The 57,671-nt window shown below is 69.5% G+C and carries 46 protein-coding genes (2 of these 46 cut by a window edge); 30 read left to right on the top strand and 16 right to left on the bottom strand.

What is annotated here, in order from left to right:
* Positions 1 to 533, top strand: partial view of a helix-turn-helix domain-containing protein gene (locus tag JG540_RS08155; protein ID WP_200275240.1) — the 3' portion only. 505 nt of this gene lie to the left of the window's left edge; 533 of the gene's 1,038 nt are visible here — the last part of the coding sequence; its start codon lies off the left edge, out of view; the stop codon is at positions 531 to 533.
* Positions 526 to 915, top strand: coding sequence for a hypothetical protein (locus JG540_RS08150; protein WP_200275239.1), 390 nt, complete (start codon positions 526 to 528; stop codon positions 913 to 915). Before JG540_RS08155 ends, JG540_RS08150 begins: the two co-directional genes overlap by 8 nt.
* A gap of 290 nt (positions 916 to 1,205) precedes the next feature.
* Here the strand turns inward: JG540_RS08150 and rfbB are convergent, their stop codons facing one another.
* Positions 1,206 to 2,201 carry a dTDP-glucose 4,6-dehydratase gene (gene rfbB / locus JG540_RS08145; protein WP_200275238.1) on the bottom strand — a complete coding sequence of 332 codons (996 nt, stop codon included), beginning with the start codon at positions 2,199 to 2,201 and terminating at the stop codon, positions 1,206 to 1,208.
* A 1,181-nt stretch (positions 2,202 to 3,382) separates the two neighbouring features.
* On the opposite strand from rfbB, the gene JG540_RS08140 reads away from it, so the two are divergent.
* From JG540_RS08140 to JG540_RS08095, 10 genes are all read left to right on the top strand, one after another.
* A complete protein-coding gene (locus JG540_RS08140; RefSeq protein ID WP_200275237.1) occupies positions 3,383 to 7,027 on the top strand; it encodes an N-acetylmuramoyl-L-alanine amidase in 3,645 nt (1,214 codons plus the stop codon).
* A gap of 194 nt (positions 7,028 to 7,221) precedes the next feature.
* On the top strand, positions 7,222 to 8,277 hold the full coding sequence (locus JG540_RS08135) for a glycosyltransferase family 2 protein (protein ID WP_200275236.1): 1,056 nt from the start codon (positions 7,222 to 7,224) through the stop codon (positions 8,275 to 8,277).
* A 3-nt stretch (positions 8,278 to 8,280) separates the two neighbouring features.
* Positions 8,281 to 8,703, top strand: a complete 423-nt coding sequence (locus tag JG540_RS08130) for a GtrA family protein (RefSeq protein WP_200275234.1) — start codon at positions 8,281 to 8,283, stop codon at positions 8,701 to 8,703.
* 10 nt (positions 8,704 to 8,713) lie between these two features.
* Entirely contained in the window at positions 8,714 to 10,759 is a 2,046-nt protein-coding gene (locus JG540_RS08125) for a hypothetical protein (RefSeq protein WP_234042755.1), read from the top strand.
* Between the two features lie 69 nt (positions 10,760 to 10,828).
* Positions 10,829 to 11,671, top strand: coding sequence for an NAD-dependent epimerase/dehydratase family protein (locus tag JG540_RS08120; protein ID WP_111836245.1), 843 nt, complete (start codon positions 10,829 to 10,831; stop codon positions 11,669 to 11,671).
* Positions 11,672 to 11,722: 51 nt separating this feature from the next.
* A complete protein-coding gene (locus JG540_RS08115) occupies positions 11,723 to 13,621 on the top strand; it encodes a rhamnan synthesis F family protein (protein WP_200275233.1) in 1,899 nt (632 codons plus the stop codon).
* Positions 13,618 to 14,706 carry an acyltransferase family protein gene (locus tag JG540_RS08110; RefSeq protein ID WP_200275231.1) on the top strand — a complete coding sequence of 363 codons (1,089 nt, stop codon included), beginning with the start codon at positions 13,618 to 13,620 and terminating at the stop codon, positions 14,704 to 14,706. The genes JG540_RS08115 and JG540_RS08110 overlap by 4 nt, the downstream gene beginning before the upstream one ends.
* Before the next feature lie 66 nt (positions 14,707 to 14,772).
* Positions 14,773 to 15,843, top strand: coding sequence for an NAD-dependent epimerase/dehydratase family protein (locus tag JG540_RS08105; protein WP_111836248.1), 1,071 nt, complete (start codon positions 14,773 to 14,775; stop codon positions 15,841 to 15,843).
* Positions 15,833 to 16,696: an ABC transporter permease gene (locus JG540_RS08100; RefSeq protein ID WP_200275229.1), complete on the top strand. Its 864-nt coding sequence runs from the start codon at positions 15,833 to 15,835 to the stop codon at positions 16,694 to 16,696. Before JG540_RS08105 ends, JG540_RS08100 begins: the two co-directional genes overlap by 11 nt.
* A gap of 5 nt (positions 16,697 to 16,701) precedes the next feature.
* Positions 16,702 to 17,964 (top strand): ABC transporter ATP-binding protein, encoded by a 1,263-nt coding sequence (locus JG540_RS08095; protein ID WP_229116806.1) that lies wholly within the window; start codon positions 16,702 to 16,704, stop codon positions 17,962 to 17,964.
* Between the two features lie 30 nt (positions 17,965 to 17,994).
* Here the strand turns inward: JG540_RS08095 and JG540_RS08090 are convergent, their stop codons facing one another.
* From JG540_RS08090 to JG540_RS08080, 3 genes are read right to left on the bottom strand one after another with little or no spacing between them, the layout of a single operon-like run.
* Positions 17,995 to 19,164 (bottom strand): glycosyltransferase family 2 protein, encoded by a 1,170-nt coding sequence (locus JG540_RS08090; protein WP_200275228.1) that lies wholly within the window; start codon positions 19,162 to 19,164, stop codon positions 17,995 to 17,997.
* A 41-nt stretch (positions 19,165 to 19,205) separates the two neighbouring features.
* Positions 19,206 to 20,234, bottom strand: a complete 1,029-nt coding sequence (locus JG540_RS08085) for a glycosyltransferase family 2 protein (protein ID WP_234042754.1) — start codon at positions 20,232 to 20,234, stop codon at positions 19,206 to 19,208.
* On the bottom strand, positions 20,231 to 21,376 hold the full coding sequence (locus JG540_RS08080; RefSeq protein ID WP_200275224.1) for a glycosyltransferase family 4 protein: 1,146 nt from the start codon (positions 21,374 to 21,376) through the stop codon (positions 20,231 to 20,233). The genes JG540_RS08085 and JG540_RS08080 overlap by 4 nt, the downstream gene beginning before the upstream one ends.
* 70 nt (positions 21,377 to 21,446) lie before the next feature.
* Between JG540_RS08080 and JG540_RS08075 the strand changes: the two genes are divergently transcribed.
* Entirely contained in the window at positions 21,447 to 22,577 is a 1,131-nt protein-coding gene (locus tag JG540_RS08075; protein ID WP_200275223.1) for a glycosyltransferase family 4 protein, read from the top strand.
* 77 nt (positions 22,578 to 22,654) lie between these two features.
* Here JG540_RS08075 and JG540_RS08070 read toward each other — a convergent pair whose 3' ends face one another.
* Positions 22,655 to 24,085, bottom strand: coding sequence for a sugar nucleotide-binding protein (locus JG540_RS08070; protein ID WP_200275221.1), 1,431 nt, complete (start codon positions 24,083 to 24,085; stop codon positions 22,655 to 22,657).
* Positions 24,086 to 24,221: 136 nt separating this feature from the next.
* Between JG540_RS08070 and JG540_RS08065 the strand changes: the two genes are divergently transcribed.
* From JG540_RS08065 to JG540_RS08040, 6 genes are read left to right on the top strand one after another with little or no spacing between them, the layout of a single operon-like run.
* Positions 24,222 to 26,081 carry a phosphotransferase gene (locus tag JG540_RS08065; protein WP_407648314.1) on the top strand — a complete coding sequence of 620 codons (1,860 nt, stop codon included), beginning with the start codon at positions 24,222 to 24,224 and terminating at the stop codon, positions 26,079 to 26,081.
* The gene (locus JG540_RS08060) at positions 26,078 to 27,010 is read left to right on the top strand and encodes a DMT family transporter (RefSeq protein ID WP_200275219.1); all 933 of its coding nucleotides are present in this window, start codon (positions 26,078 to 26,080) and stop codon (positions 27,008 to 27,010) included. Before JG540_RS08065 ends, JG540_RS08060 begins: the two co-directional genes overlap by 4 nt.
* Before the next feature lie 54 nt (positions 27,011 to 27,064).
* Positions 27,065 to 27,937, top strand: coding sequence for a LicD family protein (locus JG540_RS08055; protein WP_200275217.1), 873 nt, complete (start codon positions 27,065 to 27,067; stop codon positions 27,935 to 27,937).
* Entirely contained in the window at positions 27,937 to 28,818 is an 882-nt protein-coding gene (locus JG540_RS08050) for a LicD family protein (protein WP_200275215.1), read from the top strand. Before JG540_RS08055 ends, JG540_RS08050 begins: the two co-directional genes overlap by 1 nt.
* Before the next feature lie 3 nt (positions 28,819 to 28,821).
* Positions 28,822 to 30,042, top strand: coding sequence for a lipopolysaccharide biosynthesis protein (locus tag JG540_RS08045; RefSeq protein ID WP_200275213.1), 1,221 nt, complete (start codon positions 28,822 to 28,824; stop codon positions 30,040 to 30,042).
* A gap of 26 nt (positions 30,043 to 30,068) precedes the next feature.
* Entirely contained in the window at positions 30,069 to 31,214 is a 1,146-nt protein-coding gene (locus JG540_RS08040) for a glycosyltransferase family 4 protein (RefSeq protein ID WP_200275211.1), read from the top strand.
* Here the strand turns inward: JG540_RS08040 and rfbA are convergent.
* Positions 31,159 to 32,031, bottom strand: a complete 873-nt coding sequence (gene rfbA / locus JG540_RS08035) for a glucose-1-phosphate thymidylyltransferase RfbA (protein WP_200275209.1) — start codon at positions 32,029 to 32,031, stop codon at positions 31,159 to 31,161. The two genes, JG540_RS08040 and rfbA, sit on opposite strands and share 56 nt — an antisense overlap.
* 117 nt (positions 32,032 to 32,148) lie before the next feature.
* Here rfbA and manA point away from each other — a divergent pair, with 117 nt between their 5' ends.
* Positions 32,149 to 33,339: a mannose-6-phosphate isomerase, class I gene (manA, locus tag JG540_RS08030; protein ID WP_200275207.1), complete on the top strand. Its 1,191-nt coding sequence runs from the start codon at positions 32,149 to 32,151 to the stop codon at positions 33,337 to 33,339.
* 28 nt (positions 33,340 to 33,367) lie between these two features.
* Here manA and JG540_RS08025 read toward each other — a convergent pair whose 3' ends face one another.
* On the bottom strand, positions 33,368 to 34,126 hold the full coding sequence (locus tag JG540_RS08025; RefSeq protein WP_267977936.1) for a TIGR03089 family protein: 759 nt from the start codon (positions 34,124 to 34,126) through the stop codon (positions 33,368 to 33,370).
* A 248-nt stretch (positions 34,127 to 34,374) separates the two neighbouring features.
* Between JG540_RS08025 and JG540_RS08020 the strand changes: the two genes are divergently transcribed.
* The 3 genes from JG540_RS08020 to JG540_RS08010 are packed head-to-tail and all read left to right on the top strand — an operon-like array spanning position 34,375 to position 40,069.
* A complete protein-coding gene (locus JG540_RS08020; RefSeq protein WP_200275203.1) occupies positions 34,375 to 34,689 on the top strand; it encodes a WhiB family transcriptional regulator in 315 nt (104 codons plus the stop codon).
* Positions 34,686 to 38,450, top strand: coding sequence for a glycosyltransferase (locus JG540_RS08015; RefSeq protein WP_200275201.1), 3,765 nt, complete (start codon positions 34,686 to 34,688; stop codon positions 38,448 to 38,450). The genes JG540_RS08020 and JG540_RS08015 overlap by 4 nt, the downstream gene beginning before the upstream one ends.
* Positions 38,447 to 40,069 (top strand): DUF5719 family protein, encoded by a 1,623-nt coding sequence (locus JG540_RS08010; protein ID WP_200275199.1) that lies wholly within the window; start codon positions 38,447 to 38,449, stop codon positions 40,067 to 40,069. The genes JG540_RS08015 and JG540_RS08010 overlap by 4 nt, the downstream gene beginning before the upstream one ends.
* 4 nt (positions 40,070 to 40,073) lie before the next feature.
* On the opposite strand, the gene JG540_RS08005 is transcribed toward JG540_RS08010, so the two are convergent.
* Positions 40,074 to 40,511, bottom strand: a complete 438-nt coding sequence (locus JG540_RS08005; protein WP_234042753.1) for a metallopeptidase family protein — start codon at positions 40,509 to 40,511, stop codon at positions 40,074 to 40,076.
* Positions 40,512 to 40,567: 56 nt separating this feature from the next.
* On the opposite strand from JG540_RS08005, the gene JG540_RS08000 reads away from it, so the two are divergent.
* Together JG540_RS08000 and JG540_RS07995 are read left to right on the top strand one after the other, a co-directional pair.
* Positions 40,568 to 40,990: a DUF3499 domain-containing protein gene (locus tag JG540_RS08000; protein ID WP_200275197.1), complete on the top strand. Its 423-nt coding sequence runs from the start codon at positions 40,568 to 40,570 to the stop codon at positions 40,988 to 40,990.
* A 1-nt stretch (position 40,991) separates the two neighbouring features.
* Positions 40,992 to 41,231 carry a Trm112 family protein gene (locus JG540_RS07995; RefSeq protein ID WP_200275195.1) on the top strand — a complete coding sequence of 80 codons (240 nt, stop codon included), beginning with the start codon at positions 40,992 to 40,994 and terminating at the stop codon, positions 41,229 to 41,231.
* Between the two features lie 33 nt (positions 41,232 to 41,264).
* Here JG540_RS07995 and JG540_RS07990 read toward each other — a convergent pair whose 3' ends face one another.
* Positions 41,265 to 42,101: an RDD family protein gene (locus tag JG540_RS07990; protein ID WP_407648313.1), complete on the bottom strand. Its 837-nt coding sequence runs from the start codon at positions 42,099 to 42,101 to the stop codon at positions 41,265 to 41,267.
* A gap of 26 nt (positions 42,102 to 42,127) precedes the next feature.
* Between JG540_RS07990 and JG540_RS07985 the strand changes: the two genes are divergently transcribed.
* Positions 42,128 to 43,135 (top strand): stage II sporulation protein M, encoded by a 1,008-nt coding sequence (locus tag JG540_RS07985; protein WP_200275191.1) that lies wholly within the window; start codon positions 42,128 to 42,130, stop codon positions 43,133 to 43,135.
* A gap of 86 nt (positions 43,136 to 43,221) precedes the next feature.
* On the opposite strand, the gene JG540_RS07980 is transcribed toward JG540_RS07985, so the two are convergent.
* The 5 genes from JG540_RS07980 to JG540_RS07960 are packed head-to-tail and all read right to left on the bottom strand — an operon-like array spanning position 43,222 to position 48,684.
* Positions 43,222 to 44,514: a DUF58 domain-containing protein gene (locus tag JG540_RS07980; protein WP_200275189.1), complete on the bottom strand. Its 1,293-nt coding sequence runs from the start codon at positions 44,512 to 44,514 to the stop codon at positions 43,222 to 43,224.
* 19 nt (positions 44,515 to 44,533) lie between these two features.
* A complete protein-coding gene (locus JG540_RS07975) occupies positions 44,534 to 45,502 on the bottom strand; it encodes an AAA family ATPase (RefSeq protein WP_200275187.1) in 969 nt (322 codons plus the stop codon).
* A complete protein-coding gene (locus tag JG540_RS07970; protein WP_200275185.1) occupies positions 45,499 to 46,758 on the bottom strand; it encodes a DUF4350 domain-containing protein in 1,260 nt (419 codons plus the stop codon). The genes JG540_RS07975 and JG540_RS07970 overlap by 4 nt, the downstream gene beginning before the upstream one ends.
* Positions 46,755 to 47,468 carry a DUF4129 domain-containing protein gene (locus JG540_RS07965; protein WP_200275183.1) on the bottom strand — a complete coding sequence of 238 codons (714 nt, stop codon included), beginning with the start codon at positions 47,466 to 47,468 and terminating at the stop codon, positions 46,755 to 46,757. Before JG540_RS07965 ends, JG540_RS07970 begins: the two co-directional genes overlap by 4 nt.
* A gap of 4 nt (positions 47,469 to 47,472) precedes the next feature.
* Positions 47,473 to 48,684, bottom strand: coding sequence for a hypothetical protein (locus JG540_RS07960; protein ID WP_200275180.1), 1,212 nt, complete (start codon positions 48,682 to 48,684; stop codon positions 47,473 to 47,475).
* A 104-nt stretch (positions 48,685 to 48,788) separates the two neighbouring features.
* Between JG540_RS07960 and mtrA the strand changes: the two genes are divergently transcribed.
* Genes mtrA through JG540_RS07945 form a run of 3 tightly spaced genes read left to right on the top strand, consistent with a single transcriptional unit; the run spans position 48,789 to position 53,209 of the window.
* The gene (mtrA, locus tag JG540_RS07955; RefSeq protein WP_200275178.1) at positions 48,789 to 49,475 is read left to right on the top strand and encodes an MtrAB system response regulator MtrA; all 687 of its coding nucleotides are present in this window, start codon (positions 48,789 to 48,791) and stop codon (positions 49,473 to 49,475) included.
* A 19-nt stretch (positions 49,476 to 49,494) separates the two neighbouring features.
* The gene (mtrB, locus tag JG540_RS07950; RefSeq protein ID WP_200275176.1) at positions 49,495 to 51,471 is read left to right on the top strand and encodes an MtrAB system histidine kinase MtrB; all 1,977 of its coding nucleotides are present in this window, start codon (positions 49,495 to 49,497) and stop codon (positions 51,469 to 51,471) included.
* Complete coding sequence (locus tag JG540_RS07945) at positions 51,458 to 53,209, top strand: GerMN domain-containing protein (RefSeq protein WP_200275174.1); 1,752 nt, start codon at positions 51,458 to 51,460, stop codon at positions 53,207 to 53,209. The genes mtrB and JG540_RS07945 overlap by 14 nt, the downstream gene beginning before the upstream one ends.
* 958 nt (positions 53,210 to 54,167) lie before the next feature.
* Here the strand turns inward: JG540_RS07945 and hpf are convergent.
* Both hpf and JG540_RS07935 read right to left on the bottom strand, forming a co-directional pair.
* Positions 54,168 to 54,794, bottom strand: a complete 627-nt coding sequence (hpf, locus tag JG540_RS07940; RefSeq protein WP_200275172.1) for a ribosome hibernation-promoting factor, HPF/YfiA family — start codon at positions 54,792 to 54,794, stop codon at positions 54,168 to 54,170.
* A gap of 181 nt (positions 54,795 to 54,975) precedes the next feature.
* Complete coding sequence (locus JG540_RS07935) at positions 54,976 to 56,016, bottom strand: ComF family protein (RefSeq protein WP_234042751.1); 1,041 nt, start codon at positions 56,014 to 56,016, stop codon at positions 54,976 to 54,978.
* 193 nt (positions 56,017 to 56,209) lie between these two features.
* Between JG540_RS07935 and secA the strand changes: the two genes are divergently transcribed.
* On the top strand, positions 56,210 to 57,671 hold the 5' portion of the coding sequence (secA, locus tag JG540_RS07930) for a preprotein translocase subunit SecA (RefSeq protein ID WP_200275170.1). 1,328 nt of this gene lie beyond the right edge of the window; 1,462 of the gene's 2,790 nt are visible here — the first part of the coding sequence; its start codon is at positions 56,210 to 56,212; the stop codon falls past the right edge of the window.

Here is a 57,671-nt window from a genome sequence, read left to right as displayed (position 1 = left end):
CCACGAAGGCTGACATCGACGGCGTCTCCATGACCCCGGAGCCGGGGCTCGGGGTTGCCCTGGTGTACGAGGGGCTTGACCCGGGGCGGCGGCGAGCCACCGTGGCGCACGAGATCGGTCACCACGTCTTTGGGGACACCTATGAGGCGGCCGGGCACTACAACCGCCCGGCGGAGGGGGAGCGGCTTGTTGACGACTTCGCTGCCGAGCTGCTTCTACCTCAGGCCGCAGTAAGGAAACTGCAGGAAGTGTCCCGGGACGCCCTGGTGGATCTGGCCGCCAGCTACCGTGTCTCCTGGTCACTGGTCATTAAGACGGCAAGGATTCTAGGCCTGGACCTGTCGCAAGTAGAGGCGGGTATGAACCCGGCTGACGCGGACTTCCTGCGGGTAACGGGAGCCTTGCCGGGGGAGGACGTGTGCCCGCCAGGGCTGGCTCGGCCCTGGATCAAGGCCTGTGCCACGGCCTTGGAGCAGAACCTGATCACCCCGGCCCGGGCCTCTGAGATGACGGCTGGGGTGCTCCGTGGCTGAGAGGCCGTTTGTCTGGGACGCCACGGGCCTGCTGTACGCGATCGCCTGCGGTCGCCTGGACTGGCTGCTGGATGCGGCTGGGCGGGGCCGTCACCATGTGGTTCCGCTGAAGGTGGCTGAGGAGCTCGCGCGCAAGGGCATGTCGTTCCCGGACGGCCAGATGGAGGTGCGGGACCTGGAGGACCTGGATGACATCCTGCTGCTGGCACACTGGCAGAAGCTTATGGGGGTCAGGGGCGAGCACAATGCAGGAGAGGCCTGGGTGGCTGCCCTGGCCCAGTCCCTGGGCGGAGTAGCGGTCGTTGACGACCAGAAGGTCCGTAAGGTCATAAGGCGCAACAAGGCTGACCTGGCGGTACACGGGGTCCTGTGGGCGATCTAGCGGGGCGTGGTAGAAGGCCGTGCCCCTGGTCCTCAGGCCTACAGCGGGCTGTGTGACCAGATGCTTATTGCGTCCAAGAATGGTGTTGGTGGCTTGCGGTGGCCGTTCGTGCCTGGGGGATACCCGGGCTGGTACGACGAGCACCGTGATGAGCTGATGCGGCCCTAGCCTTAGAAAGAGCCAGTGGCCAGGATGGGGACGTCAAGGGGGCAGCCGGTTCTAACCGGCTGCCCCCTGAGGTCTAGGTGCCTGGGCGTGCTGGAAAGGCCCAGGCACCTAGCAGGCCAGGGTCACTGGCCCTGGGCGGCGTACTTGGCCTCGACCTCGGCCTTCAGCGGGCGCCACCAGGCCTCGTTGGCCCGGTACCAGTCGATGGTGGCCTGCAGGCCGGAGCGGAAGTCGGTGAACTTCGGCTCCCAGCCGAGCTCGCTGACCAGCTTGGAGTTGTCGATGGCGTAGCGCATGTCGTGGCCGGGGCGGTCGTTGACGTGCTCGTAGTCGTCCTTGTCGAAGCCCATCAGCTCCAGGATGAGCTCGACGACCTCCTTGTTGTTCTTCTCCCCGTCCGCCCCGATCAGGTAGGTCTCGCCGATCCGGCCCTTCTCGATGATGTCCCAGACGGCGTCGTTGTGGTCCAGCACGTGGATCCAGTCGCGCACGTTCTCCCCGGCGCCGTAGAGCTTGGGCCTCACGCCGTCGATCAGGTTGGTGACCTGGCGGGGGATGAACTTCTCGATGTGCTGGTAGGGCCCGTAGTTGTTGGAGCAGTTGGAGATCGTGGCCTCCACCCCGAAGGAGCGCACCCAGGCCCGCACCAGCAGGTCGGAGCCGGCCTTGGAGGCGGAGTAGGGGGAGGAGGGGTTGTAGGGGGTGGTGGGGGTGAACTTGGCGGGGTCGTCCAGCTCCAGGTCCCCGTAGACCTCGTCGGTGGATACGTGGTGGAAGCGGACCTGGTGACGGCGCACCGCCTCCAGCAGGGTGAAGGTGCCCACCAGGTTGGTGCGGATGAAGGGGGAGGGGTCCCGCAGGGAGTTGTCGTTGTGGGACTCCGCCGCGAAGTGGACCACGACGTCGGCGGCGGCCACCAGCGGGTCCACCGTGTCCGTGTCCGCGATGTCGCCTACTACCAGGTTCACGCGGTCGGCGACGTCGGCCAGGGAGCCCTGGTTGCCCGCGTAGGTGAGCTTGTCCAGGACCGTCACCTGGGCGTCGGGGAAGCGGTTGAGGGTCTGGTGGACGAAGTTGGCGCCGATGAACCCGGCGCCGCCCGTGATGAGGACGTGCATGGAGCGCTCCGAATCTGCTGTCTGGATCGGTAAACCGCCTCATCATGCCACAGTACGGGTCTGCGGGGGGTCTGCTCAGCCAGGCGCAGCCTCCTGGTGTGACGCGATGGGTGGGCAGGCATTCTTCGGCAGGCAGCTGAACGACGGTAGGTTGCCTAGATGCTTGATTCCAAGGGGTGCGGGTCGGCGTGGGGGAGTGGGCGAGGGGCTCGCGCTAGCGGTGCTGCTAAGTACCAGTTTCAGGCCCCGTTGGAAGGTGGACTCATTGTGGACACCGATCTGGAGCCCCTCGCTACCGCACTGTAGGTCACCGCTGATGACCCGTTGAAGACCCGTCCCCAGATCGTTCCCGCTCGCCCACGCCCAGCGACCGCTCCCGACCATCGCTGACGCCGAGGTCCTGTCCCGGGCTGTCGTCGCACCGCTGCTGGGTGTCAATACCGAAAGACGCTTCCTCTGGGGCCTGCACCAGGCCACCGCCCCCGCCAGCCTGGGCCCTGACCGGCCCGAGCCGCGAGGAGCGCGAGGTTCTGCGCGAGATGCCTCCCCGCCCACCACCGCCCACACGATCGTCACCGACAAGGGTTACCGCTCCCACGACCCGGAGGCCGACTTCAAGGTCTGTGGCATCACGCTGCTGCGCCTAGCCGCACGAAACGAGGTCCCTCGCCCCGCCAGCCACCTCCTGCGACCCCTGCGCCACAGGACCAGGTCCGCCTGCAACGCCCTCAAGGACCAGCCCGGCCTCGAAGGCCGCAACGCAGGCACCCCCCGGCGTCATCACATGCTTTACCTATCGTATCCCGACCCTAGTAGCCACCAGCTGGCACAACGACCTAATGGGCAACCCAACCCTAAGTTCCCTGACCCCTACGACCACTAAGCGCGCCTCACCCCCGGGGTCAGTTCACCTAGGGGTGTGTAGGCGTCACCAATGATTGCTATTAGGTGTCCCTTATGTGAACATGGCGGAGCCTTGGGGGTGGCCGGATTAGTGTGCGCATTGAACCCACTAGTCACACAGGTAACAACTGCTTGGCTGGGCCCTGTGTCATCAGAATCGCTATGTGAAAGGAATGTTCATGCGAGGTGTCCACGCTGCAGCACTCCTCCTGGTTACGGCCAGCCTGACGCTGGCACCTGTCTCTGGTGCAGTTCCTCTGTCCAGGCAGACAGCCTCCATGGTCCAGCCCAGCACCCAGGCCCCGGTACAGCTCCTAGGTCTTACCGCCACGGACGGAACCGCCACGCGGATCGCCACCGACGGGCTGAGCAGCATCCAGGCGGAGGCGGTCCGTGACGAGCAGGCTACGACGCCCTCCTGCGTGCCCGACGGCACCAGCATCTGCCCTGCCTCCCTGAGCGGACTGAGCCGTATGGCAGCCGCAGATCCCGGGGAGGTGGACGAGCCGGTGGATCCGGAGAAGGATGCCACCCTGCTTACTCAGCCCCTGGAGGTTGACGACTTCATGGTGGCGGGATTCGCCTGGGAGGCTGGCGGATCCCTGCCGGAGGACGCACAGATCTACCTGCGGGTACGCGAGAAAGGCACCTGGAGCCCCTGGTTCCTCAACGAGATAGAGGACGCCACCGGCCCGGAGGGCAAGCCTGCTCTCGGCACCGGAGAGCTGGTCACTGCCGGGGCCGACGCCGTCCAGGCCTCCGTGGTCCTGAAGTCGGTCGCGCACCTGCCCACCCTCCCTAAGGGGCTCCACCTGGTGCTGGTGCCCGGTGCCCCCAAGGGGGAGCAGGAGCGCACCGCCGAGGAGCTGAAGGCCGTCGCCGCCAACCCCACGCCGGTGGCGCCTTCCGAAGAGCTGGAGGAGGAGCCGCAGGCCGTGTCCGGCACCGTCCCCCAAGGCTCTGCGCAGGAGGGTGCGGAGGCCGGAGCGGCGGACCCCGATGTCGCGCAGACCACGCGCCCGGGGACACCCGCCACCACGGGAGTTGCCGGTGGGACCAGTGCCGGCCCAGCCTCGGCGCTCGGACGGGCCGTGACCAGCGCGAGCGGGGTCCCGGTGCCCGTGTTCTCGCGCGCAGACTGGCACGCGGACGAGGAGAACATGACCTGGGTCCCGGAGTACGCCAAGGCTCAGCACGTGGTCGTCCACCACACTGCCGGCTCCAACAGCTACACGGCCGACCAGTCGGCCTCGATCGTGCGCGGCATCTACTACTACCACGCGGTCACCCTGAACTGGGGCGACATCGGCTACAACCTGCTGGTGGACAAGTACGGCCAGGTCTTCGAGGGTCGCTACGGCACCTTGTCCTCGGCGGCGGGCAGGATGGCGGTCGGCGGTCATGCCCGCGGGGTCAACACCGGCACCATGGGCATCTCCATGATCGGTGACTACTCCAGCGCCGAGCCTACAGCCGTTCAGCTGGACCGTGTGGGGGAGCTGGCGGGCTGGTTCCTGCAGCGGGCCGGAGTGCCTGACGCCCTCGGCTCCTCCGGCCTGACCTTCAGGACCACCGAGCGCTACCCGGCCGGACAGACTGTCGACATGCCTACGATCCTGGCACACCGGGACGTCGGCTACACCGCCTGCCCGGGTGGGCGCGCCTACGCCAGGATGGGGCAGATCCGCCAGATCGCCCAGAGGCAGATGAGCGGCTCGACCGGCTCCACGAACACCCGCTCCAACCACGTGCCCCCATCGGTGAAAGAGTCGGTGCGCAGTGCCTTGGCGCGCTTCGCGGCCGCGCACTCGGCGATGGTCGGGGGGGCTGCCTCCGGGCCGGTCCCGTCAGGCAAGGGTGCCTACCAGCGTTTTGCCCATGGTGTGGCGTACTGGTCTGAGTCCACGGGCGTGCAGTTCGTGGGTGAGCCGGTCCTGAGCGCCTGGGGCGGGCACGGGTGGCAGGACGGTGAGATGGGCTACCCCGTCTCGGGCGGCGCCTACGGTCCTAACGGGACGCGTCACCAGGTCTTTGAGCACGGTATCGCCTACTGGCGTACGGGAGAGCCGGTGGTCTTCCTCTCCGGTGAGATCCTCAACGCCTGGGCGGAGCTGGGTTGGGAGTCGGCCTTCTGGGGCATGCCGGTGGACCGGAAGCGTGACTCTTCTGGTGGGGGCTTCTACCAGCGTTTTGCCCATGGTGTGGCGTACTGGTCTGAGTCCACGGGCGTGCAGTTCGTGGGTGAGCCGGTCCTGAGCGCCTGGGGCGGGCACGGGTGGCAGGACGGTGAGATGGGCTACCCCGTCTCGGGCGGCGCCTACGGTCCTAACGGGACGCGTCACCAGGTCTTTGAGCACGGTATCGCCTACTGGCGTACGGGAGAGCCGGTGGTCTTCCTCTCCGGTGAGATCCTCATCGCCTGGGCGGAGCTGGGTTGGGAGTCGGCCTTCTGGGGCATGCCGGTGGACCGGAAGCGTGACTCTTCTGGTGGGGGCTTCTACCAGCGTTTTGCCCATGGTGTGGCGTACTGGTCTGAGTCCACGGGCGTGCAGTTCGTGGGTGAGCCGGTCCTGAGCGCCTGGGGCGGGCACGGGTGGCAGGACGGTGAGATGGGCTACCCCGTCTCGGGCGGCGCCTACGGTCCTAACGGGACGCGTCACCAGGTCTTTGAGCACGGTATCGCCTACTGGCGTACGGGAGAGCCGGTGGTCTTCCTCTCCGGTGAGATCCTCATCGCCTGGGCGGAGCTGGGTTGGGAGTCGGCCTTCTGGGGCATGCCGGTGGACCGGAAGCGTGACTCTTCTGGTGGGGGCTTCTACCAGCGTTTTGCCCATGGTGTGGCGTACTGGTCTGAGTCCACGGGCGTGCAGTTCGTGGGTGAGCCGGTCCTGAGCGCCTGGGGCGGGCACGGGTGGCAGGACGGTGAGATGGGCTACCCCGTCTCGGGCGGCGCCTACGGTCCTAACGGGACGCGTCACCAGGTCTTTGAGCACGGTATCGCCTACTGGCGTACGGGAGAGCCGGTGGTCTTCCTCTCCGGTGAGATCCTCAACGCCTGGGCGCGCAGCGGCTGGGAGCGTTCCCCCTGGGGCATGCCACAGGACAGGCAGAGGCCTTACCTGGACGGTGCCCAGCAGCGCTTCGCCAACGGCGTCGCCTACTGGACCCCCGCGTCAGGGGTGCGCTTCGGCCAGCCGCTGCCCGCGGGCCCTGATGCCTGGACCAGGTCCTTCCAGGCAGGCCACATCATCTCTGACGCAGAGTTCTTCCAGCCGGGCACACTGTCCGTGCAGACCCTGCGCAGCTTCCTGCACGCGAAGAACCCTCACTGCACCCCGGGGCCGGGTGGGGTCGCTTGCCTGAAGGACTACCGGGCCAGCACCGCACGGATGGACACCGCCTACTGTAAGCCCTACGAGGCTGGCACCAACGAGGACGTGGCCACCATCATCACCAAAGCCTCTGACGCCTGTGGGATCAACCCGAAGGTGCTGGTCGTCATGCTGCAGAAGGAGCAGGGCCTGGTTACGGCTTCCGGGGCGGCACTGACCACCACGCGGTACACCAAGGCCATGGGCTACGGCTGCCCGGACTTCGCGGAGTGCAACCCCAGCTACTCCGGCCTGGCCACGCAGCTGTACTACGGTGCCTCCGGGCTGGTCGAGTACGGGCAGCGTCCCGGGGCCTACAACTACCGGTCCGGGGGGACCTACCAGATCGCCTACCACCCGCGCCGTAGCTGTGGCTCCGCGCCCGTGACCATCCAGAACCGGGCCACCGCGGCGCTGTACAACTACACTCCCTACCAGCCCAACGCGGCGGCGCTGCGCAACATGGACGGTGAGGGCGACTCGTGCTCGGCCTACGGGAACCGGAACTTCTGGCGCACCTACAACTCCTGGTTCCGGCTGAGCCGGCGCTGAGAGACAAGCCACAGGCGGTACCTCGCTGAGACGTCCCGGTTGCTCGGGGCAGGGTGCAAGTGCTCACGTACGAGCCCGGCGCCGGTCCAGGGGAGGTGCCGCCTGTGGCATAGTGAAGGACCACAGGCCGGGTGCCTGGAGGTAAACCCTACTGACGTGCTGTAGGTGTCGGAAGCAGTGAAGGAGCAGTCCTAGTGACGTCGAAGACGATCAGTGTCGTCATCCCGAGCTTTAACGAGGAGAAGAGCGTTCAGGCCATGTACGACCGCCTGAACCAGGTCTTCCGTGAGCAGCTGCCTGCCTACGACTACGAGATCATCTTCGTGGACGACTTCTCCACTGACGGCACCCGGGAGCAGGTGCGTGCCCTGGCCGCGAAGGACAGCCGGGTCAAGGGCGTCTTCAACGCGCGCAACTTCGGTTTCCACCGCAATGTCTTCTCGGCCCTGACCTACGGCAGCGGCGACGCCACCTTCATGCTGTTCGGGGACCTGCAGGACCCGCCGGAGAACCTGCCAGAGTTCATCTCCCGCTGGGAGGCCGGGGCTCACGTGGTCGTGGGGCAGCGCCGCTCCTCCGACGAGGGCTGGATCATGACCGCCTGCAGGCACCTCTACTACAAGCTCATCGACTGGTTCTCCGACACCCCGCAGATCGCCCGCTTCACCGGCTACGGCCTCTACAGCCGGGAGTTCGTGGAGGTCCTCAAGGACATTGGGGACATACAGCCCTTCCTGAAGGCGGTCGTGGCCGAGTACGGCATCGGCCTGGAGATCGTGCAGTACGACCAGGCGCAGAGCTCGCGCGGTAAGTCCAACTTCAACTTCCTGCGGAACTATGACTTCGCTATGCAGGGGATCACCTCCTCCACCAAGCTGCTCATGCGCATGGCCACCTTCATTGCCGCGGCGGTGGGCCTGGTGTGCCTGGGCCTGGCCTTCTTCGTGCTGGTCAAGAAGCTGGTGGACTGGAACGCCTACCCGGTCGGCGAGGCCTCACGGACCGTCGGGCTGTTCTTCCTGGGGGCCGTACAGCTCTTCTTCATCGGCATCCTGGGTGAGTACATCCTGAACATCAACGGTCGTATCGTCCGTAAGCCGCGGGTTGTCGTCGGGGAGCGGGTCGGCTTCGGTCTCGCCCCCGCCCCCGCACCCGCGTTGGAGACGGCTGCAGAGGCTGGCGGCCCGGCCGTGGAGTCTCATCCCCGGGCGACGACGGCGCCGGCTGACGGCTCCGTGGACAGAGACTGAGCCGTGGACCGGCACCGCAAGCTCATAAACCAGTTCGTGCGCTTCCTGGTGGTGGGGGGACTGTCCTTCAGCGTCGACTACAGCCTGTTCGTGCTGCTGTACTGGCTCGGCGTGCCCTACCTGGTAGCCAGCGCCGTGTCCTTCACCATCTCGCTGGTGCTCAACTACGCCCTCTCACGCCGGTACGTCTTTGACACCAACGAGGGGGTGAACCTGGCCCGCGAGTTCACCGCCTACGTGAGCCTCAACATCGTCGCTCTGGGGCTCAACACCCTGGTGCTGTACCTCTGCACCAACTTGGGCGGGGCGAGCCCCTTCGTGGGCAAGGTCGTGGCTACCGCGATCGTGCTCGTCTACAACTTCATCTCCCGCAAGCTGCTCCTCGAGCGCCTGGGCCCCGGTCCGCGCTCACCGCAACCCTCCTGAAGAAGTACCCATGCCTCCTATGAAGTCCCCGAAGTCTGCTCGACCCCAGGCAACCGGCCGTGAGCCTGAAGCCGCAGCCCCCGCCAGCCCGGTGCAGGAGGGCCCGGAGACCGCTCAGGCGGGCCCGGCCGCAGGCTCCTCCCGCCTCGACCTGCTCTGTGACCGGCTGAGTGGCCACTGTGACCGGCTGGCCAGCACGGTCGCCGCCTCCTCGCTGGGTCGGTGGTGGACCGCCACCGCGGCTCCGGGCCGGGTCGACTGGGCACTGCTGACCGTCCTGCTGGCAGTGGCCTACGTCATCTTCCTGTACGGCGACGTGCGCGCGACCTTCGAGCACTCCTTCAACTTCCTGGACGCGGTGCTATCGGGCAGGCCGCGTGACTTCTACACAATCTCCATCCAGAACACCTCCACCGGGCACCCCGCCGTCTACGACATACCTCTGTACGCGGTATTCGCCCTGTGGAACCTGCCCACCTACGTGCTGTACAAGCTCACCGGCTATGAGTACCTGGTCTCCACCCCGGCCCAGCTGTGGCTCAAGACCATGATGGTGGTGGCCGCAGTCGCCTGCGCCAAGGTCCTGGCAGACCTGGCCCGTGACCTGGGGGTCGGTCGGGAGCGGGCCAAGTGGGTGGCCTTCTATTTCCTGTCCTCCATGGCCGTGTTTATGCCGGTCTTCGTGGTGGTCCAGTACGACATCGTGCTGGTCCTGACTGTCCTGCTGGGTATGCGTGCCTACGTGCGCGGGGACCTGCGCCGCTTCCTGCTGTGGTTCATGCTGGCCAACACCCTCAAGCTCTTCGCGGTCTTCATCTTCATCCCCCTCCTGCTCCTGCGGGAGAAGCGCCTGCGGGTGGTGGTGGGGCAGCTCGTAGCCGGCATGGTGCCGCTGGCGCTGTGCCGCCTGCTGTACCGCGGGGACGCCGGTTACGCGGCTGCCACCAGCGGCTTCACCGACGGCATGATGGACCGCCTGGTCGCCACCCACATCGGCTGGATCGGTGGTGGGGCCCCGATCATGTCTATCCCCCTGTTCGTCGTGTTCATGGTCTGCCTGACCGTGTTCGCCTACGCCAAGCGGCCTGTTGACGACCTCGAGCGCAACGCCGTGGCCATCTACCTGTGCCTGGCCGTCTACGCGGTCTTCATGGCGGTCGTACCACTCAACCCCTACTGGGTGGTGCTGATGTCCCCCTTCGCCGTGCTCATGGTCTTCCTGAACCCGCGGCACCTGGTGCTCAACACCCTCCTGGAGATGGTGGTGAGCGGCGGCGTGGTAATGCTGTACACGCGAATCGGTTACTCCATGTACAACCGAGCGATCTTCGAGCAGCTGCTGCTGCCGCACCTGACAGCGGGGGCGGAGTACCCCCGCTACCCAACGCCCAACGACGTCCTGATCGACAAGGGTCTAGGCGGTGGGACCCCCTTCATCATCGGGGTACTCGTAGCCGCAGTGGCGTCATTCTTGGTGCTGAACTACCCGGGTAGGGGCTTCTTGGAGCAGATGGGTAACCTTGAGCGTCTGCCCCGCTCGGTGGCCTGGACCAGGCTGCTGGCCCCCCTCGGCTTCGCGGGGCTGCTGCTGGTCACCTACTTCGTGCCTGCCGTGCCGGTCGTCTACACCAGCGCCCACGCCGCCCCGACGGCGGGGGAGGGCAACCTGCTGGCCCCGGGGGCAGAGCTCAGCGAGACCTTCCAGCTGGAGCAGAGCACCGAGACCGAGTCGATCGGCGTGGGCTTCATGGCTTCCACGGTGCTGTGGATCGACTCCTCCACCATCACTGTCTCCCTGTCAGACAGCAGCGGGAGGCAGGTCTTCACGACGACCATGCCTGCCAACAGCCTGGGCGACAAGGTCACGCAGCTGCCCACCTCAGGGCTGCTCCTGGAGGCGGGCACCCCTTACACGCTGCGGATAACCAGTCAGAACACCGAGGGCGGGCTGGCCCGCGTCCAGATCAACCCTGACCTGGACCGTAACCGCACCACCTACAACGGGGCCGAGGTCCCCGGCGACCTGGTGCTTGTCGTCTCAGGCACAGTCAGGTGAACGCGTCTGGGGCAGCAGGAGCCCGCTGCCGCCCAAGGTCTGTGCCCAGCGCTGTTATGATCTGAGGTCATGGCAAAGTCTGTTCTCGTCACCGGGGCTGGTGGCTACATCGGTCGTCACGTCGTCACTGCGCTCCTGGGGCGCGGCCTGTCGGTAAAGGCCCTGGACCTGCGCCTGGACGGCGTAGACGAGCGGGCTGAGCGGCTCTCGGTGGACCTGTTCTCCGGGGACGCGGACATCTACGAGCAGATGGGGCGTCCCGACGTCGTCCTGCACATGGCATGGCGTGACGGCTTCAAGCACAACTCGCCCGCCCACATCGACGACCTGGCCAAGCACTACCACCTGATTGAGAACCTCTTGGCCGGAGGCCTCAAGCACCTGGCTGTCATGGGCACCATGCACGAGGTCGGCTACTGGGAGGGGGCTATCGACGAGCACTCTCCCTGTGCCCCCGCCTCCCTGTACGGCATCTCCAAGAACGCCCTGCGGGAGCTGACGCGCCTGGCCACCCAGGCCAACGGGGCGGCCTTCCAGTGGATCCGCGCCTACTACATCGTCGGGGACGACAAGTTCGGCAGCTCGATCTTCTCCAAGCTGCTCGCTGCCGCTGAGGAGGGGCGCAAGACCTTCCCCTTCACCACCGGCAGGAACCAGTACGACTTCATCTCGGTGGACGGCCTGGCTGCCCAGATCGCGGCGATCGTGGACCAGGACGATGTCTGCGGGGTCATCAACGCCTGTACCGGGGAACCTATTACCCTGGCCCAGCGCGTGGAGGACTACATCCAGGAGCACGGCCTGGACATCACCCTGGAGTACGGCGCCTTCCCGGACCGCCCCTACGACTCGCCCGGAGTGTGGGGGGACTCCACCAAGATCCGCGCCATCATGGCTGCGGACCAGCGCTGAGCGCTCCTGCTCCTCAGCTTCCCCAACCAGTACAGCCCTGAAGGGACCCCCATGATCCTCGGCGACTCCCCCAAACGTCTCGGCATCTTCTTCTTCTACGACGGAGACGGGGTGGTCGACTCCTACGTGGAGACCATGCTCGCCGACATGGTCAAGAACCTCACCGAGCTGACGGTCGTGGTCAACGGGCTGCTCACCGCCAACAGCTACCGCAAGCTGGCGGCCTTCACGGACAAGATCATCGTCCGGGAGAACGTGGGCCTGGACGTTTGGGCCTACAAGACCGCCATGGAGTCCTACGGCTGGGAGAGGCTCTCCGAGTTCGACGAGGTGGTGCTGTTCAACTTCACCATCATGGGGCCGGTGTACCCCTTCGCGGAGATGTACACGGAGATGGGGCGGAGGGATGTCGACTTCTGGGGCGTCACCTGGTTCCACCAGGCTGACCTAGATCCCTTCGGCACCCTCCCCGAGGGCTACATCCCGCGCCACCTGCAGTCGCACTTCCACGCCTACCGCCGCTCCCTGGTCACCTCCCATGCCTTCCAGGAGTACTGGGACAACATGCCGATGATCAACGGCTACGAGTACTCGGTCGGTATGCACGAGGCCCCCTTCACCCAGCGCTTCGAGCGGCTGGGATTCGTCTCGGACGTCTACGTAAACACCGAGGACCTGGAGGGCTTCACCTACCAGCCCATACTCTTCGCCCCCCGAAAGCTCATTGAGGAGAAGCGCTGCCCGGTGTTCAAGCGTCGCTCCTTCTTCCACAGCTACGGTGACCTGGTGGCGCAGAGTGCGGGCAACGCCACCGTGGACCTGTACGAGTACCTGCGCGACCACACCAGCTTTGACACCAACCTGATCTGGGACAACGTGACCCGGTCTGTGAACATGGCAGACGCCGTCAAGAACCTGCAGCTCACCTACGTGCTGCCCACGGAGACCGTCTCCCGGCCCCCGCAGTCCCAGAAGGTCGCGCTGGTGGCGCATCTGTACTACATGGACCTGCTGGAATCCACCCTAGGGTACATCCGCTCCATGCCCGAGGGCTGTGACGTGTTCCTGACCGTCGGCTCCGCCGAGAAGGCCCGGCTGGTCAAGCAGGCCTGCGACGAGCTGCCCTACCACGTAGAAGTCCGGCTGATCGAGAACCGGGGCCGGGACGTCTCGGCGCTGCTGGTCGGCGTCAAGGACGTCATCATGGACTACGACCTGGTGTGCTTCGTCCACGACAAGAAAGTCACCCAGCTGGACATGCAGAGCAAAGGCGAGGGCTTCGCCCTCAAGTGCTTTGAGAACCTGCTGCCGACCCCGGCCTTTGTGGAGAACGTCATCGCCAAGTTCGACCAGGAGCCACGCCTGGGCATGCTCATGCCCACGCCCCCTAACCACGGCGACTACTTCCCTGTGTACACCGCCGCCTGGGGGCCGAACTTCAGCCTCACCGCCTCGCTGCTCAAGGAGCTGGGGGTGCAGGTTCCGCTGGACAGCAGCAAGGAGCCTATCGCCCCCCTAGGTACCATGTTCTGGTTCCGCCCCAAGGCCCTGGAGAAGCTCTTCGACTACGACTGGCAGTGGGACCACTTCCCGCCTGAGCCCAACAACAACGACGGCACCCTGCTGCACGCGATCGAGCGGGCCTACGGCTACGTGGCCCAAGGGGCAGGCTACTTCTGCGCCTGGCTCTTCTCGGACCGCTTCGCCCGCATCGAGCTTACCTCCCTGGCCTTCTACATGCGCGAGTACACCGGTGAGGTGCACCGCCGTCTGGAGTGGGCCGGCCCACAGCGTGACATGATCACCCGCATGGGTGAGCGCCTGGGCGAGGTCAGTGCCAAGCGGGAGCTGGTCAGGGGCCTTAAGCGGGTGGTCAAGCGCCGGGTGCCCGCCAGGCTGCACCCGCCCTTGCAGTCCCTGTACGGGACCGTCCGTAAGGCAGTCAGGTGAGCGACGGGTCCGCCGTGGCGAAGGCCCCGCCACGCGCCAGGATCTTCTACCTGGACCTGGTGCGGGCCCTGGCCACGCTCATAATCGTCCTGACCCACTTCAACAACCCCTACCTCACCCAGCAGGGCTACCTGCTGACCAACACCCCCTTCGGCATCTACGTGGGCGGGCTGGGGGTGTCCCTGTTCCTGATCATCTCCGGGGCGGCCCTGACCTACACCTACGGCGGCCGGGGGCGGCTGGACCTGCGCCGTTTCTACTGGAAGCGCTTCAAAGGTATCTACCCGATGTACTGGATCGCCTGGGTCGGTGCGGTCCTGTACTACTTCGTTGACACCAAGGGCTTCCCTCCGATCACGGCTCCGCTGCGTAACGTCGTCTTCACTGTGATCGGTATGGATGGCCTGCTGGCCAACTTCCAGGTACCTACCACCTACCTGCTGGGGGAGTGGTTCCTGGGCTTCATCGTCCTGTTCTACCTGGTCTTCCCGCTGCTCCTGTGGGGCGTGGAGCGCTTCCCGGTGGCCACCGCCGCCGTGGTCATGGGGGGGTACGCCTTGAGCCTGTGGTACTTCTACACGCACCCGGGCCTACCTTCAGCGGTGATCCTGCCCACCCGCTTGCCCGAGCTGGTCTTCGGCATGCTGTTCGTCAAGTACGTGCGGCGGGTCCACTGGGCGGTGGTGCTGCCAGCTATGGCCGTCATGGCGGTCTCTGCCCAGCTGCCCACCCAGGTCCCGGAGGACCTGGCCACGACCTTTGTGGGGATCAGCGCCTTCCTGTGCCTGGTAGTGGCAGGACGCTTCGTGGCGATCGCTCCGGTGCGTGAGGGCGTAGCCCTGGTGGCCAAGTACTCCTACCCCATCTTCCTGGTCCACCACGTGGTGATCATGGAGCTCTACGCCAAGATCGACACCACCGGCTTCCTCCTGACCCAGCGGGTGGTGATGCTCGCGGCCGTGTGCGCGCTGACCTTCCTGCTGGCCTTGGCCCTGGACCGGGTCAGTAACGCCGTGGTGGCCTTCTGCTCCCGGTGCTTCCAGGGCCGGTGGTGGGTGGCGCAGGTCGCTCCCACGGAGCGCTGAGGCAGACGACGGCGTTGTAGGCTGGCGGCTGCCCTGGCACAGGAAGACGAACGGGAAGAGAATCTGATGACACGCACCTGCCTGGTGACCGGCGGAGCCGGCTTCATTGGCTGCGCGATCTCCAAGGGCTTGGCAGAGACCTTCGACCAGGTTGTGGCCGTGGACAACCTGCACCCGCAGGTGCACGCCACCCAGGAGCGTCCCGCAGCACTGGATGCGCGCGTGCAGATGCAGGTGACCGACGTGACCCGCGCGGCCGACTGGGACCGGCTGCTTGCCGCCGTGCGCCCCGACGTCGTCATCCACCTGGCCGCCGAGACCGGCACCGGCCAGTCCCTGACGGAGGCCACCCGCCACGCGCAGGTCAACGTCGTCGGCACCACCCAGATGCTGGACGCCCTGGTACGTCACGAGGCCCTGCCGGAGCGGATCGTCCTGACCTCCTCCCGCGCCACCTACGGCGAGGGTATGTGGGTGGACGCCCAAGGGCGGACCAGCTACCCGGGCCAGCGCACGCACGCCATGCTGGAGGCGGGCCAGTGGGACTTCCCCGGCCTTACCCCCACCGCCCAGCAGTCCAGCCAGGTCCAGGCCAACCCTGCCAACGTCTACGCCGCCACCAAGTTCTGCCAGGAGAACCTAGTGGCCTCCTGGTGCGGCTCCTTCGGGGTCACCCCGGTGCTCTTCCGCCTGCAGAACGTCTACGGTCCTGGACAGTCGCTGATCAACCCCTACACCGGCATCGTCTCCCTGTTCGTGCGCCTGGCCAAGCAAGGCAAGTCCATTCCCGTGTACGAGGACGGCCAGATCATCCGGGACTTCGTGTTCATCGACGACGTCGCTGCCGCCGTCGTGGCAGGTGCGTTGCATCCTGGGCCGCAGACCGCCCCCTACGACATCGGCCTGGGGGAGCGCACCACCATCATGGACATCGCCCAGGTGATCGCCCAGCGCTACGGCGCCCCAGAGCCTCACGTGACTGGCCAGTTCCGTGACGGGGACGTGCGTGCGGCCTGGGCTGACACCACCGCCGCCCGCACCGGCCTAGGGTGGGAGCCGCAGGTCAGTGTCACTGAGGGCCTCAGCCGCCTGTGTGACTGGATCGACAAGGAGCTGGAGGACGGCTATGGCCAGTGACAAGGCTGCGGCTGAGGACCGCAAACGGGTCCTGGACCTGACCCTGAGGCTGACCCAGCGCTCTGTCTCCTCAGAGTTCAAGGGGACCACGCTGGGACGGGTCTGGTCCTTCATCAACCCCCTGGCCACGGTCGCCGTGTTCGCCCTGATCTTCGGGGTGGTGTTCCGGGGAGGTGTGCAGCCGGGACGGAACTCGGGAATTAACTCCTTCGCCCTGTGGATCGGCATCGGGGTGCTGTGCTGGAGCTTCTTGTCCGGCGCTATCATGAGCGGCATGAACGCCCTGGTCGGCAACGCCGGGCTGCTCACGAAGGTGTACTTTCCCCGGCAGGTGCTGGTCTACTCCGCGGTGCTGGCGCTGTTGGTGGACTTCGCCTTCGAGCTGCTCGTCCTGGTGGTCATCTGCGGCCTGGTGGGTGGGCCGCAGGTGCTGCTGATGGTACCGGTGCTGCTGGTCGTCACCGCCCTGGCGGCGCTGTTCTCCACCGGGATGGCGCTCATCCTGTCCATCGCTACGGTCTACTTCCGGGACATAAGCCACCTGTGGCAGATCTTCAACCAGGTCTGGATGTACGCCTCCGGGGTCGTCTTCTCCCTAGCCATGCTGGACAGCGTCCAGAACGACCTGGCGGAGAAGGGGTGGACCATTAACGGCCAGCCTATTCCGATCACCACGATATTCCGGCTCAACCCTGCTGAGACCTTCCTGGAAGCCTTCCGCTCCTGCCTGTACGACTTCGCTGTGCCCTCAGCAGGGGTCTGGGCGGCCTGCATCTGCTGGAGCCTAGGGGTGTTTGCGGCTGGGACGGTCTTCTTCCACCGCCACAGCGCCCGGATCGTTGAGGAGCTCTGAGGAACGTGCCAGCAACCGCCATCCAGGTGGATGAGGTCTCTAAGCGTTTCCGCATCTACAAGAACCGTAACCAGTCCCTCAAGGGCGCCTTCTTGCAGCGTGGGCGTGGCACCCATGAGGACTTCTGGGCCCTGCGGGACGTGTCGCTGGAGATCCCGGAGGGCAAGACCTTCGGGCTGCTCGGGCACAACGGCTCCGGCAAGTCCACGCTGCTGAAGTGCATCGCCAAGATCCTCACCCCAGATCGGGGCAGCATTACGGCCCACGGCCGCATGGCAGCCATGCTAGAGGTAGGCTCCGGCTTCCACCCGGAGCTGTCTGGCCGGGAGAACATCTATCTCAACGGCGCGATTCTTGGGATGTCCCGCAAGGAGATCGACTCCAAGTTCGATGACATCGTGGACTTCTCCGGTGTGGCCGAGTTCATCGACCAGCCCGTCAAGAACTACTCCTCAGGCATGTACGTGCGTCTGGGCTTCTCCGTGTCTATCCACGTGGAGCCGGAGATCCTGCTAGTCGACGAGGTCCTGGCGGTCGGGGACATGGAGTTCCAGGAGCGCTGCATGGGCAAGTTCGCGGACTTCCGGGAGCAGGGCCGCACCGTGGTGGTCGTGTCCCACGGGCTGGAGCAGATGCGCACCTTCTGTGACGAGGCCGCCTGGCTGGACCACGGGGTGCTGCAGGACGTAGGACCGGCGGCACCGCTTGTCGACAAGTACTCCGACGTGGCCCACGGGGCCCAGGAGCTCCGGGAGGGTGGTACCCGCTTCGGCTCTGGGGAGGCGCGTATCGAGCGCATTGAGATCCTCGGTCCTGACGGGCTGCCAGCCAAGCGCCTGTCCACCGGCGACCAGGCCACTATCCGCCTGCACTACCAGGCGGACCAGGTGGTCAAGCGCCCGGTGTTCGGCGCCTCTATCGACACCCGGGACGGGATGTTCGTCTGGGGCCTGCACGGGCTGGACGCTGGCTTCCAGCCGGAGGAGATCGGCCCGGGGAAGGGCTCGGTGGACGTGCGTATTCCCAGCCTCATGCTGCGGCCCAACACCTACGTCATATCCGGCTCTATCCAGCCGCCCCACTTGACCAGCGTTATCGACGCCTTGCAGCGTGCCACTGCTTTTGACATCGCTCCCGGGCCCCGCATGGAGTCCGGGGGGGTGCTGGCCCTGGACGCCCAGTTCGGCAACCTGGAACCGCCTCAGCAGATGGTGGCGGTGCCGGTGCGGGCCGCCAAGCCGGTCACCGTGGAAGACCTCTCCCTGTGAGCCATGCGCTGGCCCGGGCCAGCCAGCCGCTCAGCGCAGGCGGCGGTGCAGGCGGGCACGCAGCCCGGTAACGGTGTCCACCTTCCTGGCTACCTTGCGCACCTGGCCGCCAATCAGTGCCCCCGGCGTAGAGCGCAGCTGGTCGTGGATCTCCTGAGTGCGCTGCAGGTTCTGACCCAGGCCCTGGTGCACGGCCAGCAGGGACTCCAGCAGCTTCCCCAGGTAGTCGTGAAGGCTCCGGACTGATTCGCTCAGGCCCAAGGTGCCGTGCTCAATGGTCGCGATGCTCCGGGTGTGGGCCTCCAGGACCGGGTTCTGGGCGTGGACGGCGGCGTCAACGCTGTTGACCCGCTGCTCCAGGCGTCCCAGGTCCCCCGCCAGGTGCTGCAGCTCGTCGTGCAGGCGCTGGAAGTAGGCGGCTGAGACTAGCAGGTGGCCCACACCGCCCTCAGCTGCCTCCTGCCGGGCGTAGCGGTCCCGGATGGTCGTGTTGTCAACCAGGTGCTGCCGGGCGTCATCCACGACGGAGTTGCCCAAGGTCCCGCCCTGCGGGGGCCGCTGGTGCCAGAAGGCGAGCGGCTCCTCCGCCAGGAAGCCAGCTGCCGTGCGAGTGAGCAGCCGGATGTTGAAGTCCCAGTCGGCCTGCGTCTGCAGGGTCCCGTCCCAGTGTCCGATCTCATCAGCCAGGTCCCGGCGCACCAGCTGGGAGATCGGGGGGACGTAGTTGGCCACCAGCGTGTCCAGCAAGGACCAGCTGTGCGTGGTGGCCGCCAGCACCTCCCGGGAGTCTTCCACCAGGACGCCGTCCTCCAGGTGCTCGTGGACCACCACGCAGCGGGTGGCCACCGCCCCGTACTCCGGGTGGGCGTCCAGCGTGGCGACGCAACGCTCCAGGAAGGCCGGGGCCCAGGTGTCGTCGTCGTCGTGGATGGCGAAGAACTCGCCGTGGGAGACCGCCAGACCAGACTCCAGGGCGGCCTCCCTGCCTGCTGAGCGCTGGTTGTGGACCACCTTGATCCGGGCCCGGAAGACCTCCGGCTGCTCCGCCACCAGCCGCTCTACCACCTGCGGGTCCCCGGCGTCGTTCACGACGACCAGCTCATAGTCCGTCAGGCTCTGCTCCCGCACCGAAGCCAAGGAGCGGGCTAGTAGGACCTCACGGTCGCGGGTGCGGGTGACTATGGTTACGCGTGCGGTCATGCTGGGGCTCCTTCGCTCGGCGATGCGGCCGTCTACCGCACCTATTCTTGCAGTGATCGGCGCCCGTCCCGGGAAGCTGCCGCAGACTGGCGCAGCAGCTCCCGCACCGCCTGCCCCAGGCCCTGGGCCACCGGGCCGCGGCAGCCGTGGCGGGCCGCCCGCAGCACGGTGCGCGCCAGACCGCGCCAGAAGTGGCTGCGCGGGCCGTGGACCGCCGCGACCAGGAGCCGGTTGCGGGTGTTGACCCGCAGGAACATGGGGGACTGGGGGCCTGAGGAGGCTGCGTGCTCATGGTGCACCACAGCGGACTCCACGAACTCCACCCGCCAGCCTGCCTCCCGGATGCGCCAGGACAGCTCGGTGTCCTCGTAGTACATGAACAGGTCCTCCCGGAAGCCACCCAGCTTCTTCCAGGCGGCGGCACGGATCGCACAGGCCCCACCGCACAGCCCGAACACCTCCCGGGGGGCGCTGAGCTGGTCGGCGCGGCTCAGCCAGTCCCGGTCATAACCGTTACCGGTGCCGTCCACCAGGTTCCCGGTGGAGTTGATCAGCACCAGCCCCTCCCCGCGGGACTCAGCAGCCTGCCCGACCCGGTGCCAACGGCGTCCGTCCAGGCCCGTCAAGGCGGACTCGTCGCCGTGGGCGGGACGCCACCGGCCAGCCAGCAGGATCAGGGCGGTTGTGGCCGCCAGGTCCGGGGCCCCCGCCGCCACCAGGGGAGAGGTCAGGGCGTCCAGGAAGCCAGGCGCGGCTACGGCGTCGTTGTTGAGCAGGACCAGCACCTCCTCCTCCAGCCCTGCCGCCCCGAGGTTCACCCCCGCTCCGAAACCCAGGTTCCGCCCGGACTGGACCACCTCCAGCCCAGCCTGCCGCAGGCGTTGTGCAGAGCCGTCCCCAGAGGCGTTGTCCACCACCACCAGCCGATCGGTGGGGCGCAGCTGCGTCCGCAGGGACTCGCAGGCCCGGATGGTCAGCCCAGCCTGCCGCCAGTTCACGACCACCACCCGCACGGAGGGCCGATCAGGGGCCGTCCCGCCCGCTGCGGCCTCCACCTGTAAGGCGCTCACCGGCGCTCTCCCGCCGCCAAGGAGCGATACACCTCCAGGTGGGCGGCTGCCGAGGCCTGCCATGTGAAGCCCTGCGCGCGCACCAGCCCGGCCTGGGCCAGCGCGTCATGCTCCGCCCCGGCGGCCCGATCCAGCTGGGTGGCCAGGGCGGCAGGGTCCTGCGGCGCAGCCAGCAGGCCTGCCTCCCCGCAGACCTCTTCCAGGCAGGTGCCTGCGCTCGTGACCACCGGGGTGCCGTAGGCCATGGCCTCCAGCACCGGCAGTCCGAAGCCCTCCCAGAGCGAGGGGAAGGCGAAGACGCGAGCTCCCCGGTACGCCGCGGCCAGCTCCTCCTGGGGGAGACGGCCCAGCACGTGCACCCGCCCGGGCAGCTCCCTGAGCAGCTCCTGCTCCTGCGCGTCGTTGCCCCAGCCCTGCGGTCCCACCAGCACCAGGTCCAGGTCAGGGTGCTGGGGGGACAGCAGAGAAAATGCCCGCAGCAGCGTCGGCAGGTTCTTGCGTGGCTCGCGGGTGCCGGTCCACAGGACGTACTCGCGCTGCAGGCCGTGGGCGGCGCGGAAGCGGGCTACTGCCGCCTCCTCGACGGGTAGGGTACGCACACCGTGGGGGATCACCTCGATGCGGCTGGCGGGGACGCCCTCCCGCACGCAGTCGTCAGCAGTGGCACGGGAGGGGGTGATAACCACCCGGGCCTCTTGGCGGGTCCGCTCCAGGGAACGCTTGAAGTAGGTGTTGCCGCGACGGGTGAAGTGCTCCGGGGAGCGCAGGAAGGCCAGGTCGTGCACGGTCACGGCCAGGGGCAGTCGGGTCCCCGGCACGGCCCAGGTGGTGGCGTGCACTACCTGGGCACCAGGTACCACCGACTCCGCCCTAGGCAGCCCGAGCCAGTTCCAGGACTCGTACAGGGCCGTGCGGGGCAGGAGCGAGTACCTGACCGGCAGCCGGGGCAGGCCCAGGTCGACGGTGGTGGGGGAGGGCTGGTGCCTGGCGGCCAGTCCCGCCAGCCGGGCACCTTGGGCGTGCAGCGCCTGCGCCAGCTCCACGATGTAGGTGCCGGAGCCACCCGGGACCGGCTGCCAGAGCTGCTCGATCACCAGGGCGACCTTTGGGGAGCGGTCAGGGAGTGGTGCGGTCTTGCTCATGGACCCAGGTTACGGTCTCAGCAGTCCGCTTATCGGCCCGGAGCGGGGGTCGGGAGGCTAGTCTGCGGGCATGAAGGTACTCCTTGACGCCACCGCCATCCCTGCGAACCTGGGCGGTGTGGGCCGCTACGTGGACGACCTGGTCCCTGAGCTCATTAAGGAGGGCGTGAACCTGGCGCTCGCGGTGCAGGAGCGGGACGTGGCCCACTTCTCGGCCAAGGTGCCGCGCGCGCATCTGTTCCCGGTCCCACCGGTCCTGGAGAACCGGGCTGCCCGCCTGGCCTGGGAGCAGGTCGGGCTACCGGCGTTGGTGCGGCGTCTGCAGCCGGACGTGCTGCACTGCCCGCACTACACCTTTCCTTCCCTGCACAAGGTGCCGGTGGTGGTGACCCTGCACGACGCTACCTTCTTCTCTCACCCGCAGGCTCATGGGTGTCTGAAGCAGCGTTTCTTCACCACGGCGATCCGCCGGGCGGTGGCCGGGGCGGACGCCCTGGTGGTGCCTTCTGCCGCCACCCGGGACGAGACCATGAAGTACGTGGGGGGTGAGGCATCCAGGTTCCACGTCGCCTACCACGGGGTGGACCAGCAGGTCTTCCACCCGGTGGACGACGCCGAGCGCGAGCGGGTGCGCAGGGCGCTGGGACTGGCAGAACGTAGCTACATCGGTTTCCTGGGCACCCTGGAGCCACGCAAGAACGTGCCCAACCTGGTGCGGGCCTGGGTGCAGGCCTTCCATGACGACCCCCAGGCCCCGGCCCTGGTGCTGGCAGGCGGCAAGGGGTGGGACCAGGAGGTGGAGCCAGCACTCGCGGCCGTGCCCAAGCACATGACCGTTCTGCGTCCGGGCTACCTGCCGCTGGAGGACCTTCCGGGCTTCCTGTCCGGCTCCGAGGTGCTGGCCTACCCCTCTATCGCCGAGGGCTTCGGGCTGCCGGTGCTGGAGGCCATGGCCTGCGGCGCGGCAGTGCTGACCACGCGCGAGACCAGCCTGCCGGAGGTGGGAGGCCAGGCTGTGGCCTACTGCGGGCTGGACGCGGCCTCTATCAGCCGGGCACTGGTGGAGCTGCACGTGGACGCTGGCCGGAGGGCCGAGCTGAGGCGTGCCGCCCAGGAACGGGCCAGCTCCGAGCAGTTCAGCTGGCGTGCTTCAGCCCGGGCACACGTTGCCGCCTACCAGGAGGCACTGGCCCGGGGCTGAGGTGCCGCCCGGTGCAGTGGCTGGGCTGGCGGGCCGGGGATGCCAAGAATCTTCTCCTCGGGCCCGCCAGCAGGTCTTCAGACCTGCTGCTCGCCCAGGTACCGCTCCAGGCCCTCGGTCCAGCTCTCGGGGGTGAAGCCCGTGGCCGTCAGCTTGCTCAGGTCCAGGGTGCTGTGGGCTGGGCGGGGGGAGATACCCTCATGGCCTGCGTAGTACTCCGCGGTGGTCACAGGGGAGACGTCCTGCGGGTTGTGCCCGGTGAGCTGGTAGACCAGCCTGGCAACCTCGTACCAGGAGGCGGCCGGGCCCGTGCCAGAGAGGTTGTAGGTGCCGTAGGGGGCCTGCGTGGACAGCAGGTGGATGATGCCTGCAGCCAGGTCCTTGGTGAAGGTCAGGCGCCCAACCTGGTCGCAGACTACCTGCGGCTTGGTGCCCCGCCGGGCCAGCTCGGCCATGGTCCGCACGAAGTTGCGGCCCTCGCCCACGACCCAGCTGGTACGCACCAGGTAGTGCGTGGGGCAGGCGGCGGCAGCGGCGTCGCCCCCGGCCTTCGACTGCCCGTAGACGCCCAGCGGGCTGGGGGCCTCGTCCTCCAGATGGGTCTCGGCGCTGCCGTCAAAGACGTACTCGCTGGAGACGTGCACCAGGGTCAGGCCGTGCCTGCTGGCGGCGCGGGCCAGGTGGGCCGGGCCGGTGGCGTTGGCCTGCCATGCCTGGCTACGTCCGGCTGCGCTCTGCGCCCCGTCGACGTCGGTCCAGCCAGCCGCGTTGACCACGACGTCGTAGGCAGACCAGTCAACCGCCTGCACGGTGGCGGGGTCGGAGATGTCGAAGTCGGGCAGGTCCACGCCGGTGGCCGTGAACCCGGCGGCGGGCAGCTGGCGCATCAGCTCGCGGCCCAGCTGGCCCTTGGCCCCCGTGACCAGCACGCGGCGTCCCCGGGCGGGCAGGGCGGGGAAGGGCGTGACCTGCTCCAGGCGCGGGTGGGCCTTGTCCTTGTCAGAGAGGATCGCCTGCTCCAGGGGGATGGGCCAGGGCACGGCCACCGTCTCGTCAGCCAGGTTCAGGAAGGTGTACCGGGCCTCGGGGGACCAGTGGTCGTTCACCAGGTAGGTGTAGGCAGTGTTGGGCTCCAGGGTCTGGTAGGCGTTGCCCACGCCCTTGGGCACGTACACGGCCACTGAGGGGTCGATCTCACAGGTGTAGACCGTACCGAAGGTAGGGCCCTCACGCAGGTCCACCCAGGCGCCGAACACACGGCCGGTGGCCACGGAGACGAACTTGTCCCAGGGCTCGGCGTGGATGCCGCGGGTCACGCCCACCTCGTCGTTGAAGGAGATGTTGTTCTGGACCGGCCCGAAGTCCGGCAGGCCGAGCGCCAGCATCTTCTCGCGCTGCCAGTTCTCCTTGAACCAGCCCCGGTTGTCCCCGTGGACAGTCAGGTCGATACGCAGGAAGCCAGGGATGGGCGTGGTCTCGATCCTCAGGGGCTTGGGGGTCATGGTCATTGGCTGGTCCTCAGGTGGTTGCTGCTAGCGCCCGTGCGCGGGCGCAGGGGAACGCCGTGATTCTAGCCGGGAGCGCTCCGCAGGGGTATGACCCACCTGGTGTTCATGGATGCTGGTTCATGGTCTATATTCGAACATGCTGATGACTCTGCCGCACCTGAACGTGAGGTTCTCCTTGACCAATGACCTGAGCCAAGGCCAGTTCGACGTCCTGCACGCGCTCCACCGCACCCAGGCCGCCCTCACCCAGCGCCAGCTGGCCCAGTCCACCGGCATGAGCCTGGGAGCCGTCAACACCACGGTGCGGGCGCTGGAGGCCACCGGGCTCGTCAGGGACCGGCAGCTGACCCCGGCAGGCCGGGCCGCCCTGGAGCCCTACCGCGTGGAGAACGCCGTCATCATGGCCGCGGGTATGTCCAGCCGCTTCGCCCCCATCTCCTACGAGCGCCCCAAAGGCACCCTCAAGGTGCGCGGCGAGGTCCTGATGGAGCGCCAGCTGCGCCAGCTCCAGGAGGCGGGCATAACCGACATCACCATCGTCGTCGGCTACAAGAAGGAGTACTTCTTCCAGCTCGCGGAGCGCTACGGGGCCAGGCTGGTGGTCAACCGGGAGTACGCCTCACGCAACAACAACAGCTCCCTGTGGCTGGTGCGTGAGCTGCTGGGCAACACCTACGTGTGCTCCTCAGACGACTACTTCACCGTCAACCCCTTCGAGTCGCACGTTTACAAGGCCTACTACTCGGCCCAGTACGCCTCCGGCCCCACCGAGGAGTGGTGCCTGGCCACCGGCGCCGGGGGGCGCATCACCGGCGCCACCGTGGGCGGGGCCGACGCCTGGACCATGCTCGGCCACGTCTACTTCGACCGCGCCTTCTCCACCCGGTTCCGCCAGGTCCTGGAGCGTGTCTACCACCTGCCCCAGACCGCCCCCAAGCTGTGGGAGGCCATCTACCTGGACCACGTCAAGGAGCTGGACATGGTCATCCGCAAGTACCCCGACGGCGTCATCAACGAGTTCGACTCCCTGGACGAGCTGCGGGCCTTCGACCCCCACTTCCTGGAGAACCTGGACTCCGAGGTCTTCGACAACATCTCCACGGCACTGGGCTGCTCCCCGGAGGAGATCACCGACCTTTACCCCCTCAAGCAGGGCATCACCAACCTCTCCTGCCACTTCGCGGTGGGGGACCAGGAGTACGTCTACCGACACCCGGGGGCCGGCACCGAGAAGATGGTGGACCGCCAGGCGGAGTTCGAGGCCCTGCACCTCGCCTCCGGCCTGGGCGTGGACTCCACCTTCGTCACCGGTGACCCCGCCAAGGGCTGGAAGATCTCCCGCTTCGTCCCCGAGGCGCGCAACCTGGACGCCACCAACCCCCAGGAGCTGGAGGGCGCCATGCGCATGTGCCGCCAGGTCCACCAGTCCGGCAGGCGCCTGTCCCGCCACTTCGACTTCGTGGCCGAGGGGCTGCGCTACGAGTCCCTGCTCCAGGGGCACGGCCCTATCGACGTGCCCGGCTACGGCGAGCTGCGCGCCAAGGTGCTGCGCCTCAAGGAGCTGGTCGACGCCGACGGCCTGCCCCTGGTGCCCAGCCACAACGACTTCTTCCCGCTGAACTTCCTGGTGGACCCCGCCGGCAGGCTGGACCTGATCGACTGGGAGTACGCCGGCATGTCCGACGAGGCCAGCGACTACGGCACCATGGTGGTCTGCGCCGAGCTCAGCGAGGAGCTGGCCGCGCGGGCCCTGCAGGCCTACCTGGGCCGCCCCGCCACGCCGGCGGAGGAGCGCCACTACCGGGCCTACGTCGTCTTCGCCGGCTGGTGCTGGTACGTGTGGTCCCTGCTCAAGGAGCGTGAGGGCGACGACGTCGGCGAGTGGCTGCTGGTCTACTACCGGCACGCCACCGGCGGCCTGGACGAGCTGCTGGCCCGCTACGAGCAGGAGCAGGACCCGGCCGGTGACGCGCCCAGGGAGGAGTCCCTGGCATGAGGTACGGGATCCTCTCCGGCGCCACCTGGGGCCTGGACACCGTCATCCTGGCCATGGCGGTGGCCCGGGCCCCCTTCCTGGGGGCGGCTGAGGCGCCGCTGGCCAGCGCCCTGGCGCACGACCTGGCCAGCGCCCTGATCCTGCTGGTCTACATGGGGGTGCGGGGGCGCCTGTCCCACAGCCTGGCCGCCCTGCGCACCCGCAGCGGCAAGGTGGTGGCCCTGGGGGCGCTGCTCGGCGGGCCCGTGGGCATGAGTGGCTACCTGGTGGCCATCAACAACATCGGCCCCGCCTACACCGCCATTACCTCCACCTTCTACCCGGCGGTGGGCACCTTCCTGGCCTTCGTGGTCCTCAAGGAGCGCCTGCGTCCCCACCAGGTCGTGGCGCTGCTGGTAGCCCTGGGCGCCATCATCACCATCGGCTGGTCCACCTCCACCGAGGCCACCCACGGCAACGCCTGGCTCGGCATCGCCGGGGCGCTGGCCTGCGTGGTCGGCTGGGGCTCCGAGGCCGTGGTGCTGACCTGGGGGATGCGGGACGAGGCCGTGGACAACGAGACCGCGCTGCACATCCGCCAGACCACCTCCGCGCTCGCCTACCTGGCGGTGGTGGCCCCGTTGACCGGGACCCTGGACTTCAGCAGGCAGGCGGCCCTGAGCCCGGCCACCGGCGTGATCGTGCTGGCCGCCCTGGCCGGTTCCACCTCCTACCTGTTCTACTACAAGGCCCTGGGCACGATCGGGGCCTCCCGGGGCATGGCCCTGAACATCTCCTACTCCGCCTGGGCGGTGGTCTTCGCCTTCCTGCTACAGGGCAGCGCCCCCTCCCCCCTGCAGGTCGGAGGTTGCGTGGTGCTACTGGTGGGCACGGTGCTGGCCGCCACCCCGGACCCGCGTGGGCTCGTGCCCCGCCGCTGGGCCGCATGAGATCATGGCTGCCCCTGACCACAGTCAGGCGGCTCCAGCCGACAGGAGGAGCAGATGAACGGCGCCGAGCCTACGCAGGACCAGCTGCTGGCGGGGGTGCACACCCTGCTGACCCGGATCCTGGGGGAGTTCGACCGCGTTTGCCGGGAGCTGGGCACCCCCTACGCCGTCTATGGCGGCACCGCCATCGGGGCCGTGCGCCACGGCGGCTTCATCCCCTGGGACGACGACGCCGACGTGCTGATGACCCGCCCCGACTACGAGCGCTTCCTGGAGCAGGCCCCCGCGCTGCTCGGGGAGGAGTACGCGCTGCACAACACCCGCACCGTGCCCGACTTCCCCTTCATGTTCACCAAGATGGTCCTCAAGGGGACCCTGCTGGTGCCGGAGTTCGCCAAGGGCTCCAGCTACCATATGCCGATGTTCATCGACATCCTGCCGGTGGACAACATCCCTGAGGACCCGGCAGCCTTCAAGGCCATGAGCCGACGCAGCTGGCTGTGGGGACGCCTGCTCTTCCTGCTGGGCACCCCCCGCCCCTACCTGGTGGGGGTCGGCCCGGTGCGGCGCCAGCTGGTCTACGCCGCCACCACCCTGGCCCACTGGGGGCTGCGAGCCGCCCGGGTCACGCCGGGCAGCCTGCAACGGCGCTGGGAGCGGGCCGTGCGGCGCTACGAGCACCAGCCCACCGGCGTCATGGCGGACTTCACCATGCGCGACCCGCGCAACTGGGTGGTGCGCCAGGAGGAGCTGTTCCCCACCAGAGACGTCCCCTTCGAGGACATCACGGTTATGCTCCCGCAGGAGTACGACACCCTGCTCAAGCGGGGCTACGGCGACTACATGCAGCTGCCCCCTGTGGAGAAGCGGCGTAACCACAATCCGCACCAGGTCGACTTCGGCCCTTACGCCAAGGAGCTGGACTGATGGGCACCGAGCACCTCTCCGCAGCAGGTCCCGACCCGGAGGTGCTGCAGGGCATCCACAGGGCCACCCTCAAGGCCCTGGCCGAGCTGCACCGGGTCTGTGAGGAGCTGGGCATCCGCTACGCCGTCTACGGTGGTACCGCCATAGGCGCTGTGCGTCACGGCGGTTTTATCCCTTGGGACGACGACGCCGACGTGTGCGTCCCCCGCGCCGACTACGAGAAGCTGCTGACCCAAGGGCCGGACCTCCTGGCCCCAGGCTTCCGCCTGCTGGAGGCCCGGCACACCCCCGGCTACCCGCAGACCTTCGCGGTGCTGGGCCTGGAAGGCACGGAGTTTATATCCCAGGCTGCACGTAAAAGGGCTTTCCGCATGCCTATCGGCGTGGACGTCTTTCCCCTGGACGTCCTCCCGGACCGGCCGGGCGCGTACCGCCGCCAGGTGCTGGCGACCTGGATGTGGGGCCGTCTGCTGTTCCTGCGCGGCACCCCCAGCCCCGGCGTCAACCTGCCCACGCCTCTGCGTCAGGGGGTGTCAGCAGCCACCCACACGGTCCACTGGCTGCTCCGGGCCGCCCGGATGAGCCCGCGGGTGCTGCAAGGACGCTGGGAGCGGGCTGCCCGCCGTCACGAGCACGCCCCCACCGGGGTGCTGGGAGACTACTCAACCCGTGACCCCCGGCGCTGGTCGGTGCGGGAGGATGAGCTCTTCCCGGCAGAGCTGGTGCCCTTTGAGGACATCTTCGTGCGCCTGCCGCGGCAGGCCGACCAAGTGCTGCGGCGCGGCTACGGGGACTACCTCCAGCTTCCACCGGAGTCAGAACGAGTCGGCCACCAGCCGTACCACATTGACTTCGGGTCCCATGGCCCGCAGGAGGTCTAGACCTTGGCCAGCAAGGAGGGGGCCCAGCTGGGCCGTGACTACCTGTGGAACACCGCTGCCTCCCTGGCCAGCGCCCTGTCCCTGGTGGTCATGCTGATGGTCGTCAGCCGTCGGGCCGGTATCGGCAGCGCCGGGGTCTACTCCTTAGCCATCTCTGTGGGCCAGCAGATGCAGACCCTGGGTATGTACGAGGTCCGCACCTACCACGTGACTGACGTGCGCCACCGTTTCAGCTTCGGGGTCTACCACGCCACCCGGATCCTCACGGTCGGCCTCATGCTGGTGGGCATACTCGGCTACGCCGTCTGGCGGCAGGAGGGGCTAGAGGTCGGGGTCCTGATCGTGCTGGTGGCCTCCTTGCGCTGCTTCGACGCCTACGAGGACGTCTACTACAGCGAGCTGCAACGTGCCGGACGCCTGGACCTGGGCGGGCGGGCCAGCTTCCTACGGATCACCACCACCACCGGGGTCTTCTGCCTCATGCTGGTGGTCACCGGTAGCCTGCTCGGCAGCGTGCTGGTCACCCTGGCGGCCTCCACGGCAGTACTGTGGGCTGGTTTCGTGCCCCCTGCCAGGACCCTGTTCCCGCTGCGCCCCTGCTGGTCGTGGCCGCAGACCAAGGCCGTGCTGGTGTCCTGCCTGCCCCTTTTCCTGGCCTCCTTCCTGGCGATGCTGCTGGCCAATGCGCCCCGGTTCGCGATCGACCGTTACCTGGACGACTCCGCCCAAGGGTTCTTCGCGGTGCTGCTCATGCCGGCCGTGGCGATCAACCTGCTGTCCCTGCTGGTGTTCCGGCCGCTGCTGACACGCATGGCCCAGCGGTGGGCCGGGGCGGAGTCTGCTGCCTTCCGGGCCCTGGTGCGCCGCGGCCTGCTCACTGCAGCCGGCGCTTCCGGCGTGGTGGCGGTGGTCTCCTGGTTCCTGGGCATCCCGCTGCTGAACCTGGTCTTCAAGGTGGAAGCCAGCCCTTACCACACCGAGCTGATAGTGCTCGTGGTCGGCGGTGCCCTGAACTCCCTGAGCGTCGTGCTCTACTACGCCCTGACCACCATGCGCCGCCAGAACCTGGTGCTGGTCGGGTACCTGGTCGCGGCGGTCGTGACCGTGCTGGCCTGCGTCCTGCTGGTCCCCGCCTGGGGGCTACTAGGAGCCTGCCTGGCTTACGGGCTGGCCTCCGGCACCCTGGTACTAGCCTTCGCAGTGCAGGTCCTGGCCAGGACCTGACCCCACCCAGGAGGAGCGCGCAGGCCATGCGGATCGCCTTTATCGTCAACCACTACCCTCCACATGTCGGCGGAGTGGAGACGCATGTGGCCCACCTCGCCGCGCAGCTGACGGCGCTCGGCCACCAGGTCTGGGTCCTTAACCTGGCTGAGGTGCCCGAGCGCAGGCAGGACGGGCAGGTGACGGTCCTCACCGGCCGGGCCAGTGCCCAGGTCGCCGAGATCATCACCTTCCCCCGGTTAGGGGCCACAACGGTCGTCGCGCGCTTCCTGCGCGCTCACCGGATCGAGGTGGTCTCTACCCACACCCGGTTCTTCCCTATGAGCCTGTTGGGGGTGCGGGCTGCCCGCCGGGCCGGGGTACCGGTGATCCACACGGAGCACGGCAGCGGCTTCGTGTCCTCCACCTCCTCTCTGGTGGCCCTGGGCTCCAGGACCGTGGACCTGACCGTGGGCCGCTACGTACTCCGGCACGCGGACAGGGTGCTCGCGGTCTCGGAGGAGTCGGCGGCCTTCGCCAGCAGGCTCTGCGGGGTGCGGGCAGAGGTGTTCCACAACGCCATCACCCCGCCGGTTCCTGACTCCGATAGGCCTGACAGGACCAACCACTTGGTCTTTGTAGGTCGTGTAGTGCCGGGGAAGGGTTGGGAGACCTTCCTGCACGTAGTGGCCACGCTGCGCGCTGATGGGCACGACGTCGACGGGGAGCTGCTGGGCGGTGGGCCGCAGCTGGAGCAGGCTCATAGGCTGTGCGCCGACCTGGGACTGGCGAACGTCGTGGATGTACGTGGCCGGGTCGGTGAGGCAGAGGTCCGCGCCAGCTTGGCCGGGGCGACCCTGGTCAACCCGACGGTGCTGTCTGAGGGCTTCCAGACTACGCTCCTGGAGGCGCTTGCTGAAGGTGGTCGGGTAGTCACCTACCCTGTTCCAGGGGCGGAGGTGCTGCGTGAGCAGGGCGCTCCGGTAGAGGTCTGCCCGCAGCGCGACCAGAACAGTCTGGTAGATGCACTGCGGGCAGCGTTGACAACCCCAGGCCGAGCGTGGGGGCCTGCGGCGATCGCCCCGTGGACCTGGCCCGAGCGGGCTCGCCAGTACGAGGCGATCGCGCAGCAGGTGCTCAGCGGCGCTCGCGGGACAGCAGGTCCAGCAGGTACTGGCCGTAGCCGGACTTGACCAGTGGCTCAGCACGCTCGCGCAGGCCCTCGTCGTCGATAAAGCCCATGCGCCAGGCGATCTCCTCCGGGCAGCCGATGTTGAGCCCCTGCCGGTGCTGGATCGTGCGCACGAAGCCGGTGGCGTCGGCCAGGGAGTCGAAGGTGCCGGTGTCCAGCCAGGCGGTGCCGCGCGGCAGCACCTCCACGGTCAGGCGGCCCGCCTCCAGGTAGGTGCGGTTGACGTCGGTGATCTCGTACTCGCCGCGGGCGGAGGGCTTGAGGTTCCTGGCGATCTCAACGACGTCGTTGTCGTAGAAGTACAGGCCGGGGACCGCGTAGTCGGACCTGGGGCGGGCGGGCTTCTCCTCGATGGAGATGGCCTTGAAGCTGCTGTCGAACTCCACCACCCCGTAGGCCGTGGGGTCAGCCACCTGGTAGGCGAAGACCACCCCGCCGTCGGGGCTGGTGTGACGACGCAGCCGGGTGCCCATGCCCGGGCCGTAGAAGATGTTGTCGCCCAGCACCAGGGCGGCAGGCTCGCCCCCGATGAACTCCGCCCCCAGCACGAAGGCCTGGGCCAGCCCGTTGGGCTGCTCCTGCACGGTGTAGGAGAGGTTGACCCCCAGGCGGGAGCCGTCGCCCAGGAGCCGCCGGAAGCTCTCGGCGTCGTGCGGGGTGGTGATGACCAGCACGTCCTGGATCCCCGCGAGCATGAGCGTGCTCAGCGGGTAGTAGACCATGGGCTTGTCGTATACGGGTACCAGCTGCTTGGAGGTGCCCAGGGTGATCGGGTTGAGTCGGGTGCCGGAGCCGCCGGCCAGGATGATGCCTCGCATGGGCACAGTCTGACCCATTTTGGGCGCCGGTGGGGAGTTCTTCGTGGTGTCGTGCCTGTACCGTGTGCCTGTTGCCCGCTAGGCTCCCTAGTCTCGGGTGTTAGGAGGGCAGGACCTGTGGAGCGCTTGATTCCAGCCAGGCGGCGCTATGACTGGGGGTCGCTGTCCTCCCTGCCGCGTCTGCTGGGCGTGGAGCCTGACGGCCAGCCCTGGGCCGAGCTCTGGTTCGGTACCCATCCGGCCGGGCAGTCCCGGCTGGCTGACGGGCGCACCCTGGGGGAGCTGGTCTCCTCCGCCCCGGAGCGTTACCTGGGGGCCGACGTCGTCCGCCGCTTCGAGGGGCAGCTGCCTTTCCTGCTCAAGCTGATCGCCCCCGCCCGCTCCCTGTCGCTGCAGGTCCACCCCAGTCTTGAACGGGCGGCGGAGGGCTTTGCCGCCGAGGAGGCGGCCGGGGTCCCGCTGGACTCGCCAGTGCGCAGCTTCAAGGACGCCAACCACAAGCCGGAGATGGTGCTGGCCCTGGAGCAGTTCGAGGCGGTGGCCGGGTTCCGGGCGCCCCGGCGCGCCGCAGAGGTCCTGGCCGGGCTGGAGTCCCCGGTGGCACGCCGGATGCGTCGCACCCTGCGCCTGAACCCCACCCGTTACGGGATCAGGACCGCCTTCACCGAGCTGGTCTCGGCCCAGACCCGGCCCACCCCGGAGGATCTGGCCGCCCTGGTGGAGGAGATCCGGCTGCGCCTGGAGCGCGGGGAGGCCCCCTCCGTACGTGCCTACTCCAACGTGGTCGCCATGGCGCGTGACTTTCCCGCAGACCCCGGCGTCGCCGCCTCGCTGCTGCTCAACCCGGTGACCCTACGGCCGGGGGAGGCCCTGTTCATCCCGGCCGGCTCGGTGCACGCCTACGTCTCCGGGCTGGGGGTGGAGGTGATGGCTTCCTCGGACAACGTGCTGCGGGCGGGGCTGACCGCCAAGCACGTGGACGTGCCGACCATGCTGACCTGCGTGGACTACGTGGCCGCCCCGCCGGTGCGCCCCGCGCCCGAGTACCTGTCCCGGACGACCCGGGCCTACTACGCCCCGGTGGAGGACTTTGAGCTGCTGCTCACGGAGGTGGAGCCTGCGGACGGGCTGGTGCCGGTGCCCGGGCGCGGGGCCCGCCTGCTGCTGGTGGCCTCAGGCAGGCTGCGCGTGTCCACCTCGGTCGGTGCCTTGACCCTCTCCCAGGGGCAGGGGGCCTTCGTGGGGGACGACGAGAAGGGCCTGCGGGTACAGGGTGCGGGCCAGCTCGTGCAGGTGGACGTCCCCTAGCCCGCTAGCCGGCTGGTGCGCGTGGTCCTTAGGCGGCGGCGCACCCTTCCTGCCGGGCGACGGCGGTGAGCAGCGCGGCGTCCGCCTCCGGCGCGACCAGCACGGCCCGCCCGCCGTTGGCCCAGGCCCGTAGGCAGCCGAGCAGTGCGGGCGCGGGCTCCTGCTCGTGCACCAGAACCGGATTGCCAGGAATGGTCTCTGAGGGTGGGGCGGCCTGTGCCGCCAGCTGGCCGCGGGTCCATGACTGCGCCTGCCCCTGCCCGCCGACCGCCGTCAGTGCCAGCTGCTCGGGGGCGGCCGGCGTGGCGGGGAAGACGTCGGGGCAGCCCATGAGGTCGGCGGCGCCGTCCAGGACCAGCGGGGGCAGCGGGCCTGGCCAGCGCAGGGCCAGGGAGGGCAGGGGGAGCAGGGCCTGGACCGGTGCCTGCGGCAGCAGGTCCTCTGGCTGGGAGGCCACGGACAGGACCGCCTGGGAGGCGCTAGGATGCTCCTCCTGCCAGCGGCTGACCTCCGGGCCAGCGCCCAGGACCGCGGCTCCACCAGCACGCCAGACCCCACAGGCCCAGACGACCGTTCGCCAGTGGACGGGCAGGGCCAGGTGGACGGCTAGGTGTTCGTAACCGTTACCAATCTCCGACTCATTAGTGATCATTGCTGTCACCTTAGAAAGCCACTTGCTCAATACCTGGCCGCTGAGTTCTATGCGTTCTGCGGGGTTGTACCAAGTCAAGGCGGCGGCTGCGCTAGCACCTTTTGATTCTAGAATTACGTTAAGATCACAGTTCACTAGCAATTCTCATCTTCATGTTGAGGGTCTTTGGTCCGGGGTGCGCTACCGGGTGGCAGCGGGCAAGCGGCGAGATTGCAACGATAGCACCTCTGGCAGGTGTGATGGGAGTCATTAGTGTGTCTCTAGCAATAGGGACTAAGGTCTACCCCTGTCGCGTCCTGGCTAGCACTTAAGGGCTTGACTGGTTGGGACGACACACGTGTAATTTGAAGAGCCAGTCACGAGTCGTTCGCCAGGGAGGCGTCATGTGGAACATCTTCGGCGAGGGGCCGTTTTCCGCCCCGACGTCAGCCGATGACGACGCCGAGCTGCTGCTCATCTTCGGGGCGCAGGACGACGGGCCGCTCGCGTGGCAGGAACGGGCCCTGTGTGCCCAGACCGACCCCGAGTCCTTCTTTCCGGAGAAGGGGGGCTCCACCCGTGAGGCCAAGCAGGTCTGCCACAGCTGCCCGGTGAGCCAGGAGTGCCTGGAGTACGCCCTGGCCAACGACGAGCGCTTCGGGATCTGGGGCGGGCTGTCTGAGCGGGAGCGCCGCAAGCTCAAGCGCCGGGCGGTATGAGCAGATCGGGCACCCGCGTGACGCCGTCACGGGCCGGGACCGTCGCCGTCCTGGTAAGCGCTGGCTCGACCCCGTACCTGCCGGAGGCCCTGAGCTCCCTGGCAGCCCAGACCCTGCTCCCTGACGTCATCCTGGTGGTCGACACCGCCTCCCGTGACAACGGCCTGGGTGACGGCACGCCGGTAGAGGAGCTGGTGGAGGCCGCTGGCCTGACCAGCAAGGCCCCCGTAAGGATCGTGCGCTGCCCCCGGGCGCGTGGGTTCCGGGACGCTGTCAGTCAAGGCCTGCGGGCCTACACCAAGCTGGTCGAGACGGGTAACCGCTGGCGCTCCCGGGCCCAGTCCTCCGAGGCGGACGGCCCCGGCACCCTCAGCGGCCCCACCGGGGCGATGTCTCCCATCACGGAGGAGGAGCGGGTGCAGGTCGCCGCCGCCACCTCCCCCCAGGCCGGAGTGGAGGCTGCCCGGCTCTGGCTGCTGCACGACGACTGCGCCCCCGCACCCACCTGCCTGGCTGAGCTCGTCTCCGCCATCAGGACCTCCAGGTCCGTGGGGCTGGCAGGACCCAAGCAGATCGACTGGGAGCGGCCCGAGCGGCTGCTGGAGGTCGGGCTCGTTACTACCGCCTCCGCCCGTCGCGCCAACGACATCGCGGAAGGTGAGATCGACCAGGGGCAGCACGACGACCGCTCTGACGTCCTGGCCGTGGGGTCCGCCGGGGCCCTGATCGAGCGGGATCTGTGGGAGACCGTAGGCGGGTCCAGCCCCCTGTTCCCCATCTTCGGGGACGGCCTGGAGCTCTCGCGCGCAGTCCGCCTCAGCGGCCACCGGGTGGTGGTGGTCCCCTCCGCCCGCCTGCGCCACCGCCGGGCCAGCTACCTGGGGCTGCGTCCCGCTGCCCTGCCCGAGCCGGACGCGCCTGCGCCCGCTGCCACCGCCAGCGACCCAGACCCGGACCGCTCCTTCCGGGCGCGGCGCACCGCCCAGCTCAGCGCCTGGGCGGCCTTCTCCGCCCGCCCCCTGGGCCTGCTGCTCGCATACTTCCAGGTGCTGGCCGTGCTCCGCGGTGCCTGGCGGCTCCTGGCCAAGGAGCCCGGTCTGGCCGTTGACGAGGTCAAGGCCGCCGCCGAGGTGCTCCGCCGGCGCCCGGAGATCGACTCCGAGCGGCAGCGCCTGGCGGGCTTCGGCGATGCTGACCGCTCGCTCATCCGGGAGCTGTACATCAGCTCGCGCCGGATCAACGCCCTGCGTCGCGACCACAGCCGCCAGCTGCGGGAACGGGCGGCCCGCGCCGCTGCCCCCAGCGAGCTGGAGGTCCGCGAGCTCAGTGCCATCAAGACCACCAGGCGCGCAGTGCTCAGCCTGGTCCTGCTGCTGGCCGCCGTGGCCGGGGCAGTGGGTCTCTCCCGGGTCCTGGTGACCCGCTTCCTGACGGGCGGGGCGCTGGTCAACCTGGGCATGGGCTGGCACGAGGCCTGGACAGCAGCCTGGAGCAGCTGGGCGTCCAGCGGTGACGGCCTGCCCACCGCCCCCAACCCCCTGCTGGCGGTGCTCTCCGTGCCCCTGCTGCTGCTCGCCCCCCTGGGGGTCAAGGCGGAGACCCTGGTCAGCCTGCTGCTGGTGCTGGCAGTTCCCCTGTCGGCCCTGGGGGCCTGGTACGCCGCCGGTGCGGTCTCCCGCAGGCCAGCGGTGCGCGCCTGGGCCGCCCTGACCTGGGCGGCCGCCCCCACGCTCTTCCTGGCCGTGGGGCAGGGGCGCCTGCCAGCGGTGCTGGTGCACCTCGTGCTCCCCTGGGCGCTGATGGCGCTGTCCCGGGCACTGGGGGACGACCGGCGGGACGTGATCCTCTCCGGCATGGTCGGCGCCCAGCGGCTCTCTGACGCCGACCGCGCCCACCGCCCGGTCCAGCCTTCCCGGCCCGCGCAGGCCGGTCGGGACGAGGCCCCCAGGGCGGACACGGCCCGTCGGACGGCACAGGGCACCCAGGGCCCGGTGGACGACGACCCCTCCACCCCGGTGGTGGACGACGGCACCGGGGTCGTCGTCTCCGCCTCCACCCGGCGCGGTGCCCGCATCCGGGCCGCAGCCACCGAGCAGTACGGTCCGGGCTCGGTGAGCGCTGCCGCCGCCGCCGGACTCCTGCTGGGAGCGGTGGCGACGGCGGACGCCCTGGTGGGCAGCGTGCTGGTGCTGCTGCTGACCGCCTTGGTGTCGGCGGCCCTGCTGAGGGGCTGGCGGGCCCGCAAACGGCTCCTGCTGACCCTCGCACCGGTGCTCGTGCTCATGGTTCCCTCGTGGTGGGTGGCGCTGCGGGCCGCGCACAGCACTGGCTCCGTCTTCTCCAGGCAGGGGCTGACCAGTGCGCTACGGCTGCTGGCCACCGAGATCGGCAACCCGGTGGCGGTGCAGGCGCCTGGGTCCCTGGACCTGCTGCTGGGCCTGCCCGCAGCTCCCAGCGGCCTCGGCCTGGCAGGGACCGCCCTGGCCGTCATGCGCGTGTGCTCCCTGGTCCTGCTGGTGCTGGCCCTTATGTCTGTGCCCTTGCTGGCCCGCCCCGGCCACCGCGCACGCGTGGGCCTGGTAGTGGCCCTAGCGGGCCTGCTGGTGGCCCACTTAAAGCTGCGCCTTAGCACGGGACTCGGGCTGGAGGCAGCGGAGCCTGCTGGCGGCCTGGTGACTGTTCCCGGCTGGGCCGGGACCGGGGTGAGCCTGCTCCAGGCTGGGCTGGTGCTCGCCGGAGTGGTTGTGCTCGACCGTGCGCACAGCCACCTGGTGCGGCACAGCTTCGGCTGGCGGCACCTGAGCGTGGCGGCCTTCAACGGCGCGTCCCTGCTAGCCGCTGCCAGCCTCCTGGTGACCTGGTCCTGGGCCGTCCACACGGGTGCAGGCGGCCCCCTGATGATGCTGCGCTCAGGCGGGCGCGCGGTCCCCGCGATCGCCACCGAGACCCAGCGGGCCACCGGTGGCCGGGTCCTGGCCATAGGCACGGACAGCCAGGGGCTTACCGCCTCGCTGTGGCGCGCCGACGGCCACTCCCTGCTCGACTCCCTGCCCGTAGCCAGGTCCGTCAGCACCGCCCGCGTCACCCAGCCGACGGGGCAGCCTGCCCGGCCCCGGCCTAGCACCGGCCTGCTCACAGGCGCCGCCCCGGAGGGCGGCCCCGTGAGCCTCAGCAGCGACGTCGCCGGCACCGAGCTGGCCCAGCTGGTGGTGCAGCTGACCTCCGGGCAGGACGAGGCCGTGGCCACCGGCCTGGCCCGGCACGGCGTCGCCGTGGTGCTGCTCACTGACACGGGCCCCAGCGGTACCGAGGCCGCCGCCGGAATCAACTCCACCCCCGGTCTGGAGCAGCTGGCCCGCACCCACGCGGGCCGGGCCTGGCGGGTCTCCGCCCCAGCCGGGGAAGAGGTCTCCGGCGCGGCGCTCGCCAGCCCCGGCAGCGCGGAGGCCACCTTCCTGCCCTGGCCCCAGGGGGCACTGCAGGCCCAGGTCCCAGCCGCCCCTGGTGGGGAGGAGCGGACCCTTTTCCTGGCGGAGCGCGCCGACCGTGGCTGGCGCGCCACCCTGGACGGCCGGGCCCTGGAACCCGTGCCGGACCCCCAGGGCTGGCGCCAGGCATTCAAGGTGCCCGCCGCTGGCGGCAGGCTGGAGGTGCGCCACCAGAGCCTGCCCTACCAGCTGATGTCGCTGACGATCTGGGCCGTGTGCGGAGCTACCGCCCTCGCTGCGGTGCCACTGCGACGCCGGAGGGACGGCTCATGAGTGAGAAGCGCAAGTACCGTACCTCCCGTACCCGCAGCGAACGGATCCGCTCCGGCCGTCTGCGCAGGCGGCCGGAGGGTCAGCGCCCCAGCCCCAAGGAGGTCCTGGCAGGAGCCTGGGCCTCCCTGCGGGAGGCCAGCCCCAGGTCCCTGGGTGCCTCGGTGGGGCCGCTGCTCAGCCTGGCCCTGGCAGCCGGGGCCACCGGCCTTACCCTCGGCGCGCCCATGGTTCCCGTGGCACCTGTGAACCCGGTGCGCACCCAGCCGCTGGCCGCTCCCGACCGCGACATCCTGCTGATCTGCCCGCCAGCGGCAGGCAACGGCCTGGAGGTAGCCGACTATGACCAGGTCCGGCAAGCCAGCCTGCTCGCGGTCCAGGACGGGGCCACCGCTAGCTTTGAGGGCGAGGCCCTGCCCAGCGGCAGCCCCCAGGTGCAGGACTTCGCGGAGGGCGGGGTGCTGTCGGTCAAGCACAATGGGAGCAGCCCGGCAGAGGGCATGGGGCACTCCGCCACCCTCATGGAGGCAGGTGACCTGCGGGGCCTGGCCACCGCCGCGTGCACCGCGCCGCGCAGCACCGCCTGGGTGGTGGCTGGCTCCACCCGCCCCGGCAGCTACGCCGAGCTGCGTCTGAGCAACCCAGGCAACACCACCGTCACTGCCTCCGTGCAGGCCTACGGCTCCACCGGCCCCGTGGACCTGCCCGGCGGGGGCCAGGTGGCGGTGCCCTCCGGCCAGACCGAGTCCGTCTACCTGGGCACCTCCTCCGCGACCAGCCCCGACGGGCGGCTAGCCGTGCACGTCACCACCGACGGCGGGGCCCTAGGCGTCCACCTGGTGGACGAGACCCTGGACGGGGAGACCGCCGCCGGCATGGAGGTGGTCTCTGCCGGGGCGGACCCGGCCACTGAGCAGCTTGTGCCCGGGGTGGTCCTGGTGGAGGCGGAGCAGCAGGGCCAGGCTGCCAGCGGTCCCGTCTCCTCCGACCAGCCCTTGGTGCGGCTGGCCAACCCTGCTGAGGTGCCCGCCACCGTCAAGGTGAGCCTCCTGGGGGCTGACGGCGAGTGGGTGCTGCCCGGGGCGGAGTCCCTGACCGTGGACCCCGGGGCGGTGTTCGACGTCTCCCTGGCGGGCGTGGCCCCTGGCACCTACGCGCTGCGCACCACCTCCGACCAGCCGGTGGCCGCCGCCGTCCAGCTGGTGCGCTCGGCAGGTGAGTACCCGGCCCGTTCTGGTGCCCTGCTGCACGACCGGGCCTGGCTGCAGGCCTCCACCGCCGACCTCAGCCTGGGGGCTGACATCACGCTGCCCCGGCACTGGGGCCTCAGCCCCCAGCTGGCGCTCGCCAACTCCTCCCCGCAGCGGCGCGTCGTCACTCTGCGGGCCGTAGGGGAGGAGTGGAGCAGCCAGATGGTGCTGGAGCCAGGGGCCACCGCCGTCCCTGAGGACCTGCCCGAGACCGTCAGCGCCCTGACCGCCAGCGCGGACGGGGAGGGGGTGCACGGCGCCGTGGTGGTCACCACCGAGGTCACGGGGGAGACGGCGGGCACGCTCGTCTCCGCCCTGCCTGCCGTGCCGGGGGCGCAGGCGCAGGCCTCCCGGCACGTCCTGCTGCGCTAGCCCCTCACAGCGGGAAGTCCGGGTCCAGCTCCTCCGGACGGCGCCCCAGCATGGTGGCCACCTGCTCCACCACCACCCGGTGCACCAGCTCGGCCAGCTCGTGGCGGTCCGCCGCCCGGGAGGTCACCGGACGCCGGTAGACCACCACCCGGGCGGGCAGGCCCGCCTTGGGCTCAGCCGCGAAGCCCCGCCCCAGCACCACCCCCCGCTCCCACGGGGCCGGGTCCGAGGGCGGAACCTCCTCCACCGCGAACTGGATCGACTCGACCTGAGGCTGCAGGCGCACCAGCTGCTGCACGCAGCGGATCACCAGCTCGTCAAACTGCTCCGCGCGGCTGCGCCAGCCCGGCAGGGCCGCAGGCAGCAGAGGCCCCCGCAGCCCCCGGCCATGACGGTCACGACGACGGGGGGTCTGGGGCACAGGTACCGGCGTACAGCTCACAGCAGGCAGCCTAGCCTCAGCCTGGGCCCAGGCCCGGGATGCGGTAGCCTCAGCCCGTGAGAACAGTCCGCCAGTGCCGCCGGTCCACCTGCACCCGCCCTGCCGTGGCTACCCTGACCTCGGTGTACGCGGACCAGACCATCGTGCTCGGCCCCCTAGCCACTGAGGCCCAGCCAGAGGCTTACGACCTGTGCGAGGAGCACGTCTCCTCCTTCACCGCCCCCCGCGGCTGGCAGGTGATCCGGCTCGCCGTCGACTTCGCCCCTGCACCCCCCAGCGAGGACGACCTGCTGGCCCTGGCCGACGCCGTCAGGCAGGCCTCACGCGCCGCCCGCCCTGAGCCGGTGCCCGTGGCACGACCCACCAGGCTGGACGGCCCACCGTCCGCCGCCACACTGGCCTCCCCCGGAGACGGCGCGATCAGCCGCCGTGGGCACCTGCGCGTGCTGCGCGGCGAGAAGGACACCGAGCAGGAGTGACATGAGCAGCCCGACCGCCACCACCCCGCCCACCAGCCAGCCGGAAGGCGCCCCACCCGCCTGGCTGCGCAGCCTGCTGCGCTGCCCCGTCACCGGTGAGGCCCTGGTGGACAGCCAGGGCCACGAGGGCCTCCCGGTGCTCCTCTCCCCAGGAGCGGGGCTGGCCTACCCGGTGCGCGACGGCGTGCCGGTCCTGCTGCGCCACGAGGCCCAGCAGGTCCCCGAGCCCCAGCAGTCCTGAGCCACCCGCTGGCAGTGCGGCTGCCACCTTGCCTCAGGGCACGGAGTGGACGGTGGCTGCCTCCGCCAGCCGCAGCTGCTCGTCCACGCTGCGGTCCTTGAGAGCCTGCACCAGCTCCCGGTCACGGCGCTCAACCAGCACCGCCGCCAGGAAGCGCTCCGGGTGGGTGCCTGCTGGCGGTGGCGGCGCCACTAGCGGCAGCACCTGCTGGGTAAGCTCCGCAGCGATCCGCTGCCGGGAGACCGGGTCCAGGCTGGTGGTGCGCTGCAGGAAGCTGCGGGCCACCAGGGCCAGGTGCCCCGGCAGGGCGTGCAGGTCCGCGCCCGCGGCCCACTGGGCCAGCTCCGGGGGCATCAGCAGGGGAGGAGCGCTGCGGGCCCCGGCCCGGTCATGGACCACATAGGTCCCCGCCAGCAGGTCACCCAGCCGCTTGCCCCGCCGCGTCACGATGCACGAGCAGACCGCCAGTACGCCGGAGCTGATAAAGACCTCTACCAATGCCACCAGGGCGCGCACCAGCGCGTGGCGCAGCCGCACCGCCCCGCCGTCGTCGCGCACTACCCGGGTGCCCATGACCAGCCTGCCTGCGCTCAGCCCACGGCTCAGCGTCTCCACCGTCACCGGGACCACGACTATCCAGAAGAAGAAGATCAGCGCCACCAGGGTCATGACGGCGGCGTAGGAGCTGTTGGCCGGGGCGATCCTGCCCAGGGAGGAGGTAGAGAGCGCCAGTCCGACCACGATGATCCCGTAGTCGATGGCGCCGCTGAGCAGGCGGGAGCCCACCGTCGCCGGCACCACGTCCAGGGCGACAGCCTCACCTGTCACCATGCGCTCCTGCTCGATCCTCCGCTCGGATGAGGTGTCCATGGTCATCTCCGTGCCAAAGTGGGGTTGTGGATATTGATGCCTTCATCGCCGCCCACCAGCCCGAGTGGGACCGGCTGCGCGAGCTGTCCGCTACCCGGCGCCTGAGCGGCTCCCAGGCCGACGAGCTGGTGACCCTCTACCGGGTCACGGCCGGCCACCTCTCCCGGGTACGCACCAACGCCCCCGACCCGCAGGTGGTGGCGGAGCTGTCCACCCTGGTGGCCTTTGCCCGCAGCCGGGTCACCGGCACCCAGCGGGTGGGATGGTCCGCGCTGCGCTACTACGTGACCGTGACCATGCCCGCAGCCCTGTTCCGGGTGCGCTGGTGGAGCCTGGGTACGACCGTGGCCTGCCTGGCCCTCGCGGTCCTGACCGCCTGGTGGACCCTGCACAGCACGGCAGCGATGAGCGCCCTGGGCACCCCCAAGGCCCTGGACGCCTACGCCAACGACGCCTTCGCTGCCTACTACACCACCTACGGGCCCCAGGACTTCGCGGGGCTGGTGTGGACCAACAACGCCCGGATCGCCGCCGTCTGCGTGGCCGGAGGCATTACCGGCGTGCTGCCCGCCTGGATGATGCTGGGCAACGCCATGAACGTGGGGCAGTCGGCGGCCATACTCATTGACCACGGCTTGACCTGGGAGTTCTTCTCCCTGATCCTGCCGCACGGGCTGCTGGAGCTCACCAGCGTGTTCGTGGCCGGAGGCGCGGGCCTTAAGCTCTTCTGGACGCTGCTGGTGCCTGGACGGCGTCCCCGTCTGCAGGCGCTCGCGGAGGAGGGCCGCACCCTGATCACGGTGGCGGTGGCCCTGACCGTCTCCCTGGGGGTCTCTGGGCTGATCGAGGGCTTTGTGACCGGGGCGGCGATTCCCTGGGTACTGAAGATCCTGCTGGGGACCCTGGCCCTGGCCCTGTTCTTGGCCTACGGCCTGGTGCTGGGCGCCCGGGCGCAGGATCGGGTGCAGGGCGGGGAGATCGCTGGCGACCTGGGCGCCTACGACGCCGGGGCACGGGTCGCTGTCGCTGGCTGAGCTGCGGCGGGCGTCGGCTGCGGACCTGCCGTGAGCCAGGCGGGCGGACCTGCCGTGAGCAGAGCGGGCGGACTGGGACGGGGCTCTCACAGGCGCCCCGCCGCCTTGAGCGCCAGGTAGGCGTCAGCCAGTGCCGGGGCCAGGGAGTCCGGCTCGGCCTCAACGATCTCCACCCCGCTGCGGTGCAGGCGGGCCCGCACCGTCGCCTGCTGGGAGAGGGTCTTCTCCGCGGCTGCCGCCACGTAGACCTGGTCCGGGCGGGAGCGCTCGGAGCGCAGCTCTTCCAGGCGCGGGTCCGTGGCCGAGGCCAGCAGGACCGTGTGCTGGCGGGCCAGGGCCGCCAGGTGGCGCAGCGCCGCGGCGTCGGTGGCCCCCGGGTCCAGGGCGGTGAGCACCACCACCAGGGCCCGCTGGGACAGCGAGGCGTCCACGGTCTGGTTCACCAGGGACCAGCTGGTCTCCACCAGGCGGGGCTCCACCGGTGCCAGGCCGTCAGCCAGGGCGGTCATCAGGCCGGCCCCGGACTGCCCGTGCACCCGGACCCGCACCGCCTCGTCCAGGGCGATCAGGTCCACCTGGTCCCCGGCGTGCGAGGCCAGGGCGGACAGCAGCAGGGCAGCCTCTATCTGAGCGTCCATCCGGGTCTCCTCGCCCAGGCGGGCGCAGGCCAGGCGGCCCGTGTCCAGCAGCACCAGCACCCGCCGGTCACGCTCCGGCCGCCAGGTGCGCACCACCACCTCGCCGCGGCGGGCGGTGGAGCGCCAGTCGATAGAGCGCACGTCGTCACCGACCACGTACTCGCGCAGAGAGTCGAACTCCGTGCCCGCGCCCCGCACCATGACGGCGCTGCGCCCGTCCATCTCCCGCAGCCGCGCCAGCCTGCTGGGCAGGTGCTTGCGGGAGGTGAAGGCGGGCAGCACCCGCAGCCGGGCCGGAGCCTTCAGGGAGGCCTGGCGGCCCGCCAGCCCCAGGGGGCCGCGCAGGCGCACCGTGACCAGGTCCGCGCTCCGGTCCCCGCGCCGGGTGGGCTGCAGGCGCGTGCGCAGCCGGGTGCGGCGTCCTGGAGCCAGGTCCAGGGGGTGGCGCACCGACTCAGCCCCCGCGCTGGGCACCCAGGCGTCCCGCAGCTGGCCGCGGGCGGGCCGTCTGCCGCGATTCATGACCGTGACCGTGGCGGTGGCGGACTCACCCAGGCGCACGGCGCGCTCCACCTTCCGGGACACCGCCAGACGGCGGGGGGAGGCGGCCAGGGACACGTCCAGGGCCACCAGGAGGACCAGCAGCAGGATCCACAGCAGGACGGTCAAGGGGCGGGGCCAAAGCAGCGCGGGGGCGGCCCCGAGCAGCATGAACCAAGCGGCACGTCTGGACAGGTACAAGGGACCTCCTCCCTGCGGCTCAGCGGGGGACCGGCACGGAGCGCAGCACCCCGGTGATCACGGACTCGGTGGTGACCCCCTCCATCTCCGACTCGGGGCGCAGCTGGATGCGGTGGCGCAGGGTCGGCAGGGCCAGGGCCTTGACGTCGTCGGGGGTGACGAAGGAGCGGCCGGAGAGCCAGGCCCAGGCGCGGGAGGTGGCCAGCAGGGCGGTGGCGCCACGGGGGGAGACCCCCAGGGCCACGCTGGGGGCGCTGCGGGTGGCCCGCACCAGGTCCACCACGTAGGCCAGCAGCTCGGGGGAGGTGCCCACGGTGCGCACCTGCTCGCGGGCCGCCGCCAGGTCCTCCCCGGAGGCCACCGCCTGCAGCCCGGCCCCCGGCAGGTCCCGAGGGTTGAAGCCGGCGGCGTGGCGGGAGAGCACCTCGATCTCCTCACTGCGCTCAGGCAGCGGCAGCACGAGCTTGAGCAGGAAGCGGTCCAGCTGGGCCTCCGGCAGCGGGTAGGTGCCCTCGTACTCCACCGGGTTCTGCGTGGCGATCACCATGAAGGGGGAGGGCAGGGGCCGGGGCTGGCCGTCCACGGAGACCTGCCGCTCCTCCATGGCCTCCAGCAGCGCCGCCTGGGTCTTGGGGGGCGTACGGTTGATCTCGTCGGCCAGGAGCAGGTTGGTGAACACCGGCCCCTCCCGGAAGGAGAACTCGGCGCTGCGCGAGTCGTACACCAGGGAGCCGGTCACGTCCCCGGGCATCAGGTCAGGGGTGAACTGGATGCGCTTGGTGTCCACGTCCAGGGCGGTGGCCAGGGAGCGCACCAGCAGGGTCTTGGCCACGCCGGGCACGCCCTCCAGCAGGACGTGCCCGCCTGCCAGGGCCGCCAGCACGAGGCCGGTGACGGCGGCCTCCTGGCCGACGACGGCCTTGGCCACCTCGGTGCGGACGTCTACCAGGCGGCTGCGGTGGTCTGGGGTGGTGTTGGGGTTGCTCATCGGTTCTGAACCTCGCTCTCAAGACGGTCGAGCTGGGCGGCCAGGGCGGCGAGCTCCTGGTCGTTGCCTGGGGGTGGGCCGTACAACAGCCTTCCGGCGCTCTCACGCAGCGGTGGGCCCTGCTGGGGCCCAGCGTGCCGGGCGAGCTCATCCAGCAGCACCCCGCCCTCGGCGCTGGGGTGCAGGCCGAGCCGGTGGCCCAGGCGCAGGGCGGTGCCTACGCGCAGGGCGTGTGCCGCGTGCGCGTGGTCCCGGGAGAGCTGGTACATGCGTCCCAGCCCCACGGTGGTCTCTGCAGCGGGCACCTCCACGGGCAGGTCCTCCCGTACCAGGCGCCCCATGCGGCGTCCGTCGGCCAGGGCGAGCACCGCTGCGGCGGTGGCCAGGACCGCGAGCAGGAGCGGTGCCCAGCGGGGCAGGGACGGTGTATCCCAGACGGTTGGCTCCTGCGGGTGGGCGGCGTCGAACCAGACCACGTAGGGCCTGTGCCCGAGCGCACGGACCAGCAGCGCCGCGTTGCCCGCCTTGGTCAGGCTGCTGTTGCGCGCGATCGCGGCGTCGCCGATGACACGCAGGGTGCCGCCCCCGGACAGGGTGGTGGTGGCGTAGGCGTAGCCGGAGGCGACCGGGAAGCAGCCGGTGGTCCCTGCCGGGGTGCTGTCATCCACGGGGATGGTTACCGCGCCGCGGCTGCCCTCCAGGGTGGCGGCGGCCTGGGCGTCAGGGTCGGCGCAGCCGGGGGTGAGCTGCTGCTGGGAGGGCGCGGAGAGGCCGGAGGCCCGCAGGGTGGTCAGGCCCGTAAGGTCCTCGTAGATGCTTCCCAGCACGGTCACGTCCGCCCCCAGCCGGGCCAGCTCCTGGCGCTCCCTCTCACTCAGGGAGCCGACGCCGACCAGCGCCAAGGTGGTGCTGTCCGGGGCCTGGCGCAGCAGCTCCTGGGCCTCGGCCAGGGAGTGGACGGTGTGCGGCCTTACGCCGTAGCTGCGCAGCACCTCTCCCAGGGCGCGGGCACCGTCCGGGTGCGCGTTGTCCAGGGCCAGGGGGACCTTGGAGCCAGCCGGGGTGGTGCTGGTGGTCAGCAAGGTGACCGCCGCGAAGAGCAGCAGCGCCAGGACCACTGGGCGGGAGCGGCGCAGACGCTGCCGCCAGGTGGGCCCCAGGACCTGGTCGCTGGGAGGGGACGGCGAGGCGGCCTGGTCGTTGGGCGGGGCCGACGGCGCAGCCTGGGGAGTGAGGGAGTCCGGCTGGGTGCTCATACCAGGGCCTCCTGGGCGGGGGCGGGCTGCTCGGGGACCACGCAGGACTCCACCAGGGCAGCGAGCTGCCGCATCCAGCGGTCCTCCTCCTGGGAGGGGGGCCGCTCCCCGTAGCGCACCGCGTCAAAGAGGTCTCCGGCCTCGTGCAGCGGCCCGGTCAGCTCCAGGCTGGTGCCGTCGGGCAGCCTGGCCCCGGCCAGGGCGGCAGAGGCCAGGCTGGCGGCCTCCTGGGCGGTCATCCCGGGGTAGTCCTCCAGCAGGCCACGCTCGTCCAGGGAACGGATTACGGCCCGGAAGCGCTCTACCACAGCGGTGACGAAGTCCCCGGCCACCGCCGCGGCGTCAGCGTCCCGGGCCAGGGCGGCGGAGTCGCGGGCGTCGGAGTCGAACAGCGCGTGGGCACGGTTCCGGCGTCGGACGCGCGTGTAGCGGCTCAGGACGATCACCAGGACACCGACCAGCAGAGAGGCTGCGACCAGCACGATAGCCACCGACACCCACTGGGGCAGCCCTGCAGGCAGCAGCCTTGCACCCGTGACCTGGTTGACGAACCACTCCCAGAGTAGCCGCAGCGGGTTGGGGCGCGGGTGGTAGACGGGCTTGCTCAGCTCCTCCCGGGCGGCCTCGCGGGCGGCCTCGGCGTCCGGGGTGGCTGGTGCCTCTGCCGCATGCTGCGCCCAGATGAGGATGGCACGTGTGTGGAAGGCCATGGGCTCAGGTGGCGGACTTGAGCAGCTCGACGTCCAACGCCTCCTTGCGCATGCGCAGGTCGATGTAGATCAGGGCGTTGGCGGCTGCCTGGAAGGGCAGTATCAGTCCCGTGACCAGGGAGGTTATGAAGGTGGCGATCATAGAGGTCACAGGGATAGCGCTGGAGGCCAGGACGAAGGAGATGCCTTGCAGGGTGCCTATGACACCTCCCAGTAGGCCGCTGACCACCGAGATCATGATCGTGACTGTCAGGGAGATACCCAGCACCCGCCAGAAGTAGCCACGGGTGAGGCTCCAGGAGCGCTTGATTGAGGCGATCACCCCGATGTCCTCCAGGACCAGGGCGGCGGGGGCTACCAGCAGGCGGGTCTGCAGGAACAGGGCGACGGCGGCCGTCGCTGCCAGGACGATCAGGATCGCCGCTATCAGGACCGCGAGCCAGCCGAAAGAGATCTCGTTGAAGTCCTCAGTGCTTCTTGAGAACGCAATGAACACCGGAAAGACCAGGGCGGCGCAGGCGATGATTGCCAGTGAGGAGAGCAGCTGGATCAGCAAGGTCTGCCCGATAAGGGCCCAGATCCTGCGCTTGGTGCGCGCCCAGGTCTCGCCCAGGTCCGCTATCCGCCCTAGCACGGAACGGGACACGGCGATGATAAGCAAGCCGGAAAGAACGGCTACAGCAAATAGGTTTACAAGGGCGCCGAGCAGGGAACCTGACTGCAAAGCCAATGACGTGCTCAGGCCCATGTCGGTAGGGGGTGCCGCGTTTGGGTCAGGGTTGAACAGGGGCTCCAGGTCCAGGCTGCGCAGCAGGAAAAAGGTGAACAGGGAGGAAATGCCGCCGGTAACCGCCATCACGATCAGTGAGGGGACGAACATGGCCCGCGGGTTGACGCGCAGGGCCTGGAAGGAGCCTTCCAGGATCTCCCCGAAGAAAAGGGGGCGCAGCGGGATGATGCCGGGCTTAGGGACGGCCCCAAAGGTGTGGTTCAGGGGCGTGGGGGCACCGTCCGGGGCGGCCTGCCAAGCGGGCGGGGCACTTGCCCCAAAAGGTGTGGCAGATCCCATAGGTGCTTCGCCGTAGCTGCCGAAACGCGGCTGCTGCGGGGCCTCCTCCGGCCGCGGGAGGCTGGCGTCAGGGGCGGGAGGCTGCCAGACGTGCTTGTCAGCAGAACGTTCCTCCGGCCCTGGCACGGAAGCGGGGTAGGTGCTCATGCGGCAATCATTGCAGGCGTCTGTGGTCATCGCCTCCACCTGCAGGATGAGTTATGTGCCGAGATGTGTCAGCGAGCCTGGCAAGGAGGTGGCACGATGGTCACATGGATACCCGCGTACTTGTCGTTGATGACGACACCGCCCTCGCCGACATGATTGGCATCATGCTTGAGTCTGAGGGCTATGAGCCCTCATTCTGCGTGGATGGCGCCCAGGCCATGACCATGTTCCGCAAGGTCTCCCCGGACCTGGTTCTGCTAGACCTTATGCTCCCCGGTGTCGATGGGGTAGAGATCTGCCGGCAGATCCGCGTCGAGTCTGACGTGCCGATCATCATGCTCACTGCCCGTACCGAGACCGAGGACGTCGTCGCGGGCCTGGAGGCCGGTGCCGACGACTACGTGACCAAGCCCTTCCGCTCCAAGGAGCTCCTGGCCCGGGTCCGCACCCGCCTGCGCCGGGTGATCGACCCGGCCGCCGGGGCGGAGCGGGTGGAGATCTCCGACCTGATGATCGACGTCGCCGGGCACGAGGTGCGTCGCGGTGAGCAGATAATCGCCCTGACCCCGCTGGAGTTCGACCTGCTGGTCACCCTGGCGCGCTCCCCCTGGAAGGCCTTCAGCCGGGAGGAGCTGCTCGCGGAGGTCTGGGGCTACCACCACACCGCCGACACCAGGCTCGTCAACGTCCACGTCCAGCGCCTGCGCGCCAAGATCGAGCACGACCCGGAGCACCCGGAGATCGTCATGACCGTGCGCGGTATCGGCTACCGGGCCGGCGGCTCCAAGTGACGGAGACCAGCTGTCTGCGATGACCCCCCAGGAACGGCAAGGAGGTTGGCGGAACCTCCTGGTCATCAAGCCTCTGCGCCACTCCGTGACCATGCGGCTGACCGTGATGGCGGTCGGTATCGGCGGCTCCATGATCATCCTGCTGCTGCTGCTGGTCACCAGCCACATCCGCAGTGACATCTTCGACAACAAGCGTGATGCTGTCCTGCAGGACGCGCACACCCGTGCGCAGGTGGCCCAGGCGGACCTGGACTCCGCCACGATCGCCTCCAGCGACGACGTCGCCGTGACCGTGCAGAAGGAGATCGCCCGCATCCGCGACTCCTTCGCCGCCGCGGGAGGCGTGGGCGTGGTCCTGAAGCGGGCCAGCGACGAGGACTCGGGGACCGTCATCAACGACCTGGCCACCGACAGCAACCTGTCCCAGCTGGTGACCAGCGAGCTGGTCGCTCAGGTGGAGGGCTCCGGGCCGGGTGTGGAGCACTGGCAGTCGATCCGCCTGCCAGCTGCTAGCGGCTACTCCCCAGGGATGGTGGTGGGATCGCAGATCAACCTGCCCATGGCGGGCAAGCACGACCTGTACCTCATCTACACCCTGGCCCCCGAGCAGCGCGTGCTGACCGTCACCGCCCGGGCCATGACCGTGGCCAGCCTCGGTTTCGCTACCGTGCTGATCGTCATGGTCTTCACCATGGCCTGGCGCGTGCTGCTACCGGTGAGACAGACCTCCCTGGCCGCCCAGCGCCTGGCCAGGGGGGTCCTCACCGAGCGCCTGGCCGTGCACGGGGCTGACGAGCTGGCCGCCCTGGCCCGCTCCTTCAACGCCATGGCGGACAACATCGAGGAGCAGATCAAGCGCTACGACGAGCTCTCCCAGCTGCAGCGGCGCTTCGTCTCCGACGTCTCCCACGAGCTGCGCACCCCCCTGACCACCATCCGCCTGGCCGGGGAGCAGATCTTCCAGGCCCGGGAGGACTTTGACGACCCGGTGCTCCAGCGCAGCGCCGTGATCCTGTTCGGGCAGCTGGAGCGCTTCGGCAACATGCTGGAGGACCTGCTGGCCATCTCCCGGATCGACGCCGGCGCCTCCGCCCTGCACCTCAAGGAGGTGGACATGGAGGAGCTGGTCAAGGACGTGCTCTCCCTGGCCGCCCCCCTGGCCGCCGAGAAGAGCACCGAGGTGCGTCTGCACGCCCCCGGCAGCCCGGTGCGGGTCGCCCTGGACCGCACCCGGGTGGAGCGGATCATCCGCAACCTGGTCATCAACGCCCTGGAGCACGGTGAGGGCAAGCCGGTGGACGTGACCGTGGCGCAGAACGACGGCGCGGTGGCAGTGCGGGTGCGAGACCACGGGGTCGGCATGAGCGAGCGCGTGGTGGCCCACGTCTTCGACCGCTTCTTCCGGGCCGACCCCTCCCGCAAGCGCACTACCGGCGGCACCGGCCTGGGCCTGTCCATCTCCCAGGAGGACGCCACCCTGCACGGCGGCGAGCTGACCGCCTGGGGGTGGCCGGGGGACGGCTCCTCCTTCCTGCTGACCCTGCCGCGGGTGCCCGGCGAGCCTATCTACGAGCACCCCCTCCAGGTGGTGCCGGAGGACGCCTCCAAGGCGGCCCAGGAGACGGCGGTGAGCCCTACCCGGCCCGCTGGCCGCAGCCTGCAGCAGTTCTCGCCCCCGGCCGTAGTGCGCCGCCCGGAGATCGTGCCGCCGCCGCGCCAGCAGCCGCGGGGCCCCGTGACCCGCTACGCCGACGCCACCGGCGTCAACCCACCCGTAGTGGTGACCGCTGAGCCCGTGGACGACACGGACGAGACCCTGGCGGCGGTGGAGGGACTGCTCAAGGCGGCGGGCCTGGAGGCCCGGTCGGCGCAGCGCCTGCGGGCACCGGTCAACAGCCGGGGCGTGACGGCGGTGCCGGCTTCCGGCCAGGCAGGGCGCGGGCTCCAGCACGCCCCCACACCCGAGGACCCGGAGGTGCACAGTGGTAAGCGTTGAGCCGCAGCCTTCTGCCCGGTGGAGCGGGCGGGCTGGTCCTGGCCGCCGTGACTTCCTGGGCCTGCTGGCTGCGGCTGCGGGAACGGCTGGGCTGGGGGGCTGCGTGACCCTGCCCAGCTCCGGGAGGGTGCACCGCGCTGAGGTCGCTGCCGGGCAGCAGTCGGCCCTGGTGCAGACCGCCGACCTGCCGCTCGTGGGTGCCGAGCCCCCCGAGATCGTGGCAGGTTTCCTGCGGGCCTGCGCCGTCGGCCCGAACGACTCCTTCGCCACCGCTCGCCACTACCTGCTGGGGCCGCTGTCCTCGAGCTGGTGGCCGGAGAAGCTGGTGCGCCTGTACCCCCACCTGGACTCTCCCAGCATCACCCTGGGGGAGTCCGGGGCCGTGCAGGTCACCGTGCCGGTGCAGGCTGAGGTGGACGCTGAGGGCGTCTACCGGGCGAATGAGGAGCCGGAGGGCAGCTCCCTGCAGCTCTCCTACACCTTGACGCGGGACGCGGACAACCAGTGGCGTATCGCGCAGGCTCCGGAAGGGGTGCTGCTGCCTGCCTACTCCTTCAGCTCCAGCTTCATCTGCGTGCCGGTGCTCTTCCTGACCCCTGACGGCAGCCACTGGGTCGCGGACGCCCGCTGGGTGCCTGCGCGCAACGCCATCAGCCGGGTTGTCAGCCGGATACTGGGGGGGCCCTCCGAGCACCTGCAGGCTGTGGTGGCACCCCTGCCGCTGACGGACCTGGAGCTTAAGCAGCCCAAGGGGCTCGCGGTGGTCAGCGGGGTGGCGACGGTCGAGCTGCGTTCCACGGCGCGGCACCCGGCGGGGCTCCTGGCCCAGCTGGCCGCCCAGATCCACATGAGCCTGTCCGCCCTCGACGTCGTCGAGGAGGTGCGGGTGCTGGTCAACGACGAGCTGGTGCCGCCTGCGCCGGGGCTGCCGGACCCCTTCGCCGACCCCGGGCGGGTGGTGCTGCTGGAGGGCAGCTCGGTGGTCCGGGGCCTGGGTGGGGCCCGGGAGGCGCTCACCGACCTTTCTGTCCTGGGAGGCGACGGCGTGAGCCACCCGGTGCTGGGGCCTGACCACGCGCTCTACGCCGTCAACGGGCGCAGCATGATGCGCCTGGTGCTGGGGGCCGGGAACGCCGCCGCCATCTACTCGACCACCGACCCGCACTCGAGTCGGGACGTGCTGCTGCCCCCGGTGGTGGACGCCGACGGCTGGGTGTGGACCGGTCGGGAAGGGCGGCTGTCCGTGGTCAACGGCTGGGGCGCTGCCCACAACCTGGAGGCCGGCTGGCTGAAGGGGGAGGTGACGGCCTTCGACCTGTCGGCTGAGGCCGGGCGGGTGGCCCTGGTGGTCGCTACCCCGGAGGGGGCGCGGGTGGTTGTCTGCACGGTGCGCCGCGAGGGCGGTGACGCGCACCCCAGGGCCCTGGTGGGGCCGCAGTGGCTGACCGCGCCGGGGGCTACTGAGGTGGCCTGGGCCGACCCGGTGACGGTGGCGGTGCTGATGACTGACGAGGACGGCGGTCACGGGGTGCTGCGGCTGCACGTGGTCGGGGGGCCTTATGAGGACGTCTCCACGGTTACGGGGGTGACGGCGCTGGCGGGCAACCGCACCAACGGGACCCTGCTGGCCTGTGACTCCCACTCGGTGCTGTGGCGGCGCAGTGGCGCCTCCTGGCACGAGGCGGACACCGGTTGCCGTTACCCCTCCTACCCCCTTCCCGGAACCGCCGCCTACTAGCTCCACCCCACCCTCCACCCCCAATCAACCCCCTTGTTTACCGCGAGACCGGGACATATGTACCGCGAGTTCGGTAAGGGTGGCCTTAGTTGTTGATGGCTGGGGGGTGGCCGTGAGGGCAGGGAGGCTGTGGGGTGAGGTGCGGTCGGCCCCTTATGGGCTAGATGGCGCCCGCGCTGAGGCGGCTGCGGGTGCCGGAGACCTGGTGCGTGGGGACTGGCTCAGGCTGCAGAGAAGAGCAGGATGGCTGGCTCCTGGAGACCTGGGTGCGTGGGGACTGGTTCTCTGGGAGGGGGTGATGGGGCTAGACGGCGGGGCGCAGTGGTGGCGCGGCCGTGGTCGGTCGGGGCTGCTGGTGCCCTGGGATCGTGTGTTGCACACATTGGAACCTGGCCAGTGTTGGGATTCCAACGTTTCCAGGTGGTTGGTGGGGCGGACGCCGTGAGGTGTGTGTGGGCGTCGTCGCATACTTTGCCGGGGCGGGGGAAGCAGTCCGGTTGAAGCATGCCTCAGAGCGTTCCGCGTAATTGCAAGACAAAACCCTGATCTGGTCTTGGGGTGCTCCCTGTCATGTATGCAACCAGGGTTCCTGGCCGCCCATAGGGTCTCCCCGACATCCTGCCCTCAGGTACCGCCCCCAGTCAGATTCAGCCGCCCACTTCCTCGTCGTACGGGCCTGGCCCCGCCCGTCCGTCACGTCTGGGGAGAGAGGTAGCCTGCCCGCTCCTTCCCGCAGACAGTGCGCCCCAGCGAGCCTCACCGTCGTCGAGCAGCTGGACGCCAGCCACCAGCCGCAAGTTATCCACAACTAAGGCCACCCTTACCGGTCTCGTGAGCCATATGTCCCGGTCTCGCGGTACCGATGTCCCGGTCTCGCGAGAAGGTGGTGCCGGGGCGGCTTGCGGCCAGCTCCGGCACCACCTTCACGCGGCATGCGGGGTGCGGGGCGCCCCGTGGGCTACAGCACCTGCGCGTCCAGGCGGATCACCCCGTAGGTCCAGCCGTGCCGGTGGTACACCGCGCAGGGCTGCTTGGTCTCCTTCTCGATGAACAGGTAGAAGGGGTGGCCCACCAGCTCCATCTGGTAGAGGGCCTCGTCCACGGTCATGGGCACGGCGTCGTGCAGCTTCTGGCGGACGATCACGGGCGAGTCACCCAGCTGGGACTCCACCGCCACCCCCTTGGTGGTGGGCACGGTGGGCTGGTTCTCCTCCGGCTCCGCCTCCGGGACGGCGGGCTGGGTCTCCCGGGGCTCCTCCGGCAGCACGACGGCGCGGCGGTGGTGGTCCTTCTGGCGGTCACGCACCCGGCGCAGACGCTCTGTTAGCTTGCCCATGGCTATGTCGAAAGCAGCGAAACGGTCTGAGGAGGAGGCCTCGGCCCGGATGACCGGGCCCTTGGAGATGACGGTGAGCTCAACGCGCTCCGCAGTGTCCGCCTGCCGAGGGTTGCGCTCGTGCGTGACCTCGATCTCGACGCGCTGCACGCGCGGGTCGTACTGCTCGACCTTGGTGACCTTCTCCTCGACGTAGTCCCGGTAACGCGAGCTGATCTCAGCGTTGCGACCAACGACGGTGATGTCCATGGCTGACCCTTTCTGGGTTCTTAGGTGCGGCCCCGGCTGGGGCTTGGATGACTGCATCCGCCGCGTGCCGCGACGGGCTGTGGAAGGAACTGACCGCCTCCTGTGTGCTCGCCGGCAGCCCGTCGGCGTTGACGGGCTCGCAACGTCCTGTGCGTTGTGCCACAGAAGATACACCATGTGCTCACCTGCGGGTGGACGATCGTGCAGCCTGCCGCCCGCAAGGCAGCCCAGGGGACGGCGGGGGAGTGGCCGCGAGCGCCAGTGCCCCCAGCACCTGGGCCCCTGCCTGCTCCAGCGCCTGGGAGCAGGCAGCCAAGGTGGCCCCGGTGGTCACGACGTCGTCCACCAGCAGCACCTGGTGCCCGGCCACCGGGGCCAGCACCCGGGGTGGTTGCGCGCGGTTGCGTGCCCGCTCGGCCACGCCCAGCCCTGCCTGGTGGCGGCTGCCTCCCTGACGGCGCAGCAGGTCCACTGACCAGGTGCCGGTCCGTCCGGCCGCGGCCTGGGCCACCCCCTGCGCCACGGCGTCTGCCAGGGAGGCGGCTACCAGGCGACCGAGCAGACGGCGCGCCAGGCCAGAGGGGGCAGGCACCACCAGCAGGGGCGTCCCCAGGGCTCCTGGCCTGCTGCGGTCTGGCTCAACGCCGCCTGGCCTGCTGCGGCCCTGCTCGTTGTGGCCGGGCTTATCGTCACCTGATTCGCTGCCTCCTGGTGCGCTGCGGCCGGGCTTGCTGCGTCCCGGCCCACAGTCGTCCGGCTCAGCATCCTCAGGCTCACTGGGGCCCGGCGCGTCCTGCCCCCGGCGGTGGTGGGCCCGGGTGCGCCAGCAGGGGTCATCGTGCTCCCGTATGCCCTGCCCCCGCGCTCTAGCACCCGCACCGGTGCCAGAGCAGGGGCCAGGCGCGCCGTCGTCGCCCTTGCCCGCCCCGGCCAGGACGGTGCCCGCGCCCTCCCACCACTGCGCCCCCAGCGACGCCCCCACGGCCCCCAGCAACGGCCCCAGGTCCTCCCTCCCCCCGTTCTTCCAGGCCAGCACCAGGTGGCGCACCGGCCCCGCGTAGGCGGGCCCGGCCCACACCGGCAGGCGCAGCCCCCGCACCTGGCGCAAGGGCTGGCACAGCGCCGTCCGGCACCGTCCGCACACCACGGCGTCCCAGGCCCCGCAGCCCACGCAGGCAGAAGGCAGCAGCAGTCCGCCCAGATCACGCGCCAAAGGTCCCACCCGCACAGGGTGGCAGCCTCCGCCCGGCCCCCACCGGGACCAGCAGGCCCTGGTGGGGGAGGGGGCCGGTCACAGTCCTGTGGAGCGTGGGCGGCTCTACGCCTCCAGGGGGTACCGGCAGGCGGGCAGTCGTCTACGATTGCGAGGTCTAGGCCGTGCTGGCCCCTGCAGACGTCAATAAGGGAGAAACAGCTTGTCGATCGTCGACCGGATCCTCCGCCTCGGTGAGGGGCGCACACTCAAGCAGCTTGACGCCCTGGCCAAACAGGTCGAGGCGCTCGCGGACACCTACAAGGAGCTCTCGGACGAGGATCTGCGTGATCTCACTGCTGAGCTCAAGCAGCGCCACGCCGACGGCGAGAGCCTGGACGCCCTGCTGCCCGAGGCCTTCGCCGCCGTCGCCGAGGCCGCCGACCGGGTCCTGGGCATGCGCCCCTACCACGTGCAGATCATGGGCGGCGCGGCCCTGCACCGCGGCAACATCGCCGAGATGAAGACCGGTGAGGGCAAGACCCTGGTGGCCACCATGCCCTCCTACCTGCGGGCCCTGACCGGCAAGGGCGTGCACGTCGTCACCGTCAACGACTACCTGGCCGAGTACCAGTCCGACCTCATGGGGCGCGTGCACCGCTTCCTGGGCCTGACCACCGGCTGCATCCTGGCAGGCCAGACCCCCGCCGAGCGGCGCAAGCAGTACGCCTGCGACATCACCTACGGCACCAACAACGAGTTCGGCTTCGACTACCTGCGCGACAACATGGCCCAGCGCCCCGAGGACCTGGTCCAGCGTGGCCACGCCTTCGTGATCGTGGACGAGGTCGACTCGATCCTGATCGACGAGGCTCGCACCCCCCTGATCATCTCCGGCCCGGCCACCGGCGACGTCAACAAGTGGTACCAGGAGTTCGCCAAGATCGCCGAGCGGCTGGAGGCGGGCAAGGACTACGAGGTCGATGAGAAGAAACGCACCATCGGCATCCTCTCCCCGGGCATCGAGCGGGTGGAGGACTACCTGGGGATCGACAACCTCTACGAGTCCGCCAACACCCCCCTGATCGGCTTCCTGAACAACGCCATAAAGGCCAAGGAGCTCTTCCACCTGGACAAGGACTACATCGTGCGCGACGGTGAGGTCCTGATCGTGGACGAGCACACCGGCCGGGTACTGCCCGGGCGCCGCTACAACGAGGGCATGCACCAGGCCATCGAGGCCAAGGAGCGCGTGGAGATCAAGGCCGAGAACCAGACCCTGGCCACCATCACCCTGCAGAACTACTTCCGCCTCTACCCGGAGGGCTCCCGCTCCGGCATGACCGGTACCGCCGAGACCGAGGCCGCCGAGTTCGCCGGCACCTACAAGATCGGTGTGGTCCCTATCCCCACCAACAAGCCCATGGTCCGGGTGGACCAGCCGGACCTGGTCTACACCAACGCCAGGTCCAAGCTGGCCGCGGTGGTGGACGACATCGCGGAGCGCCACGAGGCGGGCCAGCCGGTGCTCGTGGGCACCACCAGCGTGGAGAAGTCCGAGCAGCTCTCCGAGATGCTGCGCAAGCGCGACATCCCCCACGAGGTCCTCAACGCCAAGCAGCACGCCCGGGAGGCCGCCGTCGTGGCCATGGCCGGGCGCAAGGGCGCTGTCACCGTGGCCACCA

It is taken from the genome of Actinomyces weissii (assembly GCF_016598775.1).
In the GTDB taxonomy this organism is placed as follows: Bacteria; Actinomycetota; Actinomycetes; order Actinomycetales; family Actinomycetaceae; genus Actinomyces; species Actinomyces weissii.
This window is presented reverse-complemented; position numbering and strand designations above follow the sequence as displayed.

Excerpts from the sequence above, each read along its gene's own strand:
- rfbB (WP_200275238.1), bottom strand. The coding sequence starts at position 2,201 with ATGCACGTCCTCATCACGGGCGGCGCCGGGTTCATCGGCGCCAACTTC.
- JG540_RS08140 (WP_200275237.1), top strand. The coding sequence starts at position 3,383 with ATGGTCCAGCCCAGCACCCAGGCCCCGGTACAGCTCCTAGGTCTTACC.
- JG540_RS08125 (WP_234042755.1), top strand. The coding sequence starts at position 8,714 with ATGCCTCCTATGAAGTCCCCGAAGTCTGCTCGACCCCAGGCAACCGGC.
- JG540_RS08120 (WP_111836245.1), top strand. The coding sequence starts at position 10,829 with ATGGCAAAGTCTGTTCTCGTCACCGGGGCTGGTGGCTACATCGGTCGT.
- JG540_RS08115 (WP_200275233.1), top strand. The coding sequence starts at position 11,723 with ATGATCCTCGGCGACTCCCCCAAACGTCTCGGCATCTTCTTCTTCTAC.
- JG540_RS08105 (WP_111836248.1), top strand. The coding sequence starts at position 14,773 with ATGACACGCACCTGCCTGGTGACCGGCGGAGCCGGCTTCATTGGCTGC.
- JG540_RS08100 (WP_200275229.1), top strand. The coding sequence starts at position 15,833 with ATGGCCAGTGACAAGGCTGCGGCTGAGGACCGCAAACGGGTCCTGGAC.
- JG540_RS08090 (WP_200275228.1), bottom strand. The coding sequence starts at position 19,164 with ATGACCGCACGCGTAACCATAGTCACCCGCACCCGCGACCGTGAGGTC.
- JG540_RS08080 (WP_200275224.1), bottom strand. The coding sequence starts at position 21,376 with ATGAGCAAGACCGCACCACTCCCTGACCGCTCCCCAAAGGTCGCCCTG.
- JG540_RS08075 (WP_200275223.1), top strand. The coding sequence starts at position 21,447 with ATGAAGGTACTCCTTGACGCCACCGCCATCCCTGCGAACCTGGGCGGT.
- JG540_RS08070 (WP_200275221.1), bottom strand. The coding sequence starts at position 24,085 with ATGACCATGACCCCCAAGCCCCTGAGGATCGAGACCACGCCCATCCCT.
- JG540_RS08065 (WP_407648314.1), top strand. The coding sequence starts at position 24,222 with ATGCTGATGACTCTGCCGCACCTGAACGTGAGGTTCTCCTTGACCAAT.
- JG540_RS08060 (WP_200275219.1), top strand. The coding sequence starts at position 26,078 with ATGAGGTACGGGATCCTCTCCGGCGCCACCTGGGGCCTGGACACCGTC.
- JG540_RS08055 (WP_200275217.1), top strand. The coding sequence starts at position 27,065 with ATGAACGGCGCCGAGCCTACGCAGGACCAGCTGCTGGCGGGGGTGCAC.
- JG540_RS08050 (WP_200275215.1), top strand. The coding sequence starts at position 27,937 with ATGGGCACCGAGCACCTCTCCGCAGCAGGTCCCGACCCGGAGGTGCTG.
- JG540_RS08040 (WP_200275211.1), top strand. The coding sequence starts at position 30,069 with ATGCGGATCGCCTTTATCGTCAACCACTACCCTCCACATGTCGGCGGA.
- rfbA (WP_200275209.1), bottom strand. The coding sequence starts at position 32,031 with ATGCGAGGCATCATCCTGGCCGGCGGCTCCGGCACCCGACTCAACCCG.
- JG540_RS08020 (WP_200275203.1), top strand. The coding sequence starts at position 34,375 with ATGTGGAACATCTTCGGCGAGGGGCCGTTTTCCGCCCCGACGTCAGCC.
- JG540_RS08015 (WP_200275201.1), top strand. The coding sequence starts at position 34,686 with ATGAGCAGATCGGGCACCCGCGTGACGCCGTCACGGGCCGGGACCGTC.
- JG540_RS08010 (WP_200275199.1), top strand. The coding sequence starts at position 38,447 with ATGAGTGAGAAGCGCAAGTACCGTACCTCCCGTACCCGCAGCGAACGG.
- JG540_RS07995 (WP_200275195.1), top strand. The coding sequence starts at position 40,992 with ATGAGCAGCCCGACCGCCACCACCCCGCCCACCAGCCAGCCGGAAGGC.
- JG540_RS07990 (WP_407648313.1), bottom strand. The coding sequence starts at position 42,101 with ATGGACACCTCATCCGAGCGGAGGATCGAGCAGGAGCGCATGGTGACA.
- JG540_RS07975 (WP_200275187.1), bottom strand. The coding sequence starts at position 45,502 with ATGAGCAACCCCAACACCACCCCAGACCACCGCAGCCGCCTGGTAGAC.
- JG540_RS07970 (WP_200275185.1), bottom strand. The coding sequence starts at position 46,758 with ATGAGCACCCAGCCGGACTCCCTCACTCCCCAGGCTGCGCCGTCGGCC.
- JG540_RS07965 (WP_200275183.1), bottom strand. The coding sequence starts at position 47,468 with ATGGCCTTCCACACACGTGCCATCCTCATCTGGGCGCAGCATGCGGCA.
- JG540_RS07960 (WP_200275180.1), bottom strand. The coding sequence starts at position 48,684 with ATGAGCACCTACCCCGCTTCCGTGCCAGGGCCGGAGGAACGTTCTGCT.
- mtrA (WP_200275178.1), top strand. The coding sequence starts at position 48,789 with ATGGATACCCGCGTACTTGTCGTTGATGACGACACCGCCCTCGCCGAC.
- mtrB (WP_200275176.1), top strand. The coding sequence starts at position 49,495 with ATGACCCCCCAGGAACGGCAAGGAGGTTGGCGGAACCTCCTGGTCATC.
- hpf (WP_200275172.1), bottom strand. The coding sequence starts at position 54,794 with ATGGACATCACCGTCGTTGGTCGCAACGCTGAGATCAGCTCGCGTTAC.